Source organism: Staphylococcus shinii (genome assembly GCF_017583065.1).
Classification (GTDB): Bacteria; Bacillota; Bacilli; order Staphylococcales; family Staphylococcaceae; genus Staphylococcus; species Staphylococcus shinii.
This window is the reverse complement of the sequence record NZ_JAGEVL010000005.1, coordinates 173,014-230,684: the sequence shown is the minus strand read 5'-3', so window position 1 is coordinate 230,684 and position 57,671 is coordinate 173,014. Positions and strand designations below refer to the sequence as shown.

At 32.5% G+C, this 57,671-nt stretch carries 51 protein-coding genes, 1 pseudogene and 1 riboswitch (2 of these 53 only partly in view); of the genes and pseudogenes, 21 read left to right on the top strand and 31 right to left on the bottom strand.

From position 1 onward, the window contains the following. On the bottom strand, positions 1–919 hold the 5' portion of the coding sequence (locus J5E45_RS07590; protein ID WP_069793139.1) for a thiolase family protein. Its footprint begins 236 nt before the window's first position; 919 of the gene's 1,155 nt are visible here — the first part of the coding sequence; its start codon is at positions 917–919; its stop codon lies beyond the left edge, outside the window. Positions 920–1,022: 103 nt separating this feature from the next. Here J5E45_RS07590 and J5E45_RS07585 point away from each other — a divergent pair, with 103 nt between their 5' ends. Together J5E45_RS07585 and J5E45_RS07580 are read left to right on the top strand one after the other, a co-directional pair. Further along, positions 1,023–2,192, top strand: coding sequence for a hydroxymethylglutaryl-CoA synthase (locus tag J5E45_RS07585; protein WP_039069299.1), 1,170 nt, complete (start codon positions 1,023–1,025; stop codon positions 2,190–2,192). A 283-nt stretch (positions 2,193–2,475) separates the two neighbouring features. Next, positions 2,476–2,577 carry a type I toxin-antitoxin system Fst family toxin gene (locus J5E45_RS07580; RefSeq protein WP_237282846.1) on the top strand — a complete coding sequence of 34 codons (102 nt, stop codon included), beginning with the start codon at positions 2,476–2,478 and terminating at the stop codon, positions 2,575–2,577. A gap of 465 nt (positions 2,578–3,042) precedes the next feature. On the opposite strand, the gene J5E45_RS07575 is transcribed toward J5E45_RS07580, so the two are convergent. Continuing rightward, positions 3,043–3,915, bottom strand: coding sequence for a LysR family transcriptional regulator (locus J5E45_RS07575; protein ID WP_069793140.1), 873 nt, complete (start codon positions 3,913–3,915; stop codon positions 3,043–3,045). Positions 3,916–4,007: 92 nt separating this feature from the next. Here J5E45_RS07575 and J5E45_RS07570 point away from each other — a divergent pair, with 92 nt between their 5' ends. Beyond that, a complete protein-coding gene (locus tag J5E45_RS07570) occupies positions 4,008–4,577 on the top strand; it encodes a LysE family translocator (protein WP_081325023.1) in 570 nt (189 codons plus the stop codon). Between the two features lie 170 nt (positions 4,578–4,747). Here the strand turns inward: J5E45_RS07570 and J5E45_RS07565 are convergent, their stop codons facing one another. After that, complete coding sequence (locus tag J5E45_RS07565; RefSeq protein WP_069793141.1) at positions 4,748–6,316, bottom strand: BCCT family transporter; 1,569 nt, start codon at positions 6,314–6,316, stop codon at positions 4,748–4,750. A gap of 138 nt (positions 6,317–6,454) precedes the next feature. Further along, on the bottom strand, positions 6,455–6,988 hold the full coding sequence (locus J5E45_RS07560) for a methylated-DNA--[protein]-cysteine S-methyltransferase (protein ID WP_208182045.1): 534 nt from the start codon (positions 6,986–6,988) through the stop codon (positions 6,455–6,457). A gap of 115 nt (positions 6,989–7,103) precedes the next feature. On the opposite strand from J5E45_RS07560, the gene J5E45_RS07555 reads away from it, so the two are divergent. Next, positions 7,104–7,379, top strand: a complete 276-nt coding sequence (locus tag J5E45_RS07555; RefSeq protein WP_039069307.1) for a YrhK family protein — start codon at positions 7,104–7,106, stop codon at positions 7,377–7,379. A gap of 136 nt (positions 7,380–7,515) precedes the next feature. Here the strand turns inward: J5E45_RS07555 and J5E45_RS07550 are convergent, their stop codons facing one another. From J5E45_RS07550 to J5E45_RS07520, 7 genes and pseudogenes are all read right to left on the bottom strand, one after another. Then, entirely contained in the window at positions 7,516–8,916 is a 1,401-nt protein-coding gene (locus J5E45_RS07550; protein ID WP_039069308.1) for an MFS transporter, read from the bottom strand. Between the two features lie 222 nt (positions 8,917–9,138). After that, complete coding sequence (locus J5E45_RS07545; protein WP_069793142.1) at positions 9,139–9,831, bottom strand: alpha/beta hydrolase; 693 nt, start codon at positions 9,829–9,831, stop codon at positions 9,139–9,141. 50 nt (positions 9,832–9,881) lie between these two features. After that, entirely contained in the window at positions 9,882–10,346 is a 465-nt protein-coding gene (locus J5E45_RS07540) for a hypothetical protein (RefSeq protein WP_039069310.1), read from the bottom strand. A 193-nt stretch (positions 10,347–10,539) separates the two neighbouring features. Beyond that, positions 10,540–11,715 (bottom strand): M20 family metallopeptidase, encoded by a 1,176-nt coding sequence (locus tag J5E45_RS07535; protein ID WP_039069311.1) that lies wholly within the window; start codon positions 11,713–11,715, stop codon positions 10,540–10,542. A 75-nt stretch (positions 11,716–11,790) separates the two neighbouring features. Continuing rightward, positions 11,791–13,185: an MFS transporter gene (locus J5E45_RS07530; protein ID WP_107548928.1), complete on the bottom strand. Its 1,395-nt coding sequence runs from the start codon at positions 13,183–13,185 to the stop codon at positions 11,791–11,793. Positions 13,186–13,525: 340 nt separating this feature from the next. Beyond that, a complete protein-coding gene (gene aryK / locus J5E45_RS07525) occupies positions 13,526–15,808 on the bottom strand; it encodes a transcriptional regulator AryK (protein ID WP_208181965.1) in 2,283 nt (760 codons plus the stop codon). A 330-nt stretch (positions 15,809–16,138) separates the two neighbouring features. Then, positions 16,139–18,280, bottom strand: a pseudogene (locus tag J5E45_RS07520) (MMPL family transporter); the annotation flags it as partial. 147 nt (positions 18,281–18,427) lie between these two features. On the opposite strand from J5E45_RS07520, the gene J5E45_RS07515 reads away from it, so the two are divergent. Further along, entirely contained in the window at positions 18,428–18,979 is a 552-nt protein-coding gene (locus J5E45_RS07515; protein WP_039069207.1) for a TetR/AcrR family transcriptional regulator, read from the top strand. 63 nt (positions 18,980–19,042) lie between these two features. Here J5E45_RS07515 and pruA read toward each other — a convergent pair whose 3' ends face one another. Continuing rightward, complete coding sequence (gene pruA / locus J5E45_RS07510; protein ID WP_039069205.1) at positions 19,043–20,587, bottom strand: L-glutamate gamma-semialdehyde dehydrogenase; 1,545 nt, start codon at positions 20,585–20,587, stop codon at positions 19,043–19,045. Positions 20,588–20,923: 336 nt separating this feature from the next. Between pruA and J5E45_RS07505 the strand changes: the two genes are divergently transcribed. Next, a complete protein-coding gene (locus J5E45_RS07505) occupies positions 20,924–21,994 on the top strand; it encodes an acyltransferase family protein (protein WP_039069204.1) in 1,071 nt (356 codons plus the stop codon). A 121-nt stretch (positions 21,995–22,115) separates the two neighbouring features. Here the strand turns inward: J5E45_RS07505 and J5E45_RS07500 are convergent, their stop codons facing one another. Beyond that, complete coding sequence (locus J5E45_RS07500; protein WP_039069202.1) at positions 22,116–22,685, bottom strand: DUF4064 domain-containing protein; 570 nt, start codon at positions 22,683–22,685, stop codon at positions 22,116–22,118. A gap of 169 nt (positions 22,686–22,854) precedes the next feature. Between J5E45_RS07500 and J5E45_RS07495 the strand changes: the two genes are divergently transcribed. After that, positions 22,855–23,640 carry a putative hydro-lyase gene (locus tag J5E45_RS07495; RefSeq protein ID WP_272873974.1) on the top strand — a complete coding sequence of 262 codons (786 nt, stop codon included), beginning with the start codon at positions 22,855–22,857 and terminating at the stop codon, positions 23,638–23,640. A 53-nt stretch (positions 23,641–23,693) separates the two neighbouring features. Here J5E45_RS07495 and J5E45_RS07490 read toward each other — a convergent pair whose 3' ends face one another. The 3 genes from J5E45_RS07490 to J5E45_RS07480 all read right to left on the bottom strand — a co-directional run bounded on the left by J5E45_RS07490 (position 23,694) and on the right by J5E45_RS07480 (position 27,038). Next, positions 23,694–24,710, bottom strand: a complete 1,017-nt coding sequence (locus tag J5E45_RS07490; protein WP_039069198.1) for a PTS sugar transporter subunit IIC — start codon at positions 24,708–24,710, stop codon at positions 23,694–23,696. Positions 24,711–25,194: 484 nt separating this feature from the next. Next, positions 25,195–25,755, bottom strand: a complete 561-nt coding sequence (locus tag J5E45_RS07485; RefSeq protein ID WP_107548857.1) for a sugar O-acetyltransferase — start codon at positions 25,753–25,755, stop codon at positions 25,195–25,197. Positions 25,756–25,841: 86 nt separating this feature from the next. Continuing rightward, entirely contained in the window at positions 25,842–27,038 is a 1,197-nt protein-coding gene (locus J5E45_RS07480; protein WP_039069194.1) for a DUF819 family protein, read from the bottom strand. Positions 27,039–27,194: 156 nt separating this feature from the next. Between J5E45_RS07480 and J5E45_RS07475 the strand changes: the two genes are divergently transcribed. Continuing rightward, complete coding sequence (locus J5E45_RS07475; protein WP_107548856.1) at positions 27,195–28,616, top strand: SLC13 family permease; 1,422 nt, start codon at positions 27,195–27,197, stop codon at positions 28,614–28,616. A gap of 136 nt (positions 28,617–28,752) precedes the next feature. Continuing rightward, positions 28,753–28,959 carry a hypothetical protein gene (locus J5E45_RS07470; RefSeq protein ID WP_039069191.1) on the top strand — a complete coding sequence of 69 codons (207 nt, stop codon included), beginning with the start codon at positions 28,753–28,755 and terminating at the stop codon, positions 28,957–28,959. Positions 28,960–29,108: 149 nt separating this feature from the next. Here J5E45_RS07470 and J5E45_RS07465 read toward each other — a convergent pair whose 3' ends face one another. From J5E45_RS07465 to J5E45_RS07455, 3 genes are all read right to left on the bottom strand, one after another. After that, a complete protein-coding gene (locus J5E45_RS07465) occupies positions 29,109–29,978 on the bottom strand; it encodes an SDR family oxidoreductase (protein ID WP_208181961.1) in 870 nt (289 codons plus the stop codon). A 317-nt stretch (positions 29,979–30,295) separates the two neighbouring features. Next, a complete protein-coding gene (locus J5E45_RS07460) occupies positions 30,296–32,191 on the bottom strand; it encodes an FtsX-like permease family protein (protein WP_101094028.1) in 1,896 nt (631 codons plus the stop codon). Next, complete coding sequence (locus tag J5E45_RS07455; RefSeq protein ID WP_039069186.1) at positions 32,181–32,942, bottom strand: ABC transporter ATP-binding protein; 762 nt, start codon at positions 32,940–32,942, stop codon at positions 32,181–32,183. The genes J5E45_RS07460 and J5E45_RS07455 overlap by 11 nt, the downstream gene beginning before the upstream one ends. A gap of 234 nt (positions 32,943–33,176) precedes the next feature. Between J5E45_RS07455 and J5E45_RS07450 the strand changes: the two genes are divergently transcribed. From J5E45_RS07450 to copZ, 3 genes are all read left to right on the top strand, one after another. Continuing rightward, positions 33,177–34,628, top strand: a complete 1,452-nt coding sequence (locus tag J5E45_RS07450) for a SulP family inorganic anion transporter (RefSeq protein ID WP_208181960.1) — start codon at positions 33,177–33,179, stop codon at positions 34,626–34,628. Between the two features lie 358 nt (positions 34,629–34,986). Continuing rightward, the gene (locus tag J5E45_RS07445) at positions 34,987–37,371 is read left to right on the top strand and encodes a heavy metal translocating P-type ATPase (RefSeq protein ID WP_107548852.1); all 2,385 of its coding nucleotides are present in this window, start codon (positions 34,987–34,989) and stop codon (positions 37,369–37,371) included. A 53-nt stretch (positions 37,372–37,424) separates the two neighbouring features. Next, positions 37,425–37,631 carry a copper chaperone CopZ gene (gene copZ, locus J5E45_RS07440; RefSeq protein ID WP_069793151.1) on the top strand — a complete coding sequence of 69 codons (207 nt, stop codon included), beginning with the start codon at positions 37,425–37,427 and terminating at the stop codon, positions 37,629–37,631. Between the two features lie 291 nt (positions 37,632–37,922). Here the strand turns inward: copZ and J5E45_RS07435 are convergent, their stop codons facing one another. The 5 genes from J5E45_RS07435 to J5E45_RS07415 form a co-directional block, all read right to left on the bottom strand. Next, positions 37,923–38,921: a D-lactate dehydrogenase gene (locus J5E45_RS07435; RefSeq protein WP_039069182.1), complete on the bottom strand. Its 999-nt coding sequence runs from the start codon at positions 38,919–38,921 to the stop codon at positions 37,923–37,925. A 26-nt stretch (positions 38,922–38,947) separates the two neighbouring features. Continuing rightward, positions 38,948–40,105 carry an aminotransferase class I/II-fold pyridoxal phosphate-dependent enzyme gene (locus J5E45_RS07430; protein ID WP_107548851.1) on the bottom strand — a complete coding sequence of 386 codons (1,158 nt, stop codon included), beginning with the start codon at positions 40,103–40,105 and terminating at the stop codon, positions 38,948–38,950. A gap of 59 nt (positions 40,106–40,164) precedes the next feature. Then, positions 40,165–40,274: riboswitch (SAM riboswitch) on the bottom strand. Positions 40,275–40,371: 97 nt separating this feature from the next. Beyond that, entirely contained in the window at positions 40,372–41,094 is a 723-nt protein-coding gene (locus J5E45_RS07425; RefSeq protein WP_107548850.1) for a lysozyme family protein, read from the bottom strand. 526 nt (positions 41,095–41,620) lie between these two features. After that, the gene (locus J5E45_RS07420) at positions 41,621–42,664 is read right to left on the bottom strand and encodes a PTS sugar transporter subunit IIC (RefSeq protein ID WP_039069178.1); all 1,044 of its coding nucleotides are present in this window, start codon (positions 42,662–42,664) and stop codon (positions 41,621–41,623) included. Positions 42,665–42,994: 330 nt separating this feature from the next. After that, positions 42,995–43,420, bottom strand: a complete 426-nt coding sequence (locus tag J5E45_RS07415) for a 6-pyruvoyl trahydropterin synthase family protein (protein ID WP_069793155.1) — start codon at positions 43,418–43,420, stop codon at positions 42,995–42,997. Positions 43,421–43,555: 135 nt separating this feature from the next. Here J5E45_RS07415 and J5E45_RS07410 point away from each other — a divergent pair, with 135 nt between their 5' ends. Next, positions 43,556–43,909 carry a DUF488 domain-containing protein gene (locus J5E45_RS07410; RefSeq protein ID WP_069793156.1) on the top strand — a complete coding sequence of 118 codons (354 nt, stop codon included), beginning with the start codon at positions 43,556–43,558 and terminating at the stop codon, positions 43,907–43,909. A gap of 105 nt (positions 43,910–44,014) precedes the next feature. On the opposite strand, the gene J5E45_RS07405 is transcribed toward J5E45_RS07410, so the two are convergent. From J5E45_RS07405 to J5E45_RS07395, 3 genes are all read right to left on the bottom strand, one after another. Then, the gene (locus J5E45_RS07405) at positions 44,015–44,599 is read right to left on the bottom strand and encodes a M23 family metallopeptidase (protein WP_069793157.1); all 585 of its coding nucleotides are present in this window, start codon (positions 44,597–44,599) and stop codon (positions 44,015–44,017) included. A 320-nt stretch (positions 44,600–44,919) separates the two neighbouring features. Next, complete coding sequence (locus J5E45_RS07400) at positions 44,920–45,861, bottom strand: nucleoside hydrolase (RefSeq protein ID WP_069793158.1); 942 nt, start codon at positions 45,859–45,861, stop codon at positions 44,920–44,922. Between the two features lie 54 nt (positions 45,862–45,915). Beyond that, positions 45,916–47,271: an amino acid permease gene (locus J5E45_RS07395; RefSeq protein ID WP_107548849.1), complete on the bottom strand. Its 1,356-nt coding sequence runs from the start codon at positions 47,269–47,271 to the stop codon at positions 45,916–45,918. A 354-nt stretch (positions 47,272–47,625) separates the two neighbouring features. Between J5E45_RS07395 and J5E45_RS07390 the strand changes: the two genes are divergently transcribed. Continuing rightward, entirely contained in the window at positions 47,626–48,597 is a 972-nt protein-coding gene (locus J5E45_RS07390) for a DMT family transporter (RefSeq protein ID WP_208181958.1), read from the top strand. A gap of 179 nt (positions 48,598–48,776) precedes the next feature. Further along, positions 48,777–49,340 (top strand): TetR/AcrR family transcriptional regulator, encoded by a 564-nt coding sequence (locus tag J5E45_RS07385; RefSeq protein WP_039069168.1) that lies wholly within the window; start codon positions 48,777–48,779, stop codon positions 49,338–49,340. A 128-nt stretch (positions 49,341–49,468) separates the two neighbouring features. On the opposite strand, the gene J5E45_RS07380 is transcribed toward J5E45_RS07385, so the two are convergent. Continuing rightward, the gene (locus J5E45_RS07380) at positions 49,469–50,263 is read right to left on the bottom strand and encodes a trypsin-like serine peptidase (protein ID WP_101050076.1); all 795 of its coding nucleotides are present in this window, start codon (positions 50,261–50,263) and stop codon (positions 49,469–49,471) included. 302 nt (positions 50,264–50,565) lie between these two features. Here J5E45_RS07380 and J5E45_RS07375 point away from each other — a divergent pair, with 302 nt between their 5' ends. After that, entirely contained in the window at positions 50,566–51,543 is a 978-nt protein-coding gene (locus J5E45_RS07375; RefSeq protein WP_208181956.1) for a TIGR03571 family LLM class oxidoreductase, read from the top strand. Continuing rightward, entirely contained in the window at positions 51,521–51,754 is a 234-nt protein-coding gene (locus J5E45_RS07370; RefSeq protein ID WP_039069163.1) for a DUF896 domain-containing protein, read from the top strand. The genes J5E45_RS07375 and J5E45_RS07370 overlap by 23 nt, the downstream gene beginning before the upstream one ends. Before the next feature lie 72 nt (positions 51,755–51,826). Here J5E45_RS07370 and J5E45_RS07365 read toward each other — a convergent pair whose 3' ends face one another. Next, the gene (locus tag J5E45_RS07365; protein WP_208181955.1) at positions 51,827–52,684 is read right to left on the bottom strand and encodes a fructosamine kinase family protein; all 858 of its coding nucleotides are present in this window, start codon (positions 52,682–52,684) and stop codon (positions 51,827–51,829) included. 255 nt (positions 52,685–52,939) lie between these two features. On the opposite strand from J5E45_RS07365, the gene J5E45_RS07360 reads away from it, so the two are divergent. Together J5E45_RS07360 and J5E45_RS07355 are read left to right on the top strand one after the other, a co-directional pair. After that, entirely contained in the window at positions 52,940–54,004 is a 1,065-nt protein-coding gene (locus J5E45_RS07360) for a quinone-dependent dihydroorotate dehydrogenase (protein ID WP_208181953.1), read from the top strand. A gap of 93 nt (positions 54,005–54,097) precedes the next feature. Further along, positions 54,098–54,520 carry a universal stress protein gene (locus tag J5E45_RS07355; protein ID WP_039069159.1) on the top strand — a complete coding sequence of 141 codons (423 nt, stop codon included), beginning with the start codon at positions 54,098–54,100 and terminating at the stop codon, positions 54,518–54,520. 55 nt (positions 54,521–54,575) lie between these two features. Here J5E45_RS07355 and J5E45_RS07350 read toward each other — a convergent pair whose 3' ends face one another. Together J5E45_RS07350 and J5E45_RS07345 are read right to left on the bottom strand one after the other, a co-directional pair. After that, on the bottom strand, positions 54,576–55,385 hold the full coding sequence (locus J5E45_RS07350) for a Cof-type HAD-IIB family hydrolase (RefSeq protein WP_208181951.1): 810 nt from the start codon (positions 55,383–55,385) through the stop codon (positions 54,576–54,578). Between the two features lie 56 nt (positions 55,386–55,441). After that, a complete protein-coding gene (locus J5E45_RS07345) occupies positions 55,442–55,822 on the bottom strand; it encodes a VOC family protein (protein ID WP_208181950.1) in 381 nt (126 codons plus the stop codon). Positions 55,823–56,174: 352 nt separating this feature from the next. Here J5E45_RS07345 and J5E45_RS07340 point away from each other — a divergent pair, with 352 nt between their 5' ends. Next, positions 56,175–57,002, top strand: a complete 828-nt coding sequence (locus tag J5E45_RS07340) for an N-acyl homoserine lactonase family protein (protein ID WP_101050086.1) — start codon at positions 56,175–56,177, stop codon at positions 57,000–57,002. 402 nt (positions 57,003–57,404) lie between these two features. Next, positions 57,405–57,671, top strand: partial view of an APC family permease gene (locus J5E45_RS07335; protein ID WP_208181948.1) — the start only. 1,164 nt of this gene lie beyond the right edge of the window; only the first 267 of its 1,431 coding nucleotides appear in the window; the start codon lies at positions 57,405–57,407; its stop codon lies beyond the right edge, outside the window.

Genomic DNA, 57,671 nt, shown 5'->3' with positions numbered 1-57,671 from the left:
CTGTCATTTCTACTACATCAAAGTCATCAATGACTTTATCTGTCTTATCTAATAATCTTGTCACTGCATGATATGGTGCATAACCCATATACTCAGGATCACAACCAATTTCGGCATGCTCTCCTACTATAGCTAAAATTTCATAGCCTTCTTGCTTCGCATATTCAGCATCCATTAAAATGATAGTTGATGCACCATCGTTAATACTAGACGCATTACCACCTGTTACTGTGCCATCTTCTTTAAATATTGTTTTTAATGTACTTAATTTCTCAACGCTACTATTTCCGCGAATACCTTCATCCGTAGTCATCATTTCCCCATTTATATCTTCTAACGGAACGATTTCATTATTAAATTTACCTGCTTCTGTTGCTTGTTGTGCTTTTTGTTGAGATTCGTTAGCAAAATAGTCCTGTGCTTCACGTGATACGTTGTACTTTTCAGCAATTTTTTCGGCTGTAATGCCCATAGGTACGTTTAAAAATGCGTCAGTAAGACCATCGTGCATAAAACTATCTACAGGGGATTCATCTTCATTAAGCACTAACTTAGGTGCGTTTGTCATGCTTTCTACGCCACCTACAGCTACTACTTTAGCTTCACCTAATTGGATTAATTGCTTTCCTAAAATAATAGACTTCAAACCAGAGCCACATACTTCATTGATTGTCATAGCTGGAGCTGTATTTGGCACACCAGAATGAATTGCTATTTGACGAGCAGGATTTTGACCACTGCCGCTTTGTAATACATTACCATAGATAACTTGTTCCACTTTCTGTGGATCTATATGTATTGTCTTCATCGCAGCTTCTAATGTCTTTGTTCCAAGCTCAACTGCTGAGTAATTGCTTAATTTCCCTCTGAATCTTCCTATTGGTGTACGTTTTGCACTTACAATTGCTACTTTATTCATAATTAGTCTCCTTTATAACTCTTTTCAAATAATTGTATTTTATGCGTTTGATTTGGTATGATACAGTTGCTTATTTATATATAGAAAGGTGTCGATACGCTTTATGACAGTTGGTATTGATCAAATTAATTTTTATGTTCCAAGATTTTATGTAGATATGGCTAAACTTGCCGAATCACGTCAAGTGGATCCAAACAAGTTTTTATTAGGCATTGGCCAAACTGAGATGTCAGTAAGTCCGATGAGTCAGGATATTGTGTCGATGGGTGCTAATGCTGCAAAAGCCATCGTTACAGAAGAAGATAAAAAACAAATCAGTATGGTTATTGTTGCAACTGAATCTGCGATAGATTCAGCAAAAGCTTCAGCAGTGCAAATACATAATTTGTTAGGTATTCAACCTTTTGCACGTTGTATTGAAATGAAAGAAGCTTGCTATGCTGCAACACCAGCTATCCAATTAGCTAAAGACTATTTAGCGCAACGCCCAGATGAAAAAGTGCTGGTCATTGCAAGTGATACTGCACGTTATGGTTTGAATTCTGGTGGCGAACCTACACAAGGTGCAGGCGCAGTCGCTATGATGATATCACAAAACCCACGTATTCTTGAACTAAATGACGACGCAGTTGCTTTCACTGAAGACGTATATGATTTTTGGCGTCCAAGCGGCCAACCTTATCCACTTGTAGATGGGGCGTTATCAAAAGATGCGTATATTCGTTCATTCCAAGAAAGTTGGCAAGAATATGCACGTCGTTACAATAAATCACTAGCTGATTTCAGTTCTTTATGCTTCCATGTACCATTTACTAAAATGGGCAAAAAAGCACTTGATTCAATTTTAACAGATGACGTAGATGAAGAAACTAAAACGCGTCTAACTTCTGGTTATGATGCAGCTACTTATTATAATCGTTATGTAGGTAACATCTATACAGGTTCTCTATACTTGAGCTTAATCTCATTATTAGAAACACATGATTTAGCTGCAAATGATACAATTGGTTTATTCAGTTATGGTTCTGGGTCTGTTGGCGAATTCTTTAGTGGTAAAGTTGTTGAAGGTTACCAAGATGCACTTGATATCCAAGGACATAAAGATTTACTAAACAACCGTACAGAAATTTCAGTTGAAACATATGAAACTTTCTTCAACCGTTTTGATAATTTAGAATTTGATCACGAAACTGAGCTAGAAAATGAAGAAAATGCAATTTTCTATCTTGAAAGCATTAACGATCATATCCGTAATTATAATACCTTAAATTAAGTTTTAAATCACTTATTCTTATCTCTTTATAATTTAATGTGAGGCTGGGGCAAAATTTTATTTGTCCTAGCCTTAATCATTTGTTATATCTGTATAAAATAAATACATAGATAATCATAGTGTCGAATTCAACTTTTATTAAAGTAAGGTACATTATGTTGCTCTTAAACTGATATCATTCAAAGTATTAAAAGTGAATCTGCTTTTACATTCACAGGTGGTATAGTAATGGAGTCGCCTATCTCTCATGCGTCAATTTGACGTAGAGAAGGCGTATAAAGTGATGATTATTTTCATTCACATCATAGCGCCAGTCATCAGTGGCTGTGCTTTTGCATATTTTACTTATTGGCTAAATAAATGCAATAAAAATAGGCGACATTAAGCCACACCAACAAAAATCCCCTCACTACTCGCAATAGTGAGGGGATTGGTGTATAAGTGAATACTTATTTTCGTTACACGTATTATAGCATCATAGTGGGTAGGGATGCAAAATAAGAAGAATTTTGAAATATAATAAAGAGAAATGCCGATGTATACTAATTTTCATAAAATTTTCAAAATGCTAAAAAAACAGAGAACTAATCAGGGCAGAACATAGTTATAATAATTTATTTAATAAAGTTACGAACAATATTTAAACACTGGCAAAAGAGAAACCATTACAATTAACAAACAATTGAATTCAGCAATGAATATCAAATCATATACCAATAGTACGTGGGACATTTTTCGAATTATTCACAAAAACAGATATATATATACTATGGTAATGATGCATTTAGCGTAATGTGCTGAAATAGCTTCGCTTATAACTTAAGAGAGATAAGTATATAAACCTATATTTTTATAAGAAACTTTTGATTTCTTTCAAAAATAAATTGGCTAAATTAAATTCCCATTCTTTCTTTTTTGTTAAAGCAAAAGAATAAAACACAGGTAAATCACTACATGTTTCAATGATTTTCAAATTATTTTCTCTTATTTCCTCTCTAACAGTTTTTAAGGGTAAGACACTGAACCCCATATTATCTAAAATGAAAGTTTTTATAGTGTTTATGCTCCATAACTCTGTTTTTTTCTCTATTTTTAGATTATTTACATCTACAAATTCTTCAAACATCTTACGATAAGTACTATCTTTTTCATTAATAACAAAATGGTTATATCGCTTATTATTTAATAGCTCTTCGAGTGAATTAGGAGCATCTTTATGCGCTACCACGACTATTTCTTCAGGACTTAGTATATGTTTATTTATATATTTATTTTGTATTTCTTTGTTAATAACAAAAGCTATATCTACTTCTCCATTCATTAATAAAGTTTGATTATAATTACAAGAGTTGTTATATAAATCAATATCAGTATCTGGGTACTTTTCTAAAAAGTGCTTTATAGCATCACTTAAACCAGTTGTAACTAAAGATTCAGGAGCAGCAATTTTTAGTTTTTTATTATTATTTTCATTTTTAGAAACGTTCAATATTTGATCATGTGTAGAAATATAGTCATTTACTAAAGGCATAATTTGAAGTAAAAATTTTGTTTGAATCAGTTGCTTATTTGAGTGTAAAAATAATTCGTTCTTTAATTCTATTTCCAATTGGCGAATTTGTTGTGAGATGTTGGACTGTGTATAATTTAATAATTTTGCTGTTTTTGTGTAACTCCCTGTATCTATGAGTGCTTTTAAAATTTTCAATTGCTTAATATTCATTACATCACCTATTAATATTATTAATGTATTAACAATAACATTAATTTTACTTATAGACATTATCACATTAAAATTTTAATGAGGTGATTAATATGACAGGATTTTTGATTTATGTTTTTGTAACTTCAATTACTCCCGGGCCGAGTAACCTATTTATTTTAAATTCTTCTAAAGAATATGGATTATCTGGGGCAAAGAAATTTATATGTGGCGTATTAGCAGGTTTTTTATTTTTAGCCATAATTTCTATAATTTTTTTATTTACACTAGAAGAATTAATTATGAAAATCGAAATGTTTTTAAAGATTTTCGGTTTTTTATACTTGATATATTTAGCATGTAAAACATACGCTTCCACTAAAACCAGTATAAATAATGAAACATATTTATCATTCAAATCAGGGTTTTTACTTCAAATTTTAAATATGAAATCTTTACTATTTTTCGTTACTTTATTAGGAGCTTTTATATTACCAATCTCTAATATGAAAATAACAGTATACATATACATGGCTATAACAGTTATTATAGGTTGGGCTTGTTTACTAATTTGGGGCATTTTAGGGAATTATCTAAAAGAATTTCTTAATAGACACAATTATATATTTAAAGTAATTATGTCATTGTTGCTTTTGTATTCAGCTTTAAACATATTTTTATAAAGAAGATAATAATAACACGGTATAACTTTATTAGGTAAATTAAAAACAACTTACAATACTACATGTAAGTTGTTTTCTATTATATCTATCTATGCATATTAAAAAAGTGTCTAACCATTGGATTAGTTTAAAACGCCCCAATGATTAAAACACCTAATTATTTTTATAATTTATTTCTTATCATTTTCTTCTACTTGTTTTTTATAAAATTCAAATTGCTTTTCGTTTGGTTTTAATGACAAACCTAGTTGTTTTCTTTCCTCGTTACCATCTTTATATAATGAAATCATCATTAATATCACAACAAAACTAAACGGTAACGCGGAGATGATTGCTGCTGATTGCAAAGCATCTAATCCCGTATCTCCACCAGCAAGTAATAATACATAAGCAATCGCAGCTAATGCTAACCCCCATATAATTTTGACGAAACCTGAAGGATTTAATGTACCATAAGCTGTTTGCATTCCTAATACAAATGTTGCTGAATCCGCTGAAGTAATAAAGAATGAAGAAATCAATGCCAATGCTATAATTGATAATATAAAGCCAAATGGTAGTTCATTAAATATACCAAATAGTTGCGTCTCAGGGGGCATTTTGAAAATTTCACTATGTGTTTGCCCTATATCTATACCTGTAGCACCAAAAGCACTAAACCATATAATACTAATCACTACAGGTACACCTAATACTGCGATAACAAATTCACGTATACTACGTCCTTTTGAAATCCTAGCTATGAAAATACCTACAAATGGACTCCAGCTCATCCACCATCCCCAATAGTAGATTGTCCAACTTTGTAGCCATTCAGCTTTTTGTTCATTCAGCGGCGCTACATCTAAACTATTAAAGATTAATGTATTTAAATAGTCCCCAGTACCACTTGTCATCATATTAACAATTAACATCGTAGGGCCCACTATAAAAATAACGACCAATAATAAACCTGCTAAAATCATATTTAAATTACTTAAATATTGAATCCCTTTACTCAAACCACTCCAAGCACTATATAAAAATAAGACGGTAACCACTGCAATAATTATGCCTTGAATAAGCGCGTTGTTAGGAACACCAAATAAGTAATTCAAACCACCGTTAATTTGAATGGCACCGACACCAAGTGATACTGCCACACCAATAATTGTTGCAAATACACTTAATACATCTACTATGACACCAACTGGACCGTCTACTCTATCACCTAGTACAGGTCTTAATGTTCTAGAAATCAAGCCATTTTCACCTTTACGGAATTGCGAGTACGCTAATCCTAATGCCACTACACCATATACAGCCCATGGATGAAATCCATAATCAAGGAATGCTGATTTAAATGCTTCTGACATTGCTGCTTTCGTTTCTGCATCAGCAGTAGGTGGGGCTAAATAGTGTGATATAGGTTCCGAAGACCCATAGAATACAAGCCCAATCCCCATACCTGCACTAAATAACATTGCTAACCACGATACCGTATGAAACTCTGGTTTATCAGACGGCTTGCCTAATTTTAACTTTCCAATTGGACTGAATACTAAAAATACGCAAAAACCTAAAATCACTGTGTAAAGTAACATGTAATACCAGCCAAATGTTTTTGTTACCCATGTCGATATGTAGCCTGTTATTTCTCCAAATTGCGCTGGGAAAATTGCACCAATTAGTACTAATAAACCCACAATTGTTGCCGAAAAAATAAATACACTCGAAAATTGCTTTTTGCCATCCCCCAAAACTTGCACCACCTAAATAATTTATTTTCATGTTGTATAGAATAACATACTGAAGATAGTTATCAACTTTCCATAAAATTTAGTATATTAATTAATACATATTTTACTTTTCGGAAATGCAAAAAAACAGTACTAAACTCAAGGTTTGGTACTGTTTTTAGGTCTGTAAAACTGGGTCATATCTAATTTTTCTAATTTTAATAATTCAATTTTAGTGTCAATGCCACCACCATAACCTGTTAAACTACCATCTTTACCCACGACTCTATGACATGGGATGATAATAGAAATTGGATTACTTCCAACAGCTCCCCCTACAGCTTGCGAAGACATTTTCGCTTTACCTCTTTCTAGCGCAACTTTCCGAGCAATGTCACTATAAGTTACCGTTTTTCCATACGGTATTTCTAACAGTATTTTCCAAACTGTTTCTCTAAAGGAAGTCCCTCTAGCCTTCAAAGGAAAATCTATTTCCGGTTTATTTCCTGAGAAATAGCTATCTAACCAACGTATTGCTTGTTCAAATACTGGTTGCTCTTGCTCAATTAACTTATCATCGTAATGTGCTTCAATGTCTTGATTTTTTGGTAACCATAAACCTGTAATACTTTCTCCGTCAGAGGTTAAGGTAATGCGTCCAATCGGTGATTGATAAGTTGTTTTATAATAAATAATATCCCTCTTTTCCACCCTTTTAATTTTCTATAATCATAAAACTTTATTTGTTTGATGTAAATACTTTGGGGTATGTACAATTCATATACACATTAACTCTAGGAGGTACTATGTGAGTCACTTCAAACAACAAAACAAAAGTATAGATCTAAATTTTCATAAAAACCCACGATCCGAGCGTATTACATTAATTTATAAAGCGCTCTACCAATTAAATGATATTATCTTAGGTTTAGTATTTTTATGTGGCAGCTTTTTATTTTTCAGCAGTTCGACCGTAACAACTGGTACTATTTTATTTGTTATCGGAAGTATTCAAATGACTATTAGACCTTTGATTGCATTTACCCACGATTTACATTTAGCTTTCAAGCATAAATTAAGATAAAGAGGAGCGGAGAAACCAAGTCTTTGACTTTCTACTCCACTCCTCTTAATTATAAATATCTTAATCTAAAAACTCTTTACCATGTTAATTATTAAAATACTGATATGTAGGATTTTCGTCCATACTAATTAATATATTAGTTTGTTTTCAATCTAGTTTTAATCTTTCTAGTTGGAATAATTAGCGCACTCGCTAACACGCCACAAATAACTAAACATGTGCCTACGATAAAACCTATGCTTCCTGCTGTTTCTACGCTACGCCCGCTTTGTATTATACCTGTAAAAATAGATGTCATAATTGCGATGCCAAATGCACCACCTAGTGTAGATCCCATTTTAAAAATACCTGATGCGACGCCTACTTTTTCAGCTGGTGTAGTAGATACTGCCGTACTTAAAGCTGGCGTTGCAAACAGGCCAGTTCCTCCACCAAAACATACAGCTCCAATTAACGCTACAATTATATATAAAGGTTTATCAAAGAAAGTAAAACTAAACAGTAATATACCCAGAGCTGTAAATATCGGACCAATAACCATCGCACGTTTTGCTCCAAAACGCTTAATACTTTTTTCACCTAATCGAACGACAAGTAATAATGTAATTAAATAAGGTAAAGTGAGCATACCAGCTTGAAAGGCACTCAACTTCAATCCACCTTGGGCATACATGTTAAACAATGCAATAACACCTACACCAGTATTCAATAAAAAGTTAGCTAATACTGCACCAATATATGGTCTGTTTTTAAACAATTCTAAATCAATAAAAGGTGTGCGTTTAGACTTTTCGAATTTATAAAATACAAAAATACAAATAAAAAATAGTACACTTAATATTAAGGTAGGCGAACTTAACCACCCGATTTTATAGCCTTGTGTAATAACAAAACTAATACTTGCAATCATAATAACAAATATAGTAAGCCCTATATAATCAAATTGATTAGACGCTGATTTAACTAATTTACTTTCGGGTAAATTGTTCAACAAGAATAACGCCAAAAGAGATAAAATAATAGATAATACAAAAATCGATTGCCATGATATAAATGTTGCCATTGCACCTGCAAAAAAAGAAGATAAACCAGTACCGCCAAATGCGCCAATCGACCAATAACTTAACGCTTTTTGTCTTTCATCACCTTCAAAAAATTCATTTACTATTGAAATTGTGGCCGGCATTATAATAGCGGCTGAAAGTCCTTGCACCACTCTCCCCATAAGTAACAAAACAACGTTTCCAGAAATAATCAACATAAGCGAACCTATAATACTAAGTATCAATGCGATTCTAGTCATTTTCACCTTACCAAGTTTATCTGAAAAATTACCAGCTACAACCATAAATACACCAGTAACAAATGATGTTAAGCTAATTGAAATATTAACTATATCTGGACTAGTGCTAAATGTTGATTGTATCTTTGGTCCTATATTTAAAAAAGACTGCGCAAACAGCCAATAAGTTAATATAGATAATACAATGGCAGTCAATAATTTACTTCCCGAAAAATTTTTAGTGTTTTCTGTCATAAAAGCATCCCCTATATTCAAATATAAATTCAATTAATATTTATAAAAATTCAAAACATCATACAATACTTTTTCAGTGTTTCATTACACTATTAGTAGACGTTCATCTTTTTTATAAATACTTACACTATGAATGTTATCATTTTTCTAACTTAAAAGTATCGAATTCACATTAATTTAAAGAATTTTCAGATAATATAGGTGAAAAACTTTTTCATTTAGTCAAAATAATTTCTTAATTGCGTGTTTAAAGTATTTTTTAAAGTAATTTTTACGGTGTATACCTTTTCTATTGGTTACAAAGTGAAACACCGATTGTTCAGAGATTAAAAGTTCATTTAAAATATCAACGCCTTGTTCTGTTTGCGAGACCATATTTCTATTTAAATGTTTATTTTGCTTCCCTTCTAATTCACCTACATACCAGTACACATGGCATGGCTGTTTAAGAATTTCATTATTTTTCATAAACTTTAGAAAACCAGGGTACCATATTGATGGTGATATCAATATAAAGGTACCAAAAACGTCTTGCTCTGTTAATAATGCATACAACGATACTAGGCCACCAAATGATGCGCCTGCGATAGCTATATCCTTATATTCTTCAGAAATGCTAAAGCACTTTTTTAAATATGGTAATAATTCACTGGCTATCCAAGTTAAATAATTGTCTGCCTTACCACTATACTCAATATCATTTACATTGGCATACCAAGGTGTGTAGTCTTGCTTTCTGTCTTTAGGAACAATTCCAGCAAATATTACTTCTTTTTCTATATTTTTAAATAAATAGTCGCCATCTTGTACTATAACTAGTGGATAAGACTTCCCTTCAGTCTTAAAATAGTTTTTAGGCAACTTTATTTTTATCTCATGTTGCTGAAAATGAAAACTTAATGTGCTTAAATTCATTTCAAACCACCTCACTTTAAGCATTAAAATCGACAATAATCTATTCTAATTTATAAGAAGTTATATAGTTCAATCTCATTATCCTTTGCGTATTCCATAGCAAGTAGTTCTAGTATGTTAATCATCGCTGGGTTCTCTTTTACTTTAATATATTGAAATTTTAAATTATAAGTTTCTGCTTTAATATTTTGTTGTTCTGTTTCATCTAGATTTTGTTGCGCGCTAAATGCCTTTCTAAATTTCGTTGTGCCTGCATCAGATTTCAAATTAAATTGGCCTAATTTATCGTTCAAATCTTTTTGTGTCAACTTGTATCCCGTCATAAATCCACCAGCTTGCCCAACAAATATAGGCTTCTTATTATTAAATATTACAAAAATGCCTTTTTCATTTTCAACTTTACTTCTACTTTCTTTATCAAATGTTAAAGCTTTTGATTTATCATATTTAAAAAGTTTTTTTAATGGTTTTTTATAACTATCTAGTAATTCGCTTATCTTTTTATCGCCATTCATCATAATCATCCTTCATCTTTTTATTGTCCTTATATATATACACTTAATAGTTAACTTATAAACTTTTATGACAATGTTAGCGGCATGTATTTAAAGGACAGTTTAGTCATCATTATAACAACATAATTTAAGACACCTTTACGTTATAAAGTATACGCTCGTCACTTTATAATAAGGTGTCTTAATTATTAGTTTATTTTAGATAATTTAATACAGTAATACCTACCGCTTCTGCAGAAACACGCATTGCTTTTTCACTAATTGTGAATTTAGGATGATGGTGTGGGTGAATCTCACCATTTTCAGGTGCTGCACCTGCATATATGAACGTACTTGGTAGCACTTTAGCGTAATATGCGAAATCTTCAGACGGTGGTTGTGGTTCACATCTTTCTACTTTTTTAATTGCGTCTGTTTCTGCATTTTCAATTGAATCTACAACAAAACGCGTGAATGCTTGATCATTGTATAGGGCAGGGTAATCGTCATGATATTCTAACTCACAAGTTACACCAAACATAGATTCTAAGCCATCAGATAAGCGTGTAACTTCGTTTTTAATGGTACGTTTTGTATCATCTGTAAGTGCTCGAACATCTCCTTCAATAACGATACTGTCTTTGATGACATTAAATTGGCCCTTACCATCAAATGAACCAATCGTTACGACCCCTGTTTCAAATGGATTTAGTCTTCTTGATACAATTGTTTGAGCAGCATTCACAAAATACGCACCAGCAACAATAGCATCATTTGCTGTATGTGGCGATGAACCATGACCACCTTGTCCTTTTACTGTAAGTTTAAAGAAGTCTCTGCCAGTTTGCACGTTACCTTCACGATAAAAAATCGTTCCAGTAGGCATATGACTCATAACATGAACACCTAACACATGATCTACACCATCTAACACGCCATCTTTAATCATTGCTTGTGCCCCACCTGGTGGTACTTCTTCCGCAGGTTGATGAATAACTACTACTTTGCCATTGAATTTTTCTTTTAATTCTATTAATGTTTCTGCAAGGATTAACATGTAAGCGGTATGAGCATCGTGGCCACATGCATGCATTACACCTTTATTCTTTGAAGCAAATGATAATCCAGTGTCTTCTTGAATTGGCAACGCATCAAAATCGGCACGTATAGCGATTGTCTTACCTGGTTTCCCACTATCAATTGTCACTTTTAACCCATTAGGTCCTATGTTGGTTTCTACATCACAATCTTTGTTTTTATAAAACTCTTCGATATATTTTGGAGTTTGCTCTTCATGAAACGATAACTCAGGATACTGATGTAGAAATCGACGAATTTCAATCATTCGTTCTTCTTTATCTTTCAATAAATCTATTAATTCTTTCACCATAATAGTTCCCCCTATAACATGATAATTACATTATACACTTTTTCTTTTCAAAATATTTGCCAACCCTATTGAAATTTATTTTCTAACCCGTTTTGTCTTTGGTACCATAATCATAATAATAAATAATGATAACAAAGCCATAATAACGTTTAGCCATAAGCCTGCTAACGCACCAATTTGTACATTAGTCAAATTAGCTACAATACCATATAATGCTCCTGATAAAGCAATACCGAACGCGCCACCTAATGATGATGCCATTTTGTATATACCCGAAGCTACACCAACTTTATCTTCTGGTGAATTAGAAATAGCCATATCCGTTGAAGGCGTAGCATAAAATCCTAACCCTAAACCATATAGTAAATAGCCAAAAATACAGACAACTACATAAATCATACTCGGTAAAAAAGTTAGTGAAATTAAAATAATACCAATCATATTAAAAGAAGTTCCTAAGACCATTGGTTTTTTTGCGCCCACTTTTTGTAATACTTTTTCTCCAACACGTATCATCAATAATACGGTTACTAAATATGTTATTGATAGTAAACCTGTTTGAAACGCACTAAATCCTAACCCTTGTTGTACAAACGTATTAGCAACTAGTAAAGCACCCGCCACACCGTTCAATAAGAAATTAGATAGTGTTGCACCTGTGTATGCCTTATTGTTAAATAGCTTAAAGTCAATTAATGGATTGCCTATTTTATTTTCAACTTTCAAAAAAATTATCGTTGACAGTATAAAAGCGATACTAAGCCCTAAAATTATTGGTGAGAATAATCCCAACGTACCACTTTGCGTAATGACAATATTAATACTTAACATCATAATTACAAATAAAATTAAACCGGTATAATCAAAGTGTTTATTATTAGTTACTGGTGATTTCGTTTCAGGCGTTCCTTTGATTAAATACATTGATAATAAAGCAATAAGTATGGATAAAATAAAAATCCAACGCCAACCAATAAATGTTGAGACCATTCCACCAAACAATGATGCTAAACCTGAACCTCCCCACGAACCGATTGACCAATAACTCAATGCACGTTGTCTATCTTTACCGTCAAAGTAGGCTTTCATAATTGCTAATGTCGAAGGCATGATAGCAGCTGCTGAGAGTCCTTGTATAACTCTACCTACAATTAATAATATTGGTAAGTTACTAACTATGATTAATAATGATCCTATAATACTTAACCATAAACCAATATAAGTTATCTTTACACGACCTACTTTATCAGCTAGGCTGCCAGCCCCAACAACAAACATACCAGAAAATAACGCCGTAATGCTCACTGCTATACTGATTGTTCCGATATTACTATGAAATGATTGTTGCAACGTAGGTACAACATTTAATAAAGATTGTGCAAATAACCAAAAAGTTACAACACCTAACACGATTCCTAAAATTAGTTTATTGTCACCTTTATATGTTTGCGCATTTCCCTTTTGAGTCATTTTATGTTCCTCCTATTTTTAAATTTACAAATGACAAACAGGGAAGATAAGCTCAATTGTGAGATGTTTACAAAACATCTTCTATCAATGATACTTGCTATCCTCTCTCAAAAAAGATTTTAGCGCTCTCGTTTTTTTCTTAATATAGGATATTTGCTATTCTTATATTCTTTTTATAATAACTTTGTGTTTCTTTTTAATAATGACAAAAATCGAACACTCTTTTTTGTCATTTTCACAAAACTTTTCAATAACCATATTATGTGTAATCATTATTCACCAAAAAAGCTAACCTAGGATTGTTGAAGTTATCTCACCCTCGGTTAGCTTTTAAGCTTCTTCATTCAAAATACTTTCTGAATTCAATAATTTGTATAGCATTGGTTAGTATTTTCAAATGATAGTTAATTGTATTTGTAACTTTAATTTCGCTAATATTTAATTTTGGATAAGTCACGCGATTTACATAATCAATCGTTTCTTTGTCCATGCCGTAGCGTGTGTTATATTGTTGCCAAACTTTATATAGCGCACCGTGATTCTGATCTAATGTGTAATGTTTAATTTTATACATACCAGGCAAAGCGTTCGTAATATTAAACTGATATTCTTTATAATTTATATCATTTGAGGGGTCATTTATCGTGAAATAAGGATTATAATGTTCTGCATTCCATACAATAACTTGAAAATGATTAAAATCGCCTGTAACCATACAGTTTTCATTTTTATATAAAATATGTTCAGAAAGTTTCGCAAATAATGCACTTGTAAAAAAGGCTGGACGCTTGCTACCAAATTGGTGATATAAATCGATACCATGCAACTGAGCAACGGTTTCTTTCTGACAGTATTGTTGATGTATCTCAAAATTCAACCAATACCCAATCATACAAATATCTCTGTTCATCTCTATCAACTGTTCAAAAATAATACCTGCACGAAAATAGGCACCATTTGTGTAATTTGTATTCCCTGTCAATGTGTTCCATTTTAACAAAGTAAATGGGGTACTATGGTCTTTTAAACCTAACCACTGCTTAATTTGCTTCAATTTTAATATGATATATTTTTTGGATTGGTTATATTGATTATTATCAATTGATTTAAAATTAATCATGTCATTTTGATTTGCACTAAAACCGATATTATCAATCTCTTTTCGATGATAGTCTAAAATATACTTAGCTGCTCTCACATGTTTTTCTGAACCGTTGTCTATATTCATCACTATTTTGACATGGGGAAAATAATTTTTAAACAATTTCACAAGAGACTGAAATATCTGTTCATCAATAGTACTAATGTAAACTACTAAATCAAGTGATTTTCTATCAATTAATATGTTATACATATGTTCTAATAAATAAGTCATTTCTTGATAATAACCTTTAAAGTTCACTCTTGTCTTAGGTGGATTTATTTCTATTCCTAAACCTATTTGGTGTTCAATTAGAAAATCCAAGCATTCATCTAACTTCATATATGGATGTATATTGGGTATTTCTTCATCACTTTCAATCCATTTATGCTCTACAAATCCTTCTTTAATTGGATCCCTTATTAATATATGATTTATGCCAATAGTATTTTTAACTTCACGTAATTGTTTTCTAAACCTTTTTATGAGTAATACTTCTAAGTTTCCTATTTGAATGACATGATCGTAAGATGAAAGTATTTGGCTTGTTTCTTGGAGTCTAATATCTATTATCTTTTGAGCTTCAGGTGACTGTAATAACATATCATCTGTTTGGATAATATATAATGATAAATAATGTAAATATTTTTGATAAATAATTTCTTTTTGTTCTCTATTAGTAGTTTCTATTGCTTCTATATTTTTATATTTTTCTCTAAATTGAGACGGCGTTAATTTCACATGTGCTTTAAAATGTTTTAATAAGGTGTTCGAATTACTGAATCCATGTTTCACAGCAATTTGTGTAATTGACTCATCTGTCATAACTAAATCTTTCTTACAATGTTTCAGTCTAATATGAGTTATATATTGGCTAAATCCCAAACCAACTTGTCGTGTGAATACTTTAGATAAATAAGCAGTACTAAGATGTACCTTATCAGCTACTTCATTGAGCGTAAGACTATTACAATAATTATTTTCTATATAATTACATACAAATGCCACACGATTATCCTCTATGCTTTCTCTATAAATCTCATTTCTTTTTGTAGGTAAAAAACGTGCAATTATAAACATTAACTCTATCAATTGTTGTTCAATGTATAAACGATAAAATTCACCTTTTCTGATATAAACAATCCCAATTTTCGCTATAAGATTAACAATTTGTTTGTATATGGCATCTTGTAAATGTGCTTTATCTAACATGTATAGTTTATCGCTAAAATCAGTTAAGTACTGTTTCAAATAACTTTCCGGTAAATGAATAACAATACATAACGCTTCTTTGCCTTTGCTATATCTATATGGTTCTTGATGATTAATAATAAATACATCACCTTCATTGAACTCATAAGATTCATTAAATTTCCAAATTGTCATTTTGTCACTCAGTATCAATCCAAGCCGTAACCCTTGATTAACTTGTGTATAATCGTTATTCTGTTCCATCAACTCTATACTATAAAAAGTTTCCATAATTCACCTCTTTATAGTTTCTTATTTTAAAGAAATATCCCCAATAATCTATAACTTCTAAAATTTGTTCTTTTTTTGACAAAAAGGTAGTAGAACAGAAAACTAATTGATTCAAATTAATTTTGTCATTCCATCCTAGCAATGCTAACTAAGTGTGAAATATATTTAATAGTAGCGCCTTTAAAACCCAATAATCCGTATGTATTATTTTTCTCTAAAATTATAAAAAATAGCCATGAAAAATTCTATTGTCATAGATTTCTTCATGGCTAATCTTAGTATTTGCTCATTAACAAGTATTTACTTTTTATCTGTTTTATCTATATTATCTTTTAATCCATGTCCTTCTATATCGACACTTGGTAAAATTTTATTTAACCATGCAGGCATATACCATGATGCTTTACCAAATAGTTTAGTTAATGCTGGTACTAATATTAAACGTACGATGATTGCATCAAAGAGTACGCCAAATGCAAGCGCTAATCCCATTGATTTAATCATTACATCATCTTGAAAGACGAAGGCAATAAATACACTAAACATGATTAATGCAGCAGCAACAATCACTGGCCCACTCTCTTTAATACCTACTTTTATGGCGTGTTCATTATCACGTGTAACCGTATATTCTTCATGAATACGTGACATTAAGAATACTTCATAGTCCATTGCCAAGCCAAACAATAGCCCTATAGTTATAACCGGTAAAAATGCAAGTAATGGTCCAGTAGTATCGACACCAAATAATCCAGACATAACGCCTTCTTGCATAACTACTGTTGTAAATCCAAGTGCTGCCATTAAGGATAATACAAAGCCAAGTACTGCTTTTAAAGGTATAATAATCGAACGGAATACAACCATTAATAAAATGAAGGCTAACGCTACAATTACACCAGCAAACAATGGAATAGCCTCATTTAATTTTTGAGACATATCTATATTGATAACACTTTGTCCAGAAACTTCTGTCTTGAAGTCATATTCATCTTTAGCTTTATCATTATAGTCTCTTAGATCATGAACCAATGTGTTTGTTGATTCTGCGTTCGGTCCTTTTTCAGGTATAACTGCTATCATTGCATAGTCTTTACTCTCACTTAGTTGTGGTTCTGTAACTACATCAACGTTATCCATATCATTAATGTCTTGATGCATCGCTTTCAAATCTTTCTGTAAAGCTTGCGGGTTATCTTTTTGATCTTTAACATTAACTAACATTGCAATTTGACCATTAAATCCTTCGCCAAATTTATCCGAGATAATATCATATGCTTTTTTCTGCGTCGAATCTGCAGTCTTCATACCATCATCGGGGATACCTAAGCGCATGTCTTTAACTGGTATTGCAACTAATATTAAAATAATCAAACCAATCAATATAGCTAATAATGGTTTTCCTACAACAAATTTTGACCATCCAGTATCGACATCGTTTTTAAACTCTGATTTTGTTCTTTTTGGTTTAATTTGTTTACGGAAAATACTAATTAAGGCTGGTAATAAAGTAAGAGCACTCACCACAGCTACAAATACACTAATCGCAGAAGCATATCCCATAACAGCTAAGAAATCGATTCCCACAAGAGATAGACCACATACTGCGATAATTACTGTGACACCAGCAAATATCACTGCGCTACCTGCAGTACCTACTGCTAGTCCAATTGCTTTAATATGGTTCGTTTCTGTCTTCATTATCTGTCTGTATCTAAATAATATAAATAATGCATAATCTATTCCAACTGCTAAGCCAATCATAACCGCTAAAGTCAAAGTGACATTAGGGATATCAAATGCATATGTAAGTAATGAAATAATACCTACACCTGTGCCTAAGCCAAGTAATGCACTGACGATTGGTAACCCTGCAGCAACAACTGAACCGAATGTAATTAATAGTACAACAAATGCTACAACCACACCTATTATCTCAGAAGCGCCACCAATTTCAGTAGATTCCATACCTGTACCCATTAATTCAACCTGTACATTATGGTCGTCTTTAATGTCATCTACTTTTTCTTTAATATTATCTTTAGAACTTGATTTTAGTGATGTTGTTTTAACATCATAATTTACATCTGCAAATGCAGTCGTTTTATCTTTACTAATCTGTTTACTATCATATGGATCGGAAACATTTTTGATATCTTTATCGTCATCTTTGATATCTTTCAAAGCTTTTTTGATGTCTTTTGTCACATCAGGCTTAACGATACCTTCTTTCGCATCGCTTTTTAATACAACTCTTATTTGAGCTTTTTCACTATCTTGACCAAATTCATCTTCTATTTTTTTGTTAGTATCGAGTGATTGTAAGCCATTCATAGTAATGTCATTATCAAACTTCGGCGCACTTATTGTAAGGGGAATAATAATAGCCGCAAGTAAAACTACCCACGCAACAACACTCCACCATTTATGCTTAGCCACAAACGATCCTACTCTATATAAAAACTTTGCCAAACTATTGCCTCCTAAATTAATCAACGTTATAGTTTAAATATATACTGTAGATTATTTCTATCCACATACTAAATGCTTTACCCTTTTATTAAAAGAATTAATTATTACAATTTGTATATTTAAACTACAAATAAGGAGAAATGTATATTGAACGCAAAAGATTTACGTGTTATTAAAACTAAACGTGCTCTCTCACAAAGTTTCTACGAATTACTTGAAAAACAAACTTTCTCAACAATTACAGTTAATCAAATATGTGAAAAAGCATTAGTTCATCGAACGACATTTTATAAGCATTTTTATGATAAATATGATCTTTTAATTTATTTAATTAAATACGTAACAAAAGATTATTTTTCAATCGATTTAAAAGAACGTATCAATGCACCATTTACAGTGATAGATAGAACTAGTGATGTAATTGAATTACAGCGTATTAAAGACAAACAAGAACATGACAAAGAATTTGAACGTACGATATCTAATCATTTCATCAGTGTATTACAGAATGATATTAAAGAAAATGAGCACCGTATTTCAGTTGATTCTGATATTCCTGCCGAACTTATATTTTATGTTTATGGTGCAAGTCTATTTGGATTTACAGAGTGGATGAGAGAACATTGTATCGAACTGCCACCTGCCGAACTAGACAAGTATTTCAGAAAATTAATTAATATCCAAGTCATAGATGAATAAAAAAAAGAGCGGTATATGCAATCAAGATTGATTGCATATACTCACTCTTTTTAATCATTTATTTTAGAACATTTCTGAAACAACTTTTTGCTCTAAGAAGTTTAATAAGTAGTCTGGGCTACCTGTTTTAGCATCTGTACCTGACATTTTGAAACCACCAAATGGATGGTAGCCTACAACTGCTGCAGTACAACCACGATTAAGGTATAAGTTACCTACATCATAAGACTCTACAGCTTCAATCCAGTTTTCGCGATTATTTGTAATCACTGCACCAGTTAAACCATAATCAGTATCATTAGCAATTTCTAATAATTCTTCAAAGTCTTTACCTTTAACAAACCCTACAACCGGACCAAAAATCTCTTCTTGCATAATTTGGTCGCTTGATTTAAGGCCAGAAATAATTGTTGGTTCAATGAAGTAACCAGTAGAATCATCTGTGCCGCCACCTTGTTCTAACTTACCTTCTTTACTGCCAATTTCAATATAGTTCTTGATTTTATCAAATTGTTTTTGATTAATAACAGGACCCATGTATGTGTTGTTTTCAGTGTTACCTAACGTTAAGTTCTTAGTTAAAGCTACTGCTTTTTCTAACACTTCATCATATACATCTTTGTGTACAATAGCACGAGAACATGCCGAACATTTTTGACCTGAAAAGCCGAATGCAGAAGTTACAATAGACTCTGCAGCTAAATCTGTATCGATGTTTTTATCAACAACAATCGCATCTTTACCACCCATTTCAGCAATAACGCGTTTTAAGAATTGTTGGCCCTCTTGCACTTTTGCGGCTCTTTCAAAGATCCTTGTACCTGTAGCACGAGAACCTGTAAATGTTACAAAGTGTGTGTGTACGCTATCTACAAGATAATCACCGATTTCTTTTGGATCGCCTGGAACAAAGTTAACAACGCCTTTAGGTAGTCCCGCTTCTTCTAAAATTTCCATTAATTTATAAGCAGTTAATGGCGTATCTTCAGCAGGTTTTAAAAGGACTGTGTTACCAGCAACTACGGGTGCTAATGTTGTTCCAGCCATGATTGCGAATGGGAAGTTCCATGGTGGGATTGTTACACCTGTACCGATAGGTTTGTAGAAATATTTATTATGTTCCCCTTCTCTATCTAATACTGGTTTACCATCTGCAAGCTCCATCATTGATCTTGCATAGTATTCAATGAAGTCAATACCTTCTGCAGCATCACCAACAGCCTCATCCCATGGCTTACCTGCTTCATAAACCATAACAGCTGAGATTTCTTCTTTACGACGTCTAATAATCGCTGCAACTCTGATTAAAAATTCTGCACGGTCTTTGTGAGACCATCTCTTCCAAGATTTATAAGCTTCATTAGCTGCATTAAATGCATCATCTACATCTTTTTGCGTTGCCTTCGAAACTTCTGCAATAACTTCAGTAGTATTAGCAGGATTGATAGACTGATACGTATCTTTTGTGAACTTCTCTTCCCCATTAATAACTAAAGGGATTTTTTGTTTTAATTCACCTTTAACTTTTTCTAAAGCTTTTTTGAATGACTCGACATTTTTACTATCTGTAAAATCAATGCCTGGTTCGTTGTGATAATTGACTACCATTTTTCTACCCCCATGTAAGTTTGTAAATAGAAAACTAAATGGAAATGTTTCCATTCTTATTGCTATTGTATAGATATCAAACAATAATTGCAATCGCTTACAACATTTTTTATTAAAATAAATGGTATTGAACTCATTTCTTCCATTACATTGATATTTGAAATTTTATTCAGTTATGTTTATCATTACTTCTACAAATATATATTATATAAATTTAATAATTTGTAACTTAAACTTTACATTTATACTAATATTAATATGTTAGTATGATAATTCGCAAAATAATCATATATATTTATTTTTAAATTAAACAGAACAATCGAGAGGTAAGCTATAATGAAAACATATACATCTGTGATATTTTGGATGCGTACGATAGCTTGTTTAAGTATTGTTCTTATTCATTCGATTACAACAACATTTAGCAAAATGGATTTTGTTGGTCATGGTACAACTATTAGAGTATTTCAGTTACTCCTTATGTTTAGTACACCATTATTCGTATTTATTTCAGAATTTTTATTAGCTAAAAACTATCACGTTAAAACAAAACCGGGATTTTTAAAGAATAAGTTAATCTATCTCGGTATTCCTTATATCTTAATTAACCTTGGTATTTCATATTTTTATTTCGAACCAAAAACATTAACTCAATTTATGCATAATGTTGGAGATACTATGTTTCATGGTGGTGCAGTCACCTATTTCATTGTCATTATCTTCCAATTCTACATATTGCATATTCTTTTTGCTAAGTATCTAATTAAATGCAAGCCTATTCCAATGATTATTGGTTCTATAATATTCGCTACGGTTTATTGGGCATTTCGCCAATACGTGCCACAATCGGAGAATGATCTTTTAGGCTTATTTTGGGAAAGAGAAGGTTGGATGCTATTTTTAGGATGGATTAGTTATTTTTTACTTGGTTTTTATACGGGTATTTATTATGAAGCATTCATGAAAAATATTAAACGTTTCACTTGGCCTATTATTATAGGATTCATAATTGCCTTATCTATTTTAATCGGTAATTATCTGCTAGGCATTAGTACCTGGGTGGAATCGAAACGCTTTGATATTCCATTCTATGTCACTATGGTCATCTTAGTCTTTTTCTTATTCTCTTCTTATATAAAATATGTACCTAAATTTGTACTATATATAAGTAACTATTCGTTTTGTATTTATTTAACCCATTATTTCTTTGTACATGATTTAGGATTACTAAGAGTTGATAGTTCAATACGTAATATTGCGTTTAACTTTATTATCACTTTAGTCATTTCTATATGCTTAGCTTATTTATTTAATCTATTCAAATTTGGTAAATTAGTTGTCGGTGGTATTGGAAATATAAAATACGATAGTGTTTATGAAAGTTATAAACACGGCAAAATGAATTGACTTTACTAGTTCTATTCATTGTATATAAAAAAATAGTGAGGCAGAAACTATACGTTACTGCCTCACTATTTTTTATTTTAATTATGTTTAAAAATTTCTTGAGTATACACAATAATTAACCTTAATATTTTTTATATCTCTCACTACGATTAAGCTGTGTCGATTCCTTTTGCTCTTTATTATGTGCATGTTGAGCATCATCTGTTTTAGCTTTTAGTGTCCCATTATAATTACTTTGGTTTCTATTATAATCATTACGTTCTTGCGACACATACAAACTATCTACACGCTTTGGTTTTCTAGCCAATAACATAATTCCAGCAATTAACCATAAGACCGCAGTAATCCAATTCAATGTTAATACGGTAATAATACCAAGAAGAATAAAGAACACACCTACAACTTTTGGAAATTTATTAATGAATAAAGCAAATGCGATGGCCAAAACCGTGCATATAATCACTATAATTAAAGCTAGTAGAAATATCTGACTAGCAACATCTACCAAACTAAATGCGTCCAATTGTGATGTGCCTTGATTATACATATTGCTATTATAAATTGAATCTGCTAATTCGTTTTTTACACTTGCATCATTCAAAAATGGTGTAACAATTGCCATAAAAAATATTAGTATAAACTGCAAGATAATACCAATCCATACAAGCACTTTTTCTCCAGTTCTTTTCATATGTATCCTCCCAAGAAATCATTATGACTCAATACATCTACCACTTTATTATAACGTTACTTTTAGCATTTTAAAACCATATTATATAGTAATTAAAATACGCTCAACATTATATTTTTCTGAATTTTTGGTAAAATAGTATTATTACTTTTATAAGGGGATGATAGATTTGGACCTACAAATACAAAAACCTACTACAATAAGAAAAATGATTAAGCAAGGTGAACTGACTGGACATACTAGTGGCATGGCCAAAGGCTATATTCAAGCGAACGTTGTCATACTTCCTTCTGCTTATGCTTACGATTTTTTGAAATTTTGTTTTAGAAATCCTAAAACATGTCCACTTCTAGATGTGTCTGAAAAAGGATCGAAATCATTTCCAACTTTCGGTCAACAAGCTGACATAACTACCGAAGTTGCCGCCTATCGTGTTTATAAACAAGGTAAACTCGTAGAACAAAGACCTAATATCGATACATTATTTACAGAAGATATGGTCAGTTTTTTAATAGGCTGTAGCTTTACGTTTGAACATGCATTACTAGAAGCTGGTATCCCAATACGCCATTTAGAAGAAGGACATAATGTACCGATGTATATGACCAATATCCCAGCTGAAGATAGTGGTCAGTTTTCTGGTAATATCACCGTAAGCATGCGTCCTATGACTATGCAACAAGCTATTAAAGCAACAGAAATCACTTCTCGTTTTAAAAATGTACATGGTACACCTATGCATATTGGTAATCCTTCAGAAATTGGTATTTCTAATATAAATCAACCTGATTTTGGTGAACCAGTAGTGATTAAAAATAATGAAGTCCCTGTCTTTTGGGGGTGTGGTGTAACACCTCAGTCCGTCGCTTTAGATGCTAAACCAGAAATTATGATTACACATGCACCCGGGCATATGTTCATTACAGATATTCCTGATAGCCAATTAATCGAATAAATAAAAAAGCACTTTGACATATCTAAAAATTGAGCGTCAAAGTGCTTTTGATTTTATCTTGCTTCAATATCTTCTTTTGAAACAATAGGATGATCCTTAAATATAATGGAACATACATAGCCAACAATTAAACCTATCACTCCTACAATAGCACCATAAATAAAGATTTTAACTGGATCATTAAACCCAAACATCACTAAAAAGCCAGCTAACGGGGTAGCAGTACCAGTAGCATCGTTTATCATACCAGAAGATGCAATGACTGCACCTGCTAGTGCTCCTCCAATAAAGTTTGCTGTGTAAATTGGTATGGGGTTCGCAGACACTACGTCAGCTTGAGACAATGGTTCGATACATACCGCAATTCTAGATCTACGGTCGCCTAATTTTAGTTTGTTAAACATTGTACCATTGATAAAAGAAGACGCGAATGACACCATGGCTGCAATCGCCATTGGCATACCAGTAAGACCTAATAAAGCAGTTAAAGCCATAGAACTTAATGGAGCTGTACCCACAACTGTGATAACCCCGCCTAAAATAATCCCCATAATAATCGGGCTTACTTCAGTTGAACTTTGAATAATATCACCTATCTTTAATAGCGAATTATTAACTAAAGGCGTTACGCCCGTTGCAACTAATCTTGCTAAAGGTGCAATGATAATAATACCTACTATTAAATCTATACCGTCTGGGACTTTGCGTTCAGCATATTTCATTAAATAACCAATTACATAACCAGCTACGAAGCCTGGTATCAAATCTAGACCACCACATGAAGCAGCGATTGCTAATGCGTAAACCGGCGAAACACCGATAGCTAAAGATACTAAACCAGCTGCAGCAACACCGCCTAAACCTCCAGCAGCATCACCTAATTCACCTAAAAATTTAATTCCTAATAAATCTCCACCTACATATTTATGAAAAGCTTCAACTAAAAATGTTGCAATTGCAGCATTTGCTAAAGCACCCATCGCGCGCATACCTTTAGGTGCTCGATATGTAAATAATGTAAATAGGGCTAACACTATAATTAAAAATAATGTACCAATTAAAATATCCATATTCAATATTCCTCTTTTCTTGTCTAGTAATCGTTAAGTTAGATATGGAAATAGTCATTTAAAAGTTGGCTTGTTCAAACAATCTGTAAAAACTTTATGTTTTATAAATTTTGCATTCATGTTTATATAGTCACAATTATTGCTTTTACCATTTCACTCACAGTTTTATATTTTAACACAAATACCAATTATATTCCGAACAATTTAATTACTTTTCATTTAAGCTCCGCGGAATATTTTTTAATATAATTTTAATTTATTTTATGATATTACACAATCGAATATAAATATAATTCCAACATTTACAACTTTCTTTTGGAAAATACATATTTCATTACTTAATCAAAACAAATATGCTATAAACAAGTTATAGGCTAAACTAATTCAACTAAGTAATATAAAAGTACCGCCAAAACCACGACATTTTGACGGTGACCTATTAAATATTATGTGAATGTATATAGTAAAATCAGTTGAAGCTTTATTATTGCTCAATTGTACTAACTAGTTTAGCAGGTGTCCCGAATGCAAGCGCATTGGCAGGTACGTCTTTAGCAACCACACTACCCGCGCCGATAACAGCGCCTTCACCAATTGTTACACCAGGTAATACAATCACATTGGCCCCTAGCCAAACATTGTTGCCTATATTTATAGGTAAAGCTTGTTCTAGCCCCTCATTTCTAGTTTTATACTCTAGCGGATGAATTGCTGTATACAAGCCACAATTAGGACCAATAAATACATCATCTCCAATCACTATTTTACTGCAATCCATGAAATAACAATCGTGATTAATAAAGACACGCTGGCCTAAATTAATATTATAGCCATAATCAGCTTGGAATGGACTTAGTAATTCTAATGACCGAGGCTCATAATTTAATAATTCCGTTATTATTTCTTGTCTCTGTGTTTGATTGCTAGGACGGATTTGGTTTAAATCAAAACATAAATCTTTAGCTTTTACTCGCTCTGTCCCTAAATTTTCATCATTATTTGCATCGTACCATTCACCGGCTAACATCTTATCTTTTTCACTCATGCTTATTGCTCCCTTTCCTATAATAGGTATTTAGTTTAATTTCTTAAATTTATATTTAAAAACATTACAGTAGGTTTAATTGTGAACTAAACCATTTGACTTAACAATTGATACATCAGCGTTCCAGCATAATTCCCTACGACATACCCCAATGTTCCTATTATTAGAATAGGGCCCACAAGACCTGTCCATCCTTTACCAATAGCTAATGCAGCTGCGGTTGTTGGTCCTCCTGCTGTTGCATTACTCGCTAATAATATCTCTTCAATTTTAAATTTCAAAGCCTTACCTATCAATAAGCTTAATCCCAAATTAAATATGAGTATAATAATAACAAAAACAAAGAGTAAAGGGGCCGTTGTTATAATTGTGGCAAAAGAAGCAGGCACACCTATAACTACGAAAAAAATATAAATCAAAAAAGTACCTATTTCAGATGCACCAGCCAATTTCTCAAAGAAGTCTCCCCATATTGCAACCACGATTAACGTTAAAGTCGTTAGCAAAAGATAGCTGTCTCCAAAGAAAGAAGTGATAATCGTTAGTAAAATATTGCTTTTAGGTACCCATTGTTGTATCAGCTCAGCTCCTTTAAAACTTACTGCAACAAGTGTGATTGCACTGGCAATCGAAAATGCAATATCTAATAATTGAATTTTTTTAGGTTCCCAATATGATTGTTGTGCTTTTGGTGAACGTTCTGTTTCATAATCTGTTTTAAAATACTTTTTGATTATCGGTAGTGACGGTAATGCAATCAATAACATAAAATATAACGCCATAACACTATTATCTGCCACTACCGTTGCTGATACCATATCACCTGGCGTTTCAAGTTTAGAGCTTAGTGCCGCAAAGTTTACTCCTCCTCCAATATAACTACCTGTCATCATTGCCCCTATATTGTTCAAATAAGGTATCCATTGATTTAACGAAATAAATGCAATAAGCGTTCCAATCATTGTCCCTATGGATGCAATGAAAAATATAATCAATAGTCTTCTACTTTCTTTCCATATTTTCATAATATTTGAACTAAATAAAAGTAACGGTATCGATAAAGGTACAACATAATCCCACACAGTATCATATACTGGTGAACTTGTTGGTATAATTTTAAAGTTTGATAATATCATCGCACCAACAAGTGCAATGATGGCACCAGAAATTGTACTCGCCCATTGATACTTCTGTTCTAAAAATAAACTCACAGTTGCCCACACAATAATGATTGCCCATAAAATCCATGTATCACCTTTGTCTATAAGTGCCCCCACTATCATAAAATCATCTCTTTTCAAATATTTATTTTTAACTATCACCTATATTCTATCAGTATCGACCTAATATTTTTATAATTTTCTGAAAAATAAATTGTCTATATGTTAGGTTATTGATATTCTTACAGTTATAGCACCATAAACAAGGAGGAAATAATTATGAAACAAAAAATCGGCTTAATTTTGGGACCTTTACTTTTTCTTATTTTTTACTTTATTCCTAGTATAACAGGGTTAGATGACGCACCTAGAGCTGTGCTTGCAGTTACACTATTTGTTGCGACATGGTGGATTACAGAAGCTATCCCCATACCAGCAACATCATTAATCCCACTAATTTTACTTCCACTAACAGGAGGGACTGATGAAGTTATCGCATCGAGTGCTTATGCTGATCCTATCGTATTTATGTATATGGGCGGGTTTATCATTGCATTAGCCATTGAAAAATGGAATTTACACAAGCGTATTGCAATGACCATTATTTCAATGATGGGAACAAGTAGTAACCGTATCATCCTAGGTACTATGATTGCGACTGCCTTCATCTCTATGTGGATTTCAAATGCAGCTACGGCACTCATGATGTTACCTATTGCTTTAGCACTCATCAAAGAAATTAAAGATGCACAGTTTCTTAAGCCTGAGTCTGCTAGTAAATTTAGTAAAGCACTCCTCCTAACGGTAGCCTATTCGGCATCTATAGGTGGATTAGCAACACTTATCGGTTCAGTACCAAACGCTGTTTTTGCAGCAATTGCGTCTTCTAGTCTTGATAGAAAAGTTTCCTTTGCTCAGTGGATGATTTTTGCCGTTCCACTTACTGTTATATTATTAGTAATTCTTTATTTCTTACTAACAAAATGGTTATTTAAAATTGAAGATGCGGATCATATATCATCAGATTTTGCGAAGAAAGCATTACATGATTTAGGACCTATGTCCAAGGAAGAGAAACTCACGGCAATTGTTTTTCTATTTGTCAGTCTTTTATGGATATTTGGCGGATTACTCCCAGGTTCATTACATATAACAGATACTAATATTGCAATGTTTGGCGCAGTATTACTGTTTCTCATTCCCGCAAAAACTAAAAAAGGTGGACTACTTATATGGGACGATATGAGCAAACTCCCTTGGGGTATACTACTCTTATTCGGAGGCGGTTTATCTTTAGCTGCAGCCTTTGAAGATTCAGGACTTACAAAATGGTTTGGTAGTATGATGGGAATTGTAAAACCTCTACCATTAATATTAATTATACTTGTACTAACCACAGCTATTTTATTTTTAACAGAGGTCATGTCAAATACAGCTGTTTCTAACATGTTGATGCCAATTAGTATTGGCTTTGCAGCAGCGATTAGCCAAGACCCTTTTATAATCATGGGTATCGTTGCTCTTTCATCTACTTGTGCGTTTATGTTGCCAATTTCAACACCACCCAATGCAGCAGTATTTAGCTCTGATGAAATAGAAATGAAAGATATGGTACGCGCTGGTTTTATTTTAAATATTTTCGCTATCATTGTAATTTCACTGTTTGCTTATTTCTGGTTACCTATCGCATTTGGATTATAAAAAATTAATTAAACACAATCATTTAATATACAACATACAACTTAGGTATGATACACTTTCTATACTATGGACGCATGTTTTACTAGAAAAAACACTGTAAAATAATGTTATAAACTTATAGAAGGAGTCAATAATTATGAAATTCTTATTTAAAGGAGCGATAGCAATTGTCTTAATACTCGGTATAGTAAAAACATTCGAGGAACACGATATTGTTTCAGAAGCGACAAACTACTATAACCAGGTTAAAAGCGGTGAAATTGTACAAACTATTGAAAACATTAATTTTGACGGCTTAAAAAATTTAGATTTCAATGATCTGAAACCTTCAGATTTCTTCTAACGTTTATATACTTTCTTCTAGATAAAATAACCTACAAGTGACATCAATTGTCTAAACTAAAATTTCCAAGACAACCTTCAAACATAAAAGCAGCGAGACAGCCAAAAGACTGTTTCGCTGCTTTTTATTTATACTTTTTAATTTTTATATTATGATGTTATATAATCTCCGCCATTCACATGTATAACTTGACCAGTTATATATGAACTATCTGCATATGATGCTAAGAAAACATATGACGGTGCAAGTTCTGCTGGTTGCCCTCTTCTACCCATTGGTGTATCTCCACCTTGGTTCTCAACTTTGTCTTCTGAAAAAGTAGCTGGAATCAGTGGTGTGTAAATTGGACCTGGCGCAACCGCATTTACTCGAACTCCTTGATTAATTAAAGTTGATGCTAATGAACGCGTAAAGGCAACGATTGCGCCTTTTGTAGCAGAGTAATCAATGAGATGAGCCGATCCTCTATAAGCAGTTACACTTGTAGTATTAATAATTGCATCTCCATCAGTTAAATATGGAACTGCAGCTTGTGATAAGAACATCATACCAAAAATATTTGTTTCAAATGTTTCTTTAACCTGTTCTGGTGAAACAGCTTCGAAACTATCCTGAGGAAATTGTACGCCACCATTGTTCACTAATATATTTAATCCGCCAAAATCTTTAATGACTTTTTCAATTAAATTTTGTGATTCATCGACACTTTTTAAGTCATGAGCATATGCTTTTGTCTTAACACCTAATGAAGTTAATTGCTCTACTACCGCTTCAGCATCTTCCTGTTCGTCGTAATAACCAATAGCTACATCTGCCCCCTCTTTAGCATACAAGACTGCAACAGACCGACCAATTCCTGAATCTCCACCAGTAATCAATGCAATTTTACCTTGGAGTTTGCCACCACTTTTGTAACCTTCCATCTCAGTAATAGGTTGTGGATTCATATCTTTTTGTATACCTGGCTGTCTATCTTGTGTATATCCTTTAATTTCTTTATGAAATTCAGTTAGATTCATATGTTACATACCTCCATTTTACTCTTTTACTGGCAAATACCACTTTAAATAGGAATCAAACATTTTGGCCAATATTCAATAGCTAACAACATAATCACATCGCAAAAACTCTGAGGAATAAACAAATTCCCCAGAGTCTTATATGTTATGAACATTATTTAGTAAATTAAGTGAATACCTTTGCTAATCACTTAATTTAACTTTCTCAAAGTATTTTTTCTCTAGACTTAAACAATTTAGGCAAACTCACTCTCACACGTAACAGTTAAGCCCACATCTTATTTTAACATTTTTATAATTACGGCTAAGACTTTTCTTTAAATCGAATGTTTTACAATCCTACTTGAATGTACAAATGCCATAATTGCAAATATACAATATACAACGGAGTAAGTACCCATTACGATATATACTGGTAACATACTATTACCACCCATAAGTAATATAAATGCTTTTGCTGCAAAATAAGCATGCAACAAGGATACAATAAGTGGTAAACCAAAATTAAACGTCACTTTTAAAGCTAACCCTTTCAACATATCGTGATGTGTATAGCCAATCTTACGTAAAATAACAAAATTAGGTATTTCATCTTCAGTTTCATCCATTTGTTTAATATAAATAATACAACCTGCTGCAACTAAAAAGGCTAATCCTAAGAATGATGTAACAAATAATAGGATACCTACAGAATCATCCATCGATTGACGCACCATTTTTTGCGATTCAATGTTCGGCGATACTGATTTAGCAATTTGATTCGCTTCTTTCCATTCGCTTTGTTTTTTCAAATCATAACCAAATTGTTGACGTGTTTCGCTAGCATTTTGTTTTAAATCATTATATTTATCATCATTAACTAATAATACTGGGCCACCAAAACTTATTACACTCATAAAGCTCACGTCCTTTTCTGAGCCAATGACTTTAAACGTGTGTTGGGATTGACCTTGTAACACGATCTCGCCTTTTTCATTGTGTTGAACGAATCCCCCAGGTGCTACCATGTTAACTACTTTCGCTCGATTACCGGTTATTTCATTATCCTTGAAATTTTTGTTACTAGTAATTAACATCGAATCACTCTTAGACATATTCGGATTTCCAACTTCTTTAAAAAATGTATCTTTCGACATTTTGACTTCAGAGACTTCTTTATACTTTTTATCAAAACCAATATGTGCATCTTTCATTTTATTTTCAAATGATTCTGCTTGTTTATTGTCAATAAAATTAAAATCTTGAGGTGATGTCAAGGCGACATTATCATCAATAGTTGATTTACTAATTGCCCCAAAACACAGCACCGTAACCGTTACTGCTGATATAGTTGCAATTATCGTTAACGATAACGCGTTTTTCTTCATCCTATGCATGATTGAAGACGTAAAGACAACATCAGTGATAGACACTTTACCTCGTTTCGCATTTTTAACCATTTTAAAAATAACAGACACTGAACTTCTGAAAAATAAGTAAGCGCCTACTACTGTTAAAAACAATATAATAAACGGGGTAAACATTAAACTACTTAAAAATTTACTAAACATTTCTGTAGACATATAATAGCCAAATGTAATCATCACAACACCTAAGATGCCTGAACAAATCTCAAGTATTGAGATAGTATTTTTTGATACTTCTGACTTTGTACTATCATTCATCATTGATAAAATACTGCGTCTACGCAAGAAAATATAACTTTGTATAATAATTAACAGCATGGATATAAATATTAGTAAACAAGTTTGAAATACTGCTGAAAATTGGAAGGTTAAGGCTACACTTGTGCTAATATGTAAAACTTTTAACACAACCATGAGTAATAGCTTAGACCCAAAAACCCCTACTATAACACCAATAACACCTGTTACTAAAAACATAGCAATCTGTTCAATTATAAGCATACGTAATATATTAGACTTAGTTAAGCCTATCAATTGAAATAAAGCAAATTCACGTGTACGTCTCTTTATAAATAACTGATTTGCATACATTAGAAATACAATTATGATAAAAAATAAGAAATATGACCCAACGTCTGAACCTTTTCTTATAATTGCCATTGAGTTTTCATTGTTAATACTGTCTGTATATTTTAAAGTTACAAAACTAAAATATAATACGATACTTACAATTAACGAGAAAATATACATTGCATAGTGACGTAAGTTCTGTTTTAAATTCTTAAGTACAATTTGATTAAAACTCATGAGCGACACCGCCTAATGCCGTCTGCATATGAATAATATTTTTATAAAAGGCTTGATTTGAATCATCACCTTGGTACACTTCAGAATGAATATTACCGTCTTTTAGCATGATTACTCTATTAGAATAGCTTGCTGCGACAGGGTCATGTGTAACCATAACAATCGTTGCTTCTAAATTCTTATTTAATTCTTCTAAACGATTTAACAAATCTTGTGCACTTTTAGAATCTAATGCGCCTGTAGGTTCATCCGCAAATATAATGGCTGGTTTATGCACGGATGCGCGTGCTGCTGCAGTACGTTGCTGTTGTCCTCCAGATATTTCATTTGGATATTTATGTCCTAAATCTTGAATCCCTAAAGACTTAGTGACTTCATTGTAATTTTTTTCTTTATCTGCTTTAGACATCTTTTGAATAGAAAGTGGTAACATAATATTTTCTTTAACCGTAAGCGTATTTAATACACTATAATTTTGGAAAATAAATCCCACTTCTTGTTTTCTGAAATCTGCTAATGCTTTATTACTCATTTTATTTATTTTATTGCCATTGATCTCAACTGTGCCGCTTGTAATATAATCAATGGAACTCAAGACGTTTAGCAATGTTGTTTTTCCTGATCCAGATGGACCCATTATTGTAACAAACTCGCCTTTTTCTATAGAAAAATCAAGACCTTTAAGCACTTCTTGTTGTCGATGTCTGTTTCCATAGCTTTTAGTAAGCCCTTCTACTTTTAATATAGACATGCCCTTCACTCCTTAAATAATTTATATCCTTAGTTTAACTAAGTTGCAGTCTATTTTCGTTTGTTTCAACTAACAACCCTACGCTTTAAAATGACAAACTTGTCACACATTTGAAACCATGATTTATTCATCTATTGAACTTCTCATTTTTTAGTTACTTTTACAGCTTAGGGGTAAGTGTTTTCACTATATGATATAATAGTCTAGTTCATTTTTAAATAAGGAGTAAGATAAATGTTAAATAAAATTAAGCGGGAGTGGCTAATTGCTCCAGGGACTAATATATTGGCTGGTATAGTCGTAGCATTAGCATTAATTCCAGAAGCCATTTCATTTTCAATTATAGCAGGAGTAGACCCTATGGTTGGTCTATATTCCTCTTTTATTATTGCAGTTGTTATTTCTTTCGTGGGTGGAAGGCCGGCTATGATTTCTGCTGCAACAGGATCTGTGGCTTTAGTTATTGTACCTTTAGTACGGGACCACGGCGTCCAGTATTTATTAGCGGCCACGATTTTAATGGGAATTATTCAAATTATTTTCGGTATATTAAAAATTGGTCGGTTAATGAAGTTTATTCCCAACTCTGTAATGATTGGTTTTGTTAACGCCTTAGCCATTATGATTTTCTTAACACAAATCAAGCATATTTTTGGTATATCTTTTGCCACTTATTTATTTGTTATCATTACTTTACTTATTATCTATCTTTTACCACGTATTTTTAACAAGATACCTGCGCCACTAATTGCGATTATTTTATTAACAATAACTTACTTAGTGACTGGCGCGAATGTAGAAACGGTTGGAGATTTAGGTGAAATTAAACGTTCGTTACCTCAATTTTTCATTCCCGATGTACCTTTTAATATAGAAACGTTAAAAATCATTTTCCCATATGCTTTATCTATGGCGATTGTTGGACTCGTTGAAAGCTTGCTTACGGCTCGTATTGTCGACCAAGCGACAGATACCTATAGTAGTAAAAACCAAGAATCTCGTGGTCAAGGTATTGCCAATGTAATCACAGGTTTCTTTGGTGCTATGGGTGGTTGTGCAATGATCGGTCAATCAGTAATCAATGTACGCTCAGGCGCTACGACGCGCTTATCTACCTTTACTGCTGGTGTGTTCTTAATTATCTTAATCATCGTATTTGGTAATTGGGTCGTTGAAATTCCGATGCCCATTCTAGCAGCTATTATGGTTATGGTTTCTGTGGGAACTTTTAATTGGCGTTCCTTTAAATTTATTAAAAAAGCACCTCGTACAGACGCGCTTGTGATGATTCTCACTGTAGCTATCGTATTAATTACAAGCAATTTAGCACTAGGGGTAATTGTGGGGATAATTGTAAGCGCCTTGTGTTTTGCTACAAAAATTTCAAATGTTTCCGTCCAATATGAAGAGATTAATCATGCTATTCATTATAATATAAAAGGACAAATCTTTTTCGTTTCTATTGATTCATTAATGAACCAACTCGATTTAGAATTACATGACAAAACAATCTATTTAAACTTTAAAGAAGCACATTTATGGGATGATTCAGCTGTTAATGCCATAGACACATTGATTGAAAATTATCATAAAAAGAACAATAAAATTTACGTCAAACATCTAAATAAAGATAGCCGTAAAATTGTTAACGAATTAAGTAAAGTAAACCAAGAACATCTTTTATAAAGTCATTTTCAATCGCATATCTTATAGTGTAAAAACATCAAGCCAATTTTAGTCATTTGCTAAGCTTCGACAAACCTAAGCTATAGTAAAAAATCAAAACAATTATTTTAATCATTTAGATATTCATCACAAGATATAACCAACAGCTATAATACTTAAAATTTAAGTACGACACTAATATGTTATTATTGCCATGTCTTGAAGGGCTAGGAATACGAAATCAATTTTGATTTTGTGTACCTAGCCCTCTTTTTTAAAACAATAACATTGACTTTTATACCTGCTAGGGGTATATTTATGTTGTAAAAGGTTCTAATGTTACGATTAATCATTTACAAATCGAAAGGAGGATAACTTAATGAACGAACAGAAAAAAACTACTTTCAATATTACAGGTATGACATGCACAGCTTGCGCTAACCGTATAGAGAAAAATTTAAATAAAATGGATGACGTTGAAGCAAATGTTAACGCAACAACTGAAAAAGCTACAATAACTTATAACCCTAGTTCAACTACACCTACTGACCTTTCCAATACAATTGAAAAAACAGGGTACGGCGTATTAAATGACAAAGTCGACTTAGAAGTTACAGGCATGACATGTGCAGCATGTTCTAACCGTATTGAAAAGGTATTAAATCGCACTGATGGCGTAGATGAAGCCAACGTTAATCTTACAACTGAAAATGCTACAATTATATATAATCCTAATTCAACTTCAGTTGAGACTTTAATTAAAAAAATTCAAAAATTAGGCTATGATGCTCAACTCAAAAAAGAAGCTGATGAAAAACAATCACACAAAGCATTAGAGTTAAAACATAAACTTACAAAATTAGTTATTTCGGCTATATTAGCTTTACCATTACTATTAACTATGTTTGTGCATCTCTTTAACATGCATTTGCCTTCTATATTAATGAACCCATGGTTTCAATTTATCTTAGCAACTCCGATACAATTCATTATTGGTTGGCAATTTTATGTTGGTGCATATAAAAACTTGAGAAATGGTTCAGCAAATATGGATGTATTAGTAGCTTTAGGAACAAGTGCAGCGTATTTTTATAGTTTGTATGAAATGGTCAAATGGCTAAACAATACCAATTATACGCCGCATTTATATTTCGAAACGAGTGCTGTACTCATAACATTGATTTTATTTGGTAAATATTTGGAAGCACGTGCAAAATCACAAACGACAAATGCCTTAAGCGAATTGCTAAACTTACAAGCTAAAGAAGCACGTGTGCTACGTAATAACGAGGAACAAATGGTACCTTTAAGCGAAGTTGTAGAAGGTGATTATTTAATTATTAAACCTGGAGAGAAAATACCTGTAGATGGAAAAATTCTCAAAGGTAAAACTTCTATCGATGAATCTATGTTAACTGGTGAATCTATACCAGTTGAAAAAACACAAAGTGACTATGTGATTGGTTCAACAATGAATAAAAATGGCATTATCACAATCGAAGCTACAAATGTTGGTAAGGACACTGCGCTCGCCTCTATTATTAAAGTGGTAGAAGAAGCTCAAGGTTCTAAAGCACCTATCCAAAGACTTGCCGATATCATATCTGGTTATTTTGTACCTATTGTAGTTGGTATCGCAATTCTAACATTTATCATATGGATTACTTTAGTTCGCCAAGGTCAATTTGAACCTGCCTTAGTAGCAGCAATTGCTGTACTGGTTATCGCTTGTCCTTGTGCACTTGGTTTAGCTACACCTACTTCTATTATGGTAGGTACAGGAAAAGCAGCAGAGAATGGTATTTTATTCAAAGGTGGCGAACATATCGAGCGTACACATCAAATCGATACTGTTGTCTTAGATAAAACTGGAACAATCACACATGGAACACCTGTAGTCACAGACTTTGATGGTGATAATGAAACATTACAATTATTAGCTAGCGCTGAAAAAGCTTCTGAACACCCACTCGCCGAAGCTATTGTTAATTATGCAAGATCAGAACAAGTTAATTTATTAGAAGTTGATGATTTTGAAGCGGTACCTGGGCACGGTATCAAAGCCACGATTGCTGGAAAATCATTATTAGTGGGTAACCGTAAATTCTTAGAAGAATATCATGTGGATATTGATCGTTCTGAGCTACAATTATCTCAATTCGAACAGTTAGGTAAGACTGCCATGTTAATAGCGATTAACCAACAATTACGTGGCACTATAGCAGTAGCTGATACAGTCAAAGATTCTACTAACAAAGCAATCCAACAGTTACACGATTTAAATATAGAAGTTGTCATGTTAACTGGTGATAATCAACGTACTGCTGAAGCCATCGCTTCACAAGTTGGTATAGACACAGTAATAGCACAAGTGTTACCAGAAGAAAAAGCATCTAAAGTTGAATCATTACAAGCTAATAATAAGACGGTAGCAATGGTAGGAGATGGCGTAAATGATGCCCCAGCTTTAGTCCAAGCGGATATCGGCATAGCAATCGGTACAGGTACAGAAGTTGCCATCGAAGCTGCTGATGTTACCATCCTTGGTGGTGATTTATTACTAGTACCTAAAGCAATTACAGCTAGTAAATCAACTATACGTAATATTCGCCAAAACTTATTTTGGGCGTTTGGTTACAACGTAGCAGGCATTCCAATTGCTGCACTTGGATTACTTGCACCATGGGTTGCTGGTGCCGCGATGGCTTTAAGCTCAGTAAGTGTTGTCACTAATGCACTCAGATTAAAACGCATGAAATTATAATTAAATTTTGAGATGATTCAAATGAAGTTTATTATTTTAAGGAGGTGATTGATATGGCAACCGAAACAATTAAAGTAGAAGGAATGAGTTGTGAACACTGTAAACATGCAGTAGAAAGTGCACTAACAAATCTAGATGGTGTATCAACAGCTGATGTTAATCTTGATCAAGGTAATGTTAAAGTTGATTTTGATGATAACAAAGTCGCAGCACCAAACATGTATGAAGCAATAGAAGAGCAAGGTTATGACGTAAAATAATATCTCAAAAACTTATCAAATATAAGTATCTTTGCTGAAATAAAAACGTAAGACACTTAACCCTTGTTCTCAAAGTAAAGTGGCTAGGACATATATAATGTCTCGGTCTCAACTTAGTGTAATAGCAGTAGCTGACTGAGTTGAAAAAGCTTTTAAACCGAGCTTTTTCAACTCTAGTCCTCCTTGCCGGGAGTAAGACAGAAATCTTTTCTAAAAAATTAGTTTTCTGTCTCACTCCCTTTTTATATTTAAAATAGCTTACGATTTAAGACATACACACTTGCCTACTTATTAATTTACACGTAATTTAGTATCACCAGTCTTAATAACATCGACTGTCGCATCTAAAGCATCCACAATGAGATTTTCAACGGCTGCATCTGTGTAAAAGGCAATATGAGGTGAAACAATAACATCTTGACGTTCGATAAGTTGCTTTAATACCTCGTCCTCTAATTCAGAATTTCGTTGATCACTTGGAAACAATCCCTTTTCGCCTTCATATGTATCAAGTGCTACACCTTTTAAAATACCGTTATCTAGCGCATGTAATAGCGCACTAGTTTTTACAATGGAACCTCTAGCACAATTGATAAATACTGATCCTCGTTTAAATTCATTAAACAATACATCATCAAATAAATAATCATTATCCTTACTTGCAGGGATATGCACCGTAACAATATCTGCCTCTTTTACAGCTTCCTCTATACTATTTGTATAAGTTAAAAATGACTTATAACTGTCCTGCGGCGCAATATCATAAGCAATAACTTCAGCTTCAAAACCTTGCGCAAATATTTTGGCAACAATTGAACCGATGCGACCAGTTCCTATAACTGCAACTTTCAAGTCTTTAATAGAGCGTGATAAGATAGCTGGTTGCCATCTAAAATCATATGAAGCTGTTTTTTGTTGGATATCATTGTAGTTTCTAACCAGATTAAGTGCTTGTGATACCGTATATTCAGCAATTGAATGTGGCGAATAAGATGGTACGTTAGAAATAATTAAATCATATTTTTGAGCTAACTCGAAATCATATATATCAAAACCAGCACTTCGTTGCGCAATCTGTTTAATACCAAATTCATGTAACTTGCGGTATACATCTTCATCAAAAGGAATTTGCTGTGATATTGAAACACCATCAAACCCTTTTACGCGATCGACAGTTTCTGATGAAAGTAGTGCTTCATCTAAATCAACATTTATATTGTGTTTTGTAGACCATGCTTTAATATAAGGTATATCTTCTTCTCTTACTCCAAAAATTTTAATACTTGTCATAAGTTAATCACTCCAATCAGATTATTCTATTCATAAAGATGCTTAAGCGATTGTATTCTTTTTGCAGCTTCTAGTAACGATGCATCATCTAACGCTAAAGAAATACGCACATAATGTTCCCCGTGTTCTCCAAATGGTATACCTGGTGCAACAAGAATTGACTGTTCTTGTAATAAATAATCAACAAAACTTTCTCCATTAAAGTTTTTAGGTGTCCGTAACCATAAGAAAATACCACCTTTCATTGGCTCAAAAGGTATATTTGCTTGTTGTAATTTAGCTTCAAACTCATCTCTACGACGTTTAAATGTTAAATTTTGTTCGTCTAAAAAAGCATCGTAGTTATTCAAAGCGTATGTTGCTGCGTCTTGCAATGCACCAAACATACCTGCGTGCGTATGTGATTGATATTTCTTTAATGCTTGTATGATGTCTTTGTTTCCAACAGCAAAGCCAACACGAAATCCTGACATGTTATAACCTTTTGATAGTGAGAATATTTCTATTGCTAGGTCTTTTGCTCCTTCTGACTGCAATATGCTAGGATTTTTAGCATCGAAGCCAAATGCACTATATGCAAAATCATGAACAATCTTTGTCTTTGTTCCTTTAAAACGTTCAATCGCTTCATCAAATACTGATTTTGTAGCAACTGAACCTGTCGGGTTATTTGGATAAGTCAAATAAACCAAACGTGTATTGAGTAATGTTTCTTTGCTTATTTTGTCCCACTGAGGTAAATAATAAGGTGGTTCCAAAATGAGTGGTTGTGGTTGTGCATCGGCAAGTAATACTCCAGCTTTATAATCTGTATAGCCTGGATCTGGTAACAACACATTTTCTCCAGGATTCACGATACATGTAGGTAAACCTACAAGACCATTTTTAGTACCATATAGTATACATACTTCATCTTCTTTATCTAATTCAACTTGAAATTGTCTTTGATAAAAATCTACTATTGCTTGCTTAAATGAGTCTTTACCGTGGAAAGCAACATACTTTTGATTATCAGGCTGACGTAGCGCATCAGCAAAACAGTCAATAATTCCTTTGGGAGTTTCACCATCAGGAATACCTACAGCCATATTAATTAATGGTAAAGGACCATGTTCTACTTTCTGTCCCATTGTTTTTGCAAAATAACTATCTGGTATCTGTGCCAATCTATCCGAAATTGCCATAAAACTCCTCCTATTAAAAAAACTATATGCCGACCTGTGTGGCATATAGTTACACATGTCACCTATCTTTCAAGCATTAACGCTTGTTGGAAGTAGCACAGTACTTTTATATCAAAGTCTGTTGCTGAAGCTTCATCAGGCCAAATCCCTCAGCTTCTCTGGATAAGTTTATTTTAAATTATTATTAATTTTATCAGAATATTCAAACATGTCAACATAAAAAAAAGCGACTCTATTGAGTCGCTCTTAGCCTTAATATTTATTAATTAGTTCCAACCAACCCATGCGCTAGAACCTTGAGATTGGTAAACTCCAACTGCTGTGTCAATTTGATCTTGAACTGACATACCTGCATGTTCACCATGGCCTAATAATTGGAAGTAACCATATGCACCTGATGACGCATTAACCGCACTTCCGTTACCGCCACTTTCACGTTGGATAACACCTTTCCATTGTGACGCTGATACACCAGTACGTTCTGCCATTTGGTTAGCAATGGCATCAATGCTTGATGTATTTGTAGTTGTTGTTTTAGAAGTAGTGCTTGTTTGAGCAGTTTTAACACTTGTATTAGAAGAAGCTTTAGGCGCTTCAACTGCTGCTACTGGAGTATTGCTTGATTGTTTTTGGACACTTACTTCACTAGCTGAAGTTTCGTTAGTGTTAGTAGTTGCTTGAGTAGTTACGTCTTGTACTGAGCTAGAAGTTGCACTTTGAGCACCTGCAGCTGTGTAATTCCATGACCAAGATTGACCATTTGAAGTGAATGTATATTCATTTCCACCTAAAACAAAGTTATAGTTATACGCGCCAGCGTGTAATGGTTTTTGGTTTAATTCTTCAGGATTGTTTTGAGCTAAATCAGCTAAATGCGCTTTGTCGATATTTTCTTCTGAAGCGTGAGCTTGATTGTGGTCTGCTGTTGTTGCATATCCTGTTACACCTAATGCTACTGCTAATGATGATGCTAAAATTGTTTTCTTCATAATTAAAAAATCCTCCAAATTAAAATCTTTTTAAGTAAAATTATATTTTCGTTAAATTATTTATCGTATGTGCTGAAATCGATTAATTTTTGTGTTTTATTTTTTCGCCACAAATAATATAACACATATTTCAGCTATTTATATTACACTTCCATAACAAAACTTTACAAAAGCAAAGGCGTTTTGTAACATTGAAACATTGCTGTTTTGTTTTGTAATGCATAATTCTCACGTTTTTTTCAAAATATATTGTGTATAGTGTTGTTATATTAAGCTTTATACTTTGTTCGTTGAATGACATCTCATAGTCTGAATTATTACAACCATCCTTTTTGTTACACAAATGTAAAATAACAAAAAGACAAAAAAATTATATTTTGGAGTGAAACTTGCAAATTTTTTTGTCTAAAATTAAAAAGGTCACTGTTATGTGGCCTTTTTATCAAATGTGATTCTTTTATACAATTTTCAAAACATTACATTATATTACAAAATAAACCATACGTTTTAGCTATTATGTATAATTTTACGCTAAGAATTTGAAGATTTGTCTATCATATAATTTCAATGTCTTCATATAAAATGTATTTATCAAATATCCCATTACAAATGGAACTACAAAAAACGCAATAAATACATAAATTAAGTTCAATAATACTGAATGTTCCATAAATCTAAATGCACTTATTGGTCCAACAAGCCCAATAATTCCAAATCCTGCTGATTCTTTTGTGCCACCAATTCCTATTAGTGCACCAACAAAACCAGTGACTAATGCATTTGTGAAAATTGGTAGTAAAATAATAGGATGCCTTACCATATTAGGTATCATCATTTTCACACCGCCTAAAAAGATTGTTATAGGTACGCCTGCTCTATTTACTTTTAACGTACCTGCAACTAACGCACCCTCACATGCCACAATTCCAAGTGAAGCAGAACCAGCCGCTAAACCACTAATACCTATAGCTAATGCAGTAGCTACAGTTGATATCGGTGAGATAATTATAAAACTAAATACTAATGCAATAAGCATAGACATCAATATTGGTTGCAATTCTGTAAATGTATTGACTAAATTACCAATACCAGTTGTAATCATTTGAACATATGGCAATATAAGAACGCCAATAAAGCTAGCTATAACACCTACAATAGTCGGCAGAATAATTAATGTTAAACTACCAAACTTTTCTCCAACAACTAGTATTAAAAACACCGCAATTGCTGCAGTAATCATTGTATTAATAAGATCTCCAACACCTACAAGCATCCAAGCACCATCTTTAAATTGCGCTGCGCCGCTACCCACAAAAGCAGAACTTGCGACAACAGCCGTTGCTAAAGGTGATAAGTTGAACCTCATTGCTATTAGCGCACCGACTAATAATGGTACAGTAAATTGAATACTTTCTACTACTTGTAATAATGTTTGGAAAATTTCGTACTTAGGTGCGAAAAGTTTGAATAGTTCTCCTAAAATAGCGTTAGGTATCAATCCTGCTACGATGGCAATGGCTACACCAGATAGTACATTATATAAAAATTGTTTTGGACTTACTTTAATCATAGAAGTTCCTCCTAAGCTGAAATAAATACTAATATATCATATTTTCTCAATTTTCAGAATATTATTTGGTTATTTTTCAAAAACATTTTTATAGCTTTAGGAGGAATTTTATATCTAAATAACAATCAAAATATCAATACCTGTAATCAAAAGACTGTAACAAAAAAGTAGGTATACAAAATCTCAATTTAAAAATTCGATTTCATTTACCTACTTCTATTTAGAATTAACATTTTTTTACAGTCGATAAGGTTGTTCTAGCATGAGTCAATATTTTATTCTAATAATGGTTTCACAAGGCTACGTCATTAAAACAAAATCTCAATATTACTATTTCATCAAGTTCGCTGTTAGTACAAGGCCTTGAGATGACGTTTCGAAAAATTCTAATTTTTGTAATTGATGCTCGTTAGGTAAGTGTTTAGTAAATTGTTCCCATATCCATATAGCAATATTTTCAGCGGTTGTATTCATTTCAGGCAACGTGTCATTTACCAATTGACCATCTAAATACGGTTCAATTTCTTTTTGGTATAATTTATCGACTTCATTAAAATCTAATGCTAATCCATACTTATCGATATCTGATAAAATTTCAATATTAAATTTGTATTGTTGATCTGCTAAGTCTTTATGCACTGTATTTGTAAAATAAATACGATTATCACAAGTGAATTCAAAAAAATTTTTTATCAAAACTTGGCCCTTACGATATTGAAATTGAGTAGGTGGTTCAATATGATCAAATTTAGTCATTACGGTCACTCCTAACGTCATTTTTATTTATATACCCTTTTATATTATAACTACTTAATTATACATCTATGTTTTTCCTTCAATTTTTAAAGGTAATAGTATAACGAATAGCAAATATTTAAGGAGGTTTATTACATGACCGTATATATTCAAAGAATCTATGAAGACAAGCAACGAGACGGTTTACGAATACTTGTAGATCGCGTATGGCCTAGAGGTATATCTAAAGACGATGCAAATTTAGACCATTGGATAAAAGATGTAGCACCGACTTCTGAACTAAGAAAATGGTTTAACCATGACCCTAAATTATATGCTGCTTTTAAAGAAAAATATGAAAAAGAACTGCGTGATAATGCTGATCAAAAAGAAGCATTCGAAGAACTACAAAGTAAAGTTTCTGAGACTGATAAAGACATTATTTTATTATTTTCCGCTAAAGATGAAAAATATAATCAAGCAGTGGTGCTCCAATCATTATTACAATAAATAATTATTATCATAGAAATTGAATATAAAACTACCGCTTATCCTATCAATGTCTTTTAGAATAAGCGGTAATTATTTTATAATGAAATTGTACATACACTATAGTCATTCTAGTTTGTATAAACTTTTCTCACCATCTGGCAAATTTTCAACAAAAGTTTTAGGATTTTCTGCATAATCATTACCTACTCCGCCATTCATTCTCTGAAAATGAAGGTGTGATCCGGTCGTTTGTTCTCCCGTATTACCAGAAAGTGCAATTACATCTCCCGCTTGCACCTCGTCTCCTACATTAACTTTAAATTGGTTTAAATGCATATACCATTGATGATACTGTCCATTTGTTTCAGCTATTTGCACTACTTTGCCACCTAAGTCATTCTCAAATGTGCGGGTAACTTTGCCATCTGTTACAGCTTTAACCGGTGTGTCTTCAGGTAAATCATAATCGATCCCATAATGTTTCCCATCAAAACCACTAAACTCATATTCACCGAAATCTTCTGTTTCTCTGCTCCGATCAAAAAAGCCCGTATAAGAAGTCGAGCGTTCATTTTTATTGTTTTGGTTACTAAAGTCTGAAAAACTTTCATTTATACTTTTTTGTATATGATCTATATTCATTGTTAAGAAAATAAGTGGTACAACTATAATAGTTAATAATACAATTGTTTTTATCGTGTTTTTCACTAAATGAATCACCTTTTAATTAGTTTGATTATTAATTAATAAGTATACTTTTTATATCTTTAAATCTCTAGTAATCCGCTTAAAAATAACCTCATACTTTAGTTTGACATAAAAATAGGAAGCGAAATAAAAAATTTAGCCAATTTCTTCTATTCGCTTCCAAATATAAATCGATACTATTCAATTATTATTTAGATGGCATTGTAACATAACTTAATAGTATACATATACAGTTTTTATCTACATTTTCATTGTTTTGGCTGTGCTAATTACAATGTCAATTAAATAGGTTGTAACAAGTATTAGCTTTATGTTAGTTATTAGTCATCACTATAACTTTTGAGTATATCTTCCATTATAACCCATATGCGTTCAACATCTACTGCAGTAGCAAAGTATGCATTCTTCTCACCATTAGTAATATCATTTAAGTCAATCGCCATTGTTCCATAGGTAAGTGCACTATGGTGTTCTATATCAATATGCGTGTGTTGCATTGTAAATAAACTTGGTTCCAACAGATACAAAATCGTACAAGCATCATGTATAGGACCGCCATCCATATTAAAATGCGTTTTATATGTAGATTTAAAAAATTCTAAAAGTTCGACCACAAATTTTGCAATTTGATTATCTATAGTTTTAAATCTGTTGATAATAGCATCAGTCGCTAATACTTGGTGTGTCACATCTAAGCCAAACACGTTGATAGGCACACCACAATCAAATACACGTTTTGCAGCTTCTGCATCGACCCAAATATTAAATTCTGCAGTAGGTGTCCAATTCCCGAAAGTTCCTCCACCCATAATTGTAATAGAGTCTAAATACTGTGTAATACTCGGCTCTTTAATTAAAGCTGTTGCAATATTTGTTAAAGGGCCTGTAGCCACTAGCGTTACAGGTTCCTCACTTTGTTTTAGTGTCTCAATTATAACATCAGCAGCATAGCTTTGTGTCGGTTTTAATGATGGTACTTCTGGCAATTTAGGGCCATCTAATCCGCTCTTACCATGGATTTGTGATGCAAACGAAGCTGGCTTAATCAGTGGTCTTGAAGCACCGACAGATACGCTTATATCTTCTCTACCCATTACTTCCAGCACATTCAAAGCATTTTTGGTATTTTTTTCAACTGATTGATTACCAGCCACTGTTGTTACAGCTAATATATCTAATGAACTATTTTTAGCTCCTGCTAATATTAATGCAATCGCGTCATCATGTCCCGGGTCACAATCCATAATGATTTTTTTACTCATATTCTTCACTCCAATTATAAAAAATATATAATGTGTACATTTCAAAGTTAATAGTTATTGAGCTGCGTGTTTTTTATACTGTCTATACATAAGTGCAAGTACAACTAGCCATAATGGCGCAAAGATAACACCTATTCGTGTTTCTGGATTTACAAATAATACACAAAAAATAAAAGTAAAAAATATGATGATACATAACGCCATTACTTTACCACCAGGCATTTTAAATTTACTTTTCTTATGTAAATCAGGTCGAGCACGTGTATATCTATAATACGCAATCATAATCAATGTCCATATAAATATGTTTAATACTGTAGAAACAGTACTAATATAAACGAATACAGTCGTCGCATTAGGTATAAAGTAATTCAGTAAAACTGCAAAGAGCAACAATGAACATGTTACTAATATTGCTGTAACTGGTACGCCTCTCCGATTTGTTACTTGGAATTTAGGTGGTGCTTGCTTTCTATCTGCTAATCCAAACAACGTTCTACTATTTGCAAATATTCCACTGTTACAAGCTGAAGCCGCTGCAGTTAATACAACAAAATTGATAATTCCTGCAGCAAATGGTATACCTACTAACGCAAATACTTTAACAAACGGACTACTATCTGGGTCTAATTGATTCCAAGGTATGATAGAAATAATGACTGCTATTGCACCAATATAAAATATAAGGATCCTAAAAGGGACATTATTAATAGCTTGTGGAATGGTTTTGTGAGGATTTTTAGTTTCTCCTGCTGTAATACCAATCATTTCAATACCAAGGAAAGAAAAAATAGCCATTTGGAATGACATTAAAAATCCTGACATACCATTTGGGAAAATTCCACCATTATTATAAATGTTAGAAACACCCGCTTGTCCAAATGGTGTTTGATAAGCCATTACAATCATAATAATACCAATAATAATCAACGAGATGATAGTAACAACCTTAATAATCGCAAACCAAAACTCTAATTCCCCAAATAATCTCGTACTTAGTAAATTGAATGACATTAACAATAAGATACAAGCTAATGCGGATAACCAATTGGGAATTTCTGGATACCAAAATGACACGTATTTAGCAACAGCTGTCACTTCTGCCATACCAGAAATAATCCACGTTAACCAATAGGTCCATCCAGTAATGAAACCTGCTAAATGTCCAACATATTCATTTGTTATATCCGCAAATGAATTGAATTTTGTATCTGAAAGCAACATTTCCCCCATGGCTCTCATAAACATAAATAACGCAAAACCAACAATAATATATGTAAGTAAAATTGAAGGACCTGCCAAACTAATAGACTGTCCAGCACCTAAGAAAAGACCAGTGCCTATTGCACCGCCAATAGCAATTAATTGTATATGCCTATTGCTCAGCTCTCTCTTTAATCTGTCTGCCATAATTCTTTACCCCTTAACCTAGAAATATTCGCACATTTCTATTTTACTACTTTTTAATTTGAGCAAGTATGTTACAACAAAAATACTTTATCAGCTTATTAACATACTTTTAGCAACTAATTTCTCCTATTATATTTACTATTAACTCAATATTTAAAAAGTCAAATCACTTATGTATGCGCTTACATAATATTACAATCATAAATCAACTACATTCATATTTCAACTTAAAATATTTTTAAAAAAAGTTTTCTATACAATACTTATATTGTCTAAACAAATATTCATCTCTTGCTTATATTAAAAAAACTGTTAAATTAAAAATATTAACTTATATATGTCTGGAGGGATTTAATGCGCGCGATTTTTATAGGTATCCTCGGAGCGTTATTTTTTTCAATCACTTTTATACTGAATCATTCCATGGCCAATAGTGGTGGCAATTGGTTATTCAGCGCTTCATTGCGTTTTATATTTATGTTCCCATTTCTTTTTATTTTTGTTTTCATTAAAAAAAGACACGCATACATACTTGAACATATTAAAACGTATTTCTTACAGTGGTTACTTTGGAGCACTCTTGGTTTCGTCTTTTTCTATATTCCAATTACTTTTGTCTCCAATTATAGTCCAGGTTGGTTAATATCAGCAACATGGCAATTAACAATTATATGTGGTTTATTACTTGCACCTTTATTTTATGAATATGTCCAATTTGATAAACAGTTAGTTAAAGTCAGAGAACGTATTTCTTGGCGTTCTGTTAGCACTTCAAGCGTTATGGTATTTGGAGTCGTGTTAGTTCAAATACCTCAAATTACTTCCATAGAAATGCAAACATTTATTATTTCTGTGATTCCCTTGATTATTGGAGCATTCAGTTATCCGTTAGGTAATCGTAAAATGATGGAACTTGTAAATAATGAATTAACAACAATCGAACGTATTTATGGCATGACTCTAATTACGTTGCCTATCTGGTTTGTCATCTTTGTAGTTGGCGTTGTTCAAAGTGGACTACCCTCTTCTAATCAAGTATTACAAACGTTTTTAGTCGCTGTATTTTCTGGTATTATCGCGACTACACTCTTTTTCTATGCAACAAATTTAGTAAAGCATAACCAAGCTAAACTTGCTGCTGTTGAAGCAACCCAAGCTACTGAAATAATTTTTACGCTTATTGGTGAAATGTTATTTTTAGGATTACCTTTACCAGATCCTATCAGCATAATTGGTATCATTATTATCACGTTAGGTATCTTTATTTATAGCTTTATGAATGGCAAAATCAGAGAAAACAATAGTGAAATGCAAAAATTTGACTAATGTACAAATTACATCAATGCACGCGCTTTCTTTAAACTTTCAAAATTACATGTAACATATGATGAAAACTTTATATGCATCACAAATAAAACAGTCAAATTGACATTCTCGTTTGAAAGCAAGATAATTTATATCAAATAGCATTGCTAGTGATTTAATTTAAAGGAGGTTCAAGGTCAATGCCGACAACTCATGTTGACCCAAGAATTACCAGGACTAAAAAATTATTGATGGACGCCTTCCGAGCTATAGCAAAAGAAAAGAAACTTCAATCCATAACAGTGAAAGACATTACAGACCGCGCAACCGTTAATCGTGCAACGTTCTATGCTCATTTTTATGATAAATATGACATTATGGATTATACATTATCGGAAACTTTACTAAATAACTTAAATGATTCATTAAATGTATCAACGGAGCTTAATGAAGAAACGTTATGTAAAAGCTTTATTACTATCACAAGCTACATTCAAGAGACACATAATGAATGTAAATTAAATAGTGAAGCCTATGGCCAAGTTGTAGAGAAAAAAGTAAAAGAAGAATTAGAAGATATCTTTTTAACTCTACTTGTAAAACAACACACTAACGAACAACGTGAAACGCTTGCTACAACTGCGAGATTCTTGTCTTGGGGGCTTTACGGAATAGCAAAACATTGGTTCCATACAAGTCAATTACCAGCTCAAATTTATATTAAACAAGCGCTCCCTTTCTTAATGAACCAAAATAATAATTAAAAATATTTAAAATAGCGGAGCTACAAAATCAAATGCCATTATTGATTTTATAGCTCCGCTTTTATTTTATACTTTACTTTATATCATTAGACATTTTCTAATATATAAAATGACTAATATTTAATGCTTTATTCTCTATTTTCATTTATAAAATCTAACACTTCACCTGTTATCGCAACTGCACTGTTACTTTCACCCTCAACGCCCCCTTGATGCAATCCAATGACTTCATTATTATCGTTAAAGAGTGGGGAACCGGAATTGCCACCATAAGTACTCGCATTATATGTAAGTATATTGCCTTTATTTGCTAGGATTTCGCCTTTACTTTCCCACATTGTTGCTAATGATTTATCTCCAGGATAACCAGTGACCGTTATAGGCATATCTTTACTAACATTAGAAGCGTCTTGTAACGTTGCTGGTTGTACTACATCGCCTACTGATTGACCATTTTTATTTTCGTTAAAATGTATTACTACTAAGTCTTCCGCACCTGGATATGCTTTTATTTCTTTCTCAGTAAATGTACCGTTAGGAAATGTATTAGCATCTTTGGCAGCTGGCGCAAAGGTCAAGTTACCATCTTCCGAAAGATTTGCAACGTGTTTATTTGTTAATACCGTATTCTTGTCTATTACAACCCCTGTAGCAATATTATCTCCGATACTGATATAACCTATTGATTGATAATGTCCACTGGTTGTATTTTCAATTTGAGTTCTATCTTCGTTTGGTAATATAACTCTTGGCATTGCTTTATTTTCAGCAGGACGATCTGCTGTATTTTGCGTCGCTTCAGTACCCTGTGCTGTAGTATTAGTACTCTGAGCATCAACCTTACTATCACTATTAAACATTGCTAATGACAATATAGCGATAAAAGCACATGAGATACTATTAATTAATATTCTTTTCAACATAAATTAACCCTCCAATAAAATATAAATCTCTTCTTCAATTTAAAGAATTTTCTAAAAATAATCAAATTATATTATATTTTAAATTTCTTTATGAAAAATTATTTCATTATTTCTAGAATAATTTATATTCATTAAGTGGATTTTTTACATTTTTAAGCAACGTTTAACATTATTTGTTGTTTACACGATATAAGCGTAAACATGTTGTTTGCTTTAATTATAAACACGTTATACAATACATCTATACAACACATGTTAGTTAAGCAATTTGTGTTGTAAATTTAAAGTTAGGAGGGATAGACGTGACAACAATCCAACACCATCATGGATTCAAACGAACTTTTCAAAAGGGTCATTTGACCTTAGGGTTAACTTTACCTTTCGACAGTTCAGAAGACCATGAATTACCATTTGAAAATCAAATTGAGTTAGCTCAATATGCTGAAGAACTCGGGTTTACTAGCCTATTTGTGCGCGACAGTCCGCTTTATAGTCCGCATCTAGGAAATGTAACGACAAACTACGATCCGTTTGTATTTTTATCTTATCTCAGTGCCAAAACATCTAAAATCGCTCTCGGAACCTCTAGCATTGTTGCTACATTACGTCATCCTATTCATATAGCTAAGGCGGCTACTTCTCTTGACTTACTTTCAAATGAGCGATTTTTATTAGGCATAGCGACAGGAGACCGTAAATTTGAATTTCCTGCCTTTAAGGTAAAAGAAGAACAGTTAACGGAAAAATTCCAAGAAACTATTACGGCTATAAATGAATTGTGGCAAGCACATTCACCAAATATATCAAACTCAATATTTGAATTATATGAAGACTCTGGGCTACAAATTTTGCCTAAGCATAAACATATCCCTATGTTTGCTACAGGCTACTCAAGACAACGAATGACTTGGTTAAAATCCAACATGGACGGCTTAATGTTTTACCCACAGCCATTCCAACAACAGAAAACGCTACTACAAGATTGGCACAACAATGACACTTTCAAACCATTTATGCATCCTCTTGTTGTAGATTTATCAAATCAACCGAACGAGTTAGTGAAACCTATTAAAGGTGGTTATCGTTTAGGTAGAAATACTTTAATTAAAATTTTAAAAGCTTATGAAAAAATTGGCACAAACCATATTATGTTACATTTAAAATCGAATGACAGATCATATAAATCATTATTAACAGAAATTGGCGATTATGTAATACCACATTTCCCGCCACACTTATCACAGGAGGAATATAAAAATGACATTATTAGACAGAATTAATGAACTTGCAAATAAAGAAAAAGTACAACCACTAAGTGTTGAAGAAAAACAAGAACAACACACATTAAGACAAGAATATTTACAAATGATTCGCGGACAAGTTATCAATACATTTTCAACAATGAAAGTGGTTGATCCTTTAGGAGAAGACGTAACACCTGATAAAGTTTATAAATTACGTGAAGAAATGGGAACTTTAGACCTTAATTAAAGCATAAAAAAGGGAGTGAGTTAGCAATCTAGTTAAACAGTTAAATTGCTAGCACACTCCTTATTTTATATATTATTGCGCTAATATTTGTTTCATAGAACGTTTAACACTTCGCGCATACATATCACCAAATTTAACTAAATGAACCATTAATAAATATAATCTATAGAATTCGAGACGCTTTGTCGCGCCTTCACTTAGCGGATAGTGTTTATCATATTCGTCATAAAACGCATCTGTAAAACCTCCAAATACTGTAGTAATACCTAAATCAAATTCTCTGTCACCATACAAGGGTGCTGGGTCAAATAACGCTGGCGAACCATCTGTGAGAAACATATAATTTCCACCCCATAAATCTCCATGCAATAAAGAAGGTTTACTTTGATGTTGTTCTAGTGCTTCCATAATCACCGCACGTACAGACTCATATTGTGTTGCATCGTCTTCACTCCATACCCCCTGTTCTACTAACGTATTTTTCAGATGGTCTAAACGTCGCTCTACAAACAATGTACTCCAATCATCTGTCCAACTATTATCAAATGATATATCCCCGCCTTCATAAGGTAAATCAAAGCCAAACTTTCCGTCTGTTTGTTGCTGGCTATGCATTTGGGCTACTAATTTCCCCAATGCCTCCTGACTTCCTGAACGTCCTTCGTCTAAATAAGTTAATATTAAGTAAGCGTCACCTTCAATTTCACCACTATTTATTACCCGTGGTGCGGTAATATCTGCTTCTTCAAAAAGTTCTAGACCTGCAATTTCCGCAGCAAAAAAAGATGATTTACGATTTCGTTGAACTAATAGAAAATAATATTCATCTGTTGTTTCAATTTGAAAAGCTTCATTAACATCGCCGCCACTAACAGGCGAAATAGACTTTATATTATTTAAAGGCAATTGTGTTTGCCATGACTGTTTCATGAGTGATACCTCCAATTGTTATATTTAATACACGTTATTATTATTTCCTTTTTTCAACTTAATTAATCACTCACATACTCAAATAAACTATATGTGAAAGTTTTAATAATTCTTTTATTTACTCTAGGCATATAATTCGTAAAATGCTAGTCTATTAAAGACATCATTTTCAATTTTACTTTTTAAAATTGATTAAGCACTTATCACAATACATAGTTTTATTACAAATAATTTGATAAATGGAGCGATCATGACATGTACAAACTCATCAAACCTATTTTATTCCAAATTGATCCTGAAAAAGCACATAGGATGACGATTAATGCACTTAAATTCGTCCAAAAATATCCAAAACTTTTACCTGTTATTAACCAATTATTTCACTATGAAAACGAGCAACTACATCAGAATATCAAAGGTATTTATTTCGAGAATCCAATTGGATTAGCAGCAGGTTTTGATAAATCTTGTGAAGTACCTAAAGCCTTAGAACATGCTGGTTTTGGTGCACTTGAGTTAGGCGGCATCACGCCTAAACCTCAACCCGGTAACCCTAAGCCACGCATGTATCGTTTAGTGGAAGATGCTGCATTGATTAACAGAATGGGCTTTAATAATTTAGGCATGAACAAAGCTTTAAGCAATTTACGCAAATATAGTTATCAAATCCCAATAGGATTAAATGTTGGAGTTAACAAGACCACATCCTATGATGCGCGTTATGAAGATTATATTAAAGTTATCGATACATTTAAAAATGATGTGACTTTCTTTACGGTTAACATTAGCTCCCCTAATACGAAAAACTTACAAAGTTTTCATGATAAAGATGAATTTTCACAATTATGTGAAGCTATTCAATCTTATAAAGATAAGCAAAATCTAAGGGTGCCTATTTTTATCAAACTTACTTCTGATCTTACATTAGACGGCCTTGGGCAAATGTTAGAACCAATAACACAAACCTTTGATGGCATTATACTAGCTAATACAACTCAACAACGTGACCATCTAAATTCAACCAATCGTCATGAAACAGGCGGGTTGAGTGGAAAGCCTTTATTCAATCGTAACCTAGAGTTAATTTCATATGCTTATAAACAAACGAATGGCCAATTCTTAATTATTGGTACAGGCGGTATTTTCAATACTACAGATGTAATTACAATGTTACGTAGTGGTGCTTCTTTAGTACAAATTTATAGTTCTTTAGTTTTTGAAGGACCAGGTTTGACTCAAAAATTAAATAAGCAACTGGCACAATACCTCAAATCTAACGGTTATAATAATGTAAGTGAAATTATTGGGTTAGACGTATAATATTTCTATTTGCTTGTCTGCGCGCATTCTTGCACTACCTCTTTTACTTTAAAAATAATAGGGTATAAGTATAATAAAGGAGGTAGTGCTATTATGTATAAAAATATATTATTAGCTTATGATTTTGATAATTCGTTCAACAATGTCCCTGAAGAGTTGAAAAATCTAACCGCTTGCGTAGATAACGCCGAAATTACGGTGTTTAACGTCATCCCAGAAAGTGAGTTAGAAACTTCAGTACGGTATGATAATAAACACTTTGAAGATTTAGCACGTGAAAAAAGCGAATTACTCAAACCTTTTGTTAATAAATTAGAAGACCTAGGTTTAAATGTAAATATTAGATTTAAAACAGGCTACATCAAAAATTCTATTTTGTCAGAAATTAAAGAACATAACTACGATATCATTGTAATGAGTAATACACGTACAAAATCAGATATTAAAAACATACTTGGTAATGTGACACATAAAATTGCAAGTAACGTGGATACCCCTGTACTTATAGTAAATTAACAATAATAAAAAAACTCAATTCCCTTATCATGAATGATAGTGAAATTGAGTTTTTTTATTTTTGTCGTTTCAAATACTGTTCAATTACTTGTAAAACACCAGAATCATCATTTGATGGTGCTTTATGTTGAGCAACCGCTTCAACTTCAGGGCTACAATTAGCCATAGCATAGCTATGTGTTGTTAAATCTAACATTTCTATATCATTATTGGCATCTCCAAATGCTAGTAAATCGTCATGCTTAATGCCCCATTGCTTTAAAACATCTTGAATCGCAATGCCTTTATTAACATTTGGTAAAATAAGATCTACACTATCATTACCACTTGTTACTGCACGTAGCTCTCCTGCAAATTTAGTTTCTAATGTATTTATAACTTTTTCCACTAAATCTTTATCTTTGATACGCATAGCAACTTTCACAAAATTATCATTCTCAATTTGCTTAAAGGACGCTACTTTTTCAATATCATAATAGTAATTACTAATAAAATTTAAAAATTCATCGCTACATGTCTGTTTTACATAAGCTGATTGAATACCACTCAATACAATGTCTGTTAGCTTAAAGTATCTTGTGAGTGTCTCCACAACATCATAAATGAGTTGTTGGTCAAAATAATAAGATGTCATCAATTCATTGTCATAATAAGTAACAGCACCATTTTCAGCAACATACGTGATATGTTGCTCTTTCTCCGGGAAAAATGACTGTAATTGAGCATACTGATTACCGCTTGCCACAATAAATTTAATATCTTGACGTTTCAATTCATCAAATATTTTCTCAAAATACGCCTTATCATACGTGTGGTCCGATTTTAAAAATGTACCATCTTTATCTACAGCTATTGCTTTTATCACCACTGATACTCCTTTCTCTTTTTGAGGATATAATAATAGTCATACTCTTACTCAAACTACATTACAATAATATTAAAAAGGTGACCATCGATATCTTTGAATAAACCACCATAATAACCCTCATGTTTAGTTCCGCTTTGTAGAGCTTGACCACCTGATGCTTCAACTTGTTCTAACAAGCGATTTACCTCTTCTGGCTCAGATACAGAAATAGAAATCAACGTACCATTACTCTCGATATTTGAAACTTGTGCAACTTTCTCAAATTGATTACGTTCAATAAGCATGATAATTTTATTGTCTAATGTTTCAATTCCTCTCATTTTATCTAAAACTGGTTCGTTTCTTTTGATGGTAAAACCTATTTCACTATAAAATGTTTCACTTGCCACTAAATCTTCTACCGGTAAATTAAGCCAAGATGATTTTATATTCATTTTAGTCCCCCTATTTTTAATCACCATAACACATTCCACTTTTAAACTGCTATAAAGAACCTATACCGCGTCTCCTCATTCGCTTTTAAACGGTTATTTTTGAATGAAATGATGATATTGAATCATTATTTATTTGACACATTATCTCTATATGAGTTAAAGTTTTCAACATCTTATTTGCTTATTTTCAACATTTTAAAGCATCTAAAGATAGTTATAACCAAATTATGATGAAATTAAGCTATATCATTAATCATCAATATTTTGTGGCACTTGAATAATCAAATTTCATATATATATGATTATTCGTTTTATTGTGGCCATATTGTTTTAACTAAAAGGAGTAAAATAAATGACTAGTACAATCAATGTGCACGTCTTACACACTGGTTCAGTGATTGTAGACGAAGCATTACCATTCAACTATAAATATAATCCACCTTTAGCATGGACCGGATTGTTTAGATCTAAAAAGAAACAATTGCGTCTGCCTGTATCTGTTTACCTTATAGAACATCCACAAGGACTTGTTCTAATTGATACGGGTTGGCATGATATCAATCGCACAAACCCAATTAAAAATTTAGCTTTTCAATATCCAATAAATAAGGCAGTTTTACCTAAAGGTTCTGCCGTACATGAACAAATAGAAGCATTAGGTTATCAACCTTCAGATATAGATTATGTGATGTTGAGTCATTTACACTGTGATCATGCTGATGGTTTAGCACATGTAGCTGACGCTAAAAACATCTTAGTTAGTGAAGTGGAATGGAATGCTGCAAATAATGATAAAATGCGTTATCTTCCACACCAATGGAGCAATATTGATATTAAAACTTATCCCTTAAAAAATAATGGTATCGGGCCTACAGGTAAATCTTTTGATTTATTTGGAGATGGCACACTCGAATTCATTCATACACCAGGGCATAGTGCTGGGCTATGTACTACACGTGTTAAAGCACATAAAGATGATGCATCATACTTATTGTTGGCCGCAGATGTGGGTTATGCTGAAAAATCATGGAAAAACGGTATTTTACCTGGTCTCGTAGTTGATAAAGATGATGCTATCAAATCATTAAATTGGGTAAAAGCCCAAGCTATAGACAAAGATTGTGTCAAAACGATTGCTAACCATGATCCAGCAGTTCAACCACAAGTCATCTCTTTATAATGAAATACTAGTTAAGTAGTATCGCTCTAGATATCTAGTAAAGTTTAGTAATTGTTATACTACTATTTTGATTTAAAAAATTATAAATATAAATTTAATATCAATAGATAAGCTTGTATGGGCGAGCGTATGTAAGTATAACTGAACTATGACTTATATCTCGTCCTTTTTATATACTTCTGAAAATGAATAGCTTACAAAAACCGCCATCACCTATAGAGTAAACAACTACTTAAAATAACTAATAATACTAAAACAAACTATAATACGTTACTCGCTATATAAGTTTTATAAATTTTCACAAAATTTTCTGAATATTTAGAGATATTTATGCTATGATATAAATTATCATAATTTAGTTATAAAGTTTTACGATATAGTATTCATTAGGAGAGGTTTATTATGAAAGATTTTTTTAACAAAATTTTTAAAAAGGCCGAACCATCCGTTTATCAAGTGAAGGATGCTCATTTAAATAGAACATTACGAGTTAAAGACTTTTTAGCTTTAGGTGTCGGTACCATTGTTTCTACTTCCATCTTCACGTTGCCCGGAGTCGTTGCAGCGCAACACACAGGACCTGCAGTTGCACTTTCATTCTTACTAGCAGCAGTAGTGGCTGGGCTTGTTTCTTTTGCATATGCTGAAATGTCGTCTGCAATGCCTTTT

What these genes read in the sequence shown, in the direction of transcription:
- J5E45_RS07535 (WP_039069311.1), bottom strand. Translation starts at nt 11,715, where the DNA reads ATGGTGAAAGAATTAATAGATTTATTGAAAGATAAAGAAGAACGAATG.
- copZ (WP_069793151.1), top strand. Translation starts at nt 37,425, where the DNA reads ATGGCAACCGAAACAATTAAAGTAGAAGGAATGAGTTGTGAACACTGT.
- J5E45_RS07570 (WP_081325023.1), top strand. Translation starts at nt 4,008, where the DNA reads ATGACAGGATTTTTGATTTATGTTTTTGTAACTTCAATTACTCCCGGG.
- aryK (WP_208181965.1), bottom strand. Translation starts at nt 15,808, where the DNA reads ATGGAAACTTTTTATAGTATAGAGTTGATGGAACAGAATAACGATTAT.
- J5E45_RS07430 (WP_107548851.1), bottom strand. Translation starts at nt 40,105, where the DNA reads ATGGCAATTTCGGATAGATTGGCACAGATACCAGATAGTTATTTTGCA.
- J5E45_RS07360 (WP_208181953.1), top strand. Translation starts at nt 52,940, where the DNA reads ATGTACAAACTCATCAAACCTATTTTATTCCAAATTGATCCTGAAAAA.
- J5E45_RS07400 (WP_069793158.1), bottom strand. Translation starts at nt 45,861, where the DNA reads ATGAGTAAAAAAATCATTATGGATTGTGACCCGGGACATGATGACGCG.
- J5E45_RS07480 (WP_039069194.1), bottom strand. Translation starts at nt 27,038, where the DNA reads ATGATAGTGGGGGCACTTATAGACAAAGGTGATACATGGATTTTATGG.
- J5E45_RS07380 (WP_101050076.1), bottom strand. Translation starts at nt 50,263, where the DNA reads ATGTTGAAAAGAATATTAATTAATAGTATCTCATGTGCTTTTATCGCT.
- J5E45_RS07550 (WP_039069308.1), bottom strand. Translation starts at nt 8,916, where the DNA reads ATGACAGAAAACACTAAAAATTTTTCGGGAAGTAAATTATTGACTGCC.
- J5E45_RS07540 (WP_039069310.1), bottom strand. Translation starts at nt 10,346, where the DNA reads ATGAATGGCGATAAAAAGATAAGCGAATTACTAGATAGTTATAAAAAA.
- J5E45_RS07485 (WP_107548857.1), bottom strand. Translation starts at nt 25,755, where the DNA reads ATGAGTGAAAAAGATAAGATGTTAGCCGGTGAATGGTACGATGCAAAT.
- J5E45_RS07415 (WP_069793155.1), bottom strand. Translation starts at nt 43,420, where the DNA reads ATGACTAAATTTGATCATATTGAACCACCTACTCAATTTCAATATCGT.
- J5E45_RS07580 (WP_237282846.1), top strand. Translation starts at nt 2,476, where the DNA reads ATGATTATTTTCATTCACATCATAGCGCCAGTCATCAGTGGCTGTGCT.
- J5E45_RS07425 (WP_107548850.1), bottom strand. Translation starts at nt 41,094, where the DNA reads ATGAAGAAAACAATTTTAGCATCATCATTAGCAGTAGCATTAGGTGTA.
- J5E45_RS07465 (WP_208181961.1), bottom strand. Translation starts at nt 29,978, where the DNA reads ATGAATCTAACTGAATTTCATAAAGAAATTAAAGGATATACACAAGAT.
- J5E45_RS07420 (WP_039069178.1), bottom strand. Translation starts at nt 42,664, where the DNA reads ATGATTAAAGTAAGTCCAAAACAATTTTTATATAATGTACTATCTGGT.
- J5E45_RS07410 (WP_069793156.1), top strand. Translation starts at nt 43,556, where the DNA reads ATGACCGTATATATTCAAAGAATCTATGAAGACAAGCAACGAGACGGT.
- J5E45_RS07585 (WP_039069299.1), top strand. Translation starts at nt 1,023, where the DNA reads ATGACAGTTGGTATTGATCAAATTAATTTTTATGTTCCAAGATTTTAT.
- J5E45_RS07500 (WP_039069202.1), bottom strand. Translation starts at nt 22,685, where the DNA reads ATGAAAAGAACTGGAGAAAAAGTGCTTGTATGGATTGGTATTATCTTG.
- J5E45_RS07475 (WP_107548856.1), top strand. Translation starts at nt 27,195, where the DNA reads ATGAAACAAAAAATCGGCTTAATTTTGGGACCTTTACTTTTTCTTATT.
- J5E45_RS07365 (WP_208181955.1), bottom strand. Translation starts at nt 52,684, where the DNA reads ATGAAACAGTCATGGCAAACACAATTGCCTTTAAATAATATAAAGTCT.
- J5E45_RS07395 (WP_107548849.1), bottom strand. Translation starts at nt 47,271, where the DNA reads ATGGCAGACAGATTAAAGAGAGAGCTGAGCAATAGGCATATACAATTA.
- J5E45_RS07545 (WP_069793142.1), bottom strand. Translation starts at nt 9,831, where the DNA reads ATGAATTTAAGCACATTAAGTTTTCATTTTCAGCAACATGAGATAAAA.
- J5E45_RS07390 (WP_208181958.1), top strand. Translation starts at nt 47,626, where the DNA reads ATGCGCGCGATTTTTATAGGTATCCTCGGAGCGTTATTTTTTTCAATC.
- J5E45_RS07490 (WP_039069198.1), bottom strand. Translation starts at nt 24,710, where the DNA reads ATGGATATTTTAATTGGTACATTATTTTTAATTATAGTGTTAGCCCTA.
- J5E45_RS07470 (WP_039069191.1), top strand. Translation starts at nt 28,753, where the DNA reads ATGAAATTCTTATTTAAAGGAGCGATAGCAATTGTCTTAATACTCGGT.
- J5E45_RS07455 (WP_039069186.1), bottom strand. Translation starts at nt 32,942, where the DNA reads ATGTCTATATTAAAAGTAGAAGGGCTTACTAAAAGCTATGGAAACAGA.
- J5E45_RS07385 (WP_039069168.1), top strand. Translation starts at nt 48,777, where the DNA reads ATGCCGACAACTCATGTTGACCCAAGAATTACCAGGACTAAAAAATTA.
- J5E45_RS07355 (WP_039069159.1), top strand. Translation starts at nt 54,098, where the DNA reads ATGTATAAAAATATATTATTAGCTTATGATTTTGATAATTCGTTCAAC.
- J5E45_RS07505 (WP_039069204.1), top strand. Translation starts at nt 20,924, where the DNA reads ATGAAAACATATACATCTGTGATATTTTGGATGCGTACGATAGCTTGT.
- J5E45_RS07460 (WP_101094028.1), bottom strand. Translation starts at nt 32,191, where the DNA reads ATGAGTTTTAATCAAATTGTACTTAAGAATTTAAAACAGAACTTACGT.
- J5E45_RS07370 (WP_039069163.1), top strand. Translation starts at nt 51,521, where the DNA reads ATGACATTATTAGACAGAATTAATGAACTTGCAAATAAAGAAAAAGTA.
- J5E45_RS07575 (WP_069793140.1), bottom strand. Translation starts at nt 3,915, where the DNA reads ATGAATATTAAGCAATTGAAAATTTTAAAAGCACTCATAGATACAGGG.
- J5E45_RS07445 (WP_107548852.1), top strand. Translation starts at nt 34,987, where the DNA reads ATGAACGAACAGAAAAAAACTACTTTCAATATTACAGGTATGACATGC.
- J5E45_RS07435 (WP_039069182.1), bottom strand. Translation starts at nt 38,921, where the DNA reads ATGACAAGTATTAAAATTTTTGGAGTAAGAGAAGAAGATATACCTTAT.
- J5E45_RS07450 (WP_208181960.1), top strand. Translation starts at nt 33,177, where the DNA reads ATGTTAAATAAAATTAAGCGGGAGTGGCTAATTGCTCCAGGGACTAAT.
- J5E45_RS07340 (WP_101050086.1), top strand. Translation starts at nt 56,175, where the DNA reads ATGACTAGTACAATCAATGTGCACGTCTTACACACTGGTTCAGTGATT.
- J5E45_RS07530 (WP_107548928.1), bottom strand. Translation starts at nt 13,185, where the DNA reads ATGACTCAAAAGGGAAATGCGCAAACATATAAAGGTGACAATAAACTA.
- pruA (WP_039069205.1), bottom strand. Translation starts at nt 20,587, where the DNA reads ATGGTAGTCAATTATCACAACGAACCAGGCATTGATTTTACAGATAGT.
- J5E45_RS07345 (WP_208181950.1), bottom strand. Translation starts at nt 55,822, where the DNA reads ATGAATATAAAATCATCTTGGCTTAATTTACCGGTAGAAGATTTAGTG.